This is a genomic window from Aeromicrobium sp. SORGH_AS_0981 (assembly GCF_031453195.1).
In the GTDB taxonomy this organism is placed as follows: domain Bacteria; phylum Actinomycetota; class Actinomycetes; order Propionibacteriales; family Nocardioidaceae; genus Aeromicrobium.
Genome location: NZ_JAVIZD010000001.1, coordinates 1,568,960 through 1,622,550 on the forward strand (window position 1 = coordinate 1,568,960; position 53,591 = coordinate 1,622,550).

At 72.0% G+C, this 53,591-nt stretch carries 61 protein-coding genes, 3 tRNA genes and 1 pseudogene (2 of these 65 running past the window's edge); 44 read left to right on the plus strand and 21 right to left on the minus strand.

All coding sequences use genetic code 11. From position 1 onward, the window contains the following. Positions 1-361: the 3' portion of a sterol desaturase family protein gene (locus tag QE370_RS08015; protein WP_309634041.1), read on the plus strand. It extends 530 nt beyond the left edge of the window; only the last 361 of its 891 coding nucleotides appear in the window; the start codon falls outside the window, past its left edge; it ends in the stop codon at positions 359-361. Positions 362-373: 12 nt separating this feature from the next. On the opposite strand, the gene QE370_RS08020 is transcribed toward QE370_RS08015, so the two are convergent. Next, positions 374-1,147: an SDR family oxidoreductase gene (locus QE370_RS08020; RefSeq protein WP_309634042.1), complete on the minus strand. Its 774-nt coding sequence runs from the start codon at positions 1,145-1,147 to the stop codon at positions 374-376. Between the two features lie 60 nt (positions 1,148-1,207). On the opposite strand from QE370_RS08020, the gene QE370_RS08025 reads away from it, so the two are divergent. From QE370_RS08025 to QE370_RS08040, 4 genes are all read left to right on the plus strand, one after another. After that, on the plus strand, positions 1,208-1,996 hold the full coding sequence (locus QE370_RS08025) for an SGNH/GDSL hydrolase family protein (protein WP_309634043.1): 789 nt from the start codon (positions 1,208-1,210) through the stop codon (positions 1,994-1,996). A gap of 56 nt (positions 1,997-2,052) precedes the next feature. Then, positions 2,053-2,739 (plus strand): 4'-phosphopantetheinyl transferase superfamily protein, encoded by a 687-nt coding sequence (locus QE370_RS08030; protein ID WP_309634044.1) that lies wholly within the window; start codon positions 2,053-2,055, stop codon positions 2,737-2,739. Positions 2,740-2,885: 146 nt separating this feature from the next. Further along, a complete protein-coding gene (locus QE370_RS08035) occupies positions 2,886-4,382 on the plus strand; it encodes an MFS transporter (protein WP_309634045.1) in 1,497 nt (498 codons plus the stop codon). A 23-nt stretch (positions 4,383-4,405) separates the two neighbouring features. Next, a complete protein-coding gene (locus QE370_RS08040; RefSeq protein ID WP_253022452.1) occupies positions 4,406-5,389 on the plus strand; it encodes a methyltransferase in 984 nt (327 codons plus the stop codon). Between the two features lie 30 nt (positions 5,390-5,419). Here QE370_RS08040 and QE370_RS08045 read toward each other — a convergent pair whose 3' ends face one another. After that, the gene (locus QE370_RS08045; protein WP_309634046.1) at positions 5,420-6,052 is read right to left on the minus strand and encodes an NAD(P)H-binding protein; all 633 of its coding nucleotides are present in this window, start codon (positions 6,050-6,052) and stop codon (positions 5,420-5,422) included. A 213-nt stretch (positions 6,053-6,265) separates the two neighbouring features. Between QE370_RS08045 and QE370_RS08050 the strand changes: the two genes are divergently transcribed. The 15 genes from QE370_RS08050 to QE370_RS08120 are packed head-to-tail and all read left to right on the plus strand — an operon-like array spanning position 6,266 to position 20,023. Beyond that, complete coding sequence (locus QE370_RS08050; protein ID WP_309634047.1) at positions 6,266-7,768, plus strand: FAD-dependent monooxygenase; 1,503 nt, start codon at positions 6,266-6,268, stop codon at positions 7,766-7,768. Position 7,769: 1 nt separating this feature from the next. Beyond that, the gene (locus QE370_RS08055; protein ID WP_309634048.1) at positions 7,770-8,096 is read left to right on the plus strand and encodes a TcmI family type II polyketide cyclase; all 327 of its coding nucleotides are present in this window, start codon (positions 7,770-7,772) and stop codon (positions 8,094-8,096) included. After that, positions 8,093-9,361, plus strand: coding sequence for a beta-ketoacyl synthase (locus tag QE370_RS08060; RefSeq protein WP_253022448.1), 1,269 nt, complete (start codon positions 8,093-8,095; stop codon positions 9,359-9,361). Before QE370_RS08055 ends, QE370_RS08060 begins: the two co-directional genes overlap by 4 nt. Further along, entirely contained in the window at positions 9,358-10,575 is a 1,218-nt protein-coding gene (locus tag QE370_RS08065) for a beta-ketoacyl synthase N-terminal-like domain-containing protein (protein WP_309634049.1), read from the plus strand. The genes QE370_RS08060 and QE370_RS08065 overlap by 4 nt, the downstream gene beginning before the upstream one ends. A 2-nt stretch (positions 10,576-10,577) precedes the next feature. Beyond that, complete coding sequence (locus QE370_RS08070; protein ID WP_309634050.1) at positions 10,578-10,841, plus strand: acyl carrier protein; 264 nt, start codon at positions 10,578-10,580, stop codon at positions 10,839-10,841. Next, the gene (locus tag QE370_RS08075) at positions 10,841-11,620 is read left to right on the plus strand and encodes an SDR family NAD(P)-dependent oxidoreductase (RefSeq protein WP_309634051.1); all 780 of its coding nucleotides are present in this window, start codon (positions 10,841-10,843) and stop codon (positions 11,618-11,620) included. The genes QE370_RS08070 and QE370_RS08075 overlap by 1 nt, the downstream gene beginning before the upstream one ends. A gap of 9 nt (positions 11,621-11,629) precedes the next feature. Beyond that, positions 11,630-12,577, plus strand: coding sequence for an SRPBCC family protein (locus QE370_RS08080; RefSeq protein WP_253022444.1), 948 nt, complete (start codon positions 11,630-11,632; stop codon positions 12,575-12,577). Continuing rightward, positions 12,577-13,767: a cytochrome P450 gene (locus tag QE370_RS08085; RefSeq protein ID WP_309634052.1), complete on the plus strand. Its 1,191-nt coding sequence runs from the start codon at positions 12,577-12,579 to the stop codon at positions 13,765-13,767. Before QE370_RS08080 ends, QE370_RS08085 begins: the two co-directional genes overlap by 1 nt. Continuing rightward, a complete protein-coding gene (locus QE370_RS08090) occupies positions 13,764-13,976 on the plus strand; it encodes a ferredoxin (RefSeq protein WP_309634053.1) in 213 nt (70 codons plus the stop codon). The genes QE370_RS08085 and QE370_RS08090 overlap by 4 nt, the downstream gene beginning before the upstream one ends. After that, positions 13,973-15,181, plus strand: a complete 1,209-nt coding sequence (locus QE370_RS08095; protein ID WP_309634054.1) for an FAD-dependent oxidoreductase — start codon at positions 13,973-13,975, stop codon at positions 15,179-15,181. Before QE370_RS08090 ends, QE370_RS08095 begins: the two co-directional genes overlap by 4 nt. After that, complete coding sequence (locus QE370_RS08100; protein WP_309634055.1) at positions 15,178-16,542, plus strand: FAD-dependent monooxygenase; 1,365 nt, start codon at positions 15,178-15,180, stop codon at positions 16,540-16,542. Before QE370_RS08095 ends, QE370_RS08100 begins: the two co-directional genes overlap by 4 nt. After that, complete coding sequence (gene fabD / locus QE370_RS08105; protein WP_309634056.1) at positions 16,539-17,492, plus strand: ACP S-malonyltransferase; 954 nt, start codon at positions 16,539-16,541, stop codon at positions 17,490-17,492. The genes QE370_RS08100 and fabD overlap by 4 nt, the downstream gene beginning before the upstream one ends. Further along, positions 17,485-17,613: a hypothetical protein gene (locus QE370_RS08110; RefSeq protein ID WP_309634057.1), complete on the plus strand. Its 129-nt coding sequence runs from the start codon at positions 17,485-17,487 to the stop codon at positions 17,611-17,613. The genes fabD and QE370_RS08110 overlap by 8 nt, the downstream gene beginning before the upstream one ends. A 20-nt stretch (positions 17,614-17,633) precedes the next feature. Next, positions 17,634-19,061, plus strand: coding sequence for an acyl-CoA carboxylase subunit beta (locus QE370_RS08115; RefSeq protein WP_309635247.1), 1,428 nt, complete (start codon positions 17,634-17,636; stop codon positions 19,059-19,061). Next, positions 19,058-20,023 carry an acyltransferase domain-containing protein gene (locus QE370_RS08120; RefSeq protein WP_309634058.1) on the plus strand — a complete coding sequence of 322 codons (966 nt, stop codon included), beginning with the start codon at positions 19,058-19,060 and terminating at the stop codon, positions 20,021-20,023. Before QE370_RS08115 ends, QE370_RS08120 begins: the two co-directional genes overlap by 4 nt. On the opposite strand, the gene QE370_RS08125 is transcribed toward QE370_RS08120, so the two are convergent. Beyond that, positions 20,020-20,592: a TetR family transcriptional regulator gene (locus QE370_RS08125; RefSeq protein WP_253023232.1), complete on the minus strand. Its 573-nt coding sequence runs from the start codon at positions 20,590-20,592 to the stop codon at positions 20,020-20,022. The genes QE370_RS08120 and QE370_RS08125 overlap by 4 nt on opposite strands. Before the next feature lie 178 nt (positions 20,593-20,770). Between QE370_RS08125 and QE370_RS08130 the strand changes: the two genes are divergently transcribed. Genes QE370_RS08130 through QE370_RS08145 form a run of 4 tightly spaced genes read left to right on the plus strand, consistent with a single transcriptional unit; the run spans position 20,771 to position 25,103 of the window. Continuing rightward, positions 20,771-22,519 carry an FAD-binding oxidoreductase gene (locus tag QE370_RS08130; protein WP_309634059.1) on the plus strand — a complete coding sequence of 583 codons (1,749 nt, stop codon included), beginning with the start codon at positions 20,771-20,773 and terminating at the stop codon, positions 22,517-22,519. A 49-nt stretch (positions 22,520-22,568) separates the two neighbouring features. After that, complete coding sequence (locus QE370_RS08135) at positions 22,569-23,645, plus strand: acyl-CoA dehydrogenase family protein (RefSeq protein WP_309634060.1); 1,077 nt, start codon at positions 22,569-22,571, stop codon at positions 23,643-23,645. Next, positions 23,642-24,469 (plus strand): NAD(P)H-binding protein, encoded by an 828-nt coding sequence (locus QE370_RS08140; protein WP_309634061.1) that lies wholly within the window; start codon positions 23,642-23,644, stop codon positions 24,467-24,469. Before QE370_RS08135 ends, QE370_RS08140 begins: the two co-directional genes overlap by 4 nt. Next, positions 24,456-25,103: an NADPH-dependent FMN reductase gene (locus tag QE370_RS08145; RefSeq protein WP_253023241.1), complete on the plus strand. Its 648-nt coding sequence runs from the start codon at positions 24,456-24,458 to the stop codon at positions 25,101-25,103. The genes QE370_RS08140 and QE370_RS08145 overlap by 14 nt, the downstream gene beginning before the upstream one ends. Here QE370_RS08145 and QE370_RS08150 read toward each other — a convergent pair. Continuing rightward, positions 25,095-26,888 (minus strand): hypothetical protein, encoded by a 1,794-nt coding sequence (locus QE370_RS08150; protein ID WP_253023244.1) that lies wholly within the window; start codon positions 26,886-26,888, stop codon positions 25,095-25,097. The two genes, QE370_RS08145 and QE370_RS08150, sit on opposite strands and share 9 nt — an antisense overlap. Before the next feature lie 51 nt (positions 26,889-26,939). Between QE370_RS08150 and QE370_RS08155 the strand changes: the two genes are divergently transcribed. Next, entirely contained in the window at positions 26,940-27,836 is an 897-nt protein-coding gene (locus QE370_RS08155) for an ACP S-malonyltransferase (protein ID WP_256475006.1), read from the plus strand. Between the two features lie 226 nt (positions 27,837-28,062). Here QE370_RS08155 and QE370_RS08160 read toward each other — a convergent pair whose 3' ends face one another. Next, complete coding sequence (locus QE370_RS08160) at positions 28,063-28,422, minus strand: metalloregulator ArsR/SmtB family transcription factor (protein ID WP_253023257.1); 360 nt, start codon at positions 28,420-28,422, stop codon at positions 28,063-28,065. Positions 28,423-28,530: 108 nt separating this feature from the next. Between QE370_RS08160 and arsB the strand changes: the two genes are divergently transcribed. The 5 genes from arsB to QE370_RS08185 all read left to right on the plus strand — a co-directional run bounded on the left by arsB (position 28,531) and on the right by QE370_RS08185 (position 33,181). Beyond that, positions 28,531-29,628, plus strand: coding sequence for an ACR3 family arsenite efflux transporter (arsB, locus tag QE370_RS08165; protein ID WP_308207033.1), 1,098 nt, complete (start codon positions 28,531-28,533; stop codon positions 29,626-29,628). Next, the gene (locus tag QE370_RS08170; RefSeq protein ID WP_253023259.1) at positions 29,625-30,248 is read left to right on the plus strand and encodes an arsenate reductase ArsC; all 624 of its coding nucleotides are present in this window, start codon (positions 29,625-29,627) and stop codon (positions 30,246-30,248) included. Before arsB ends, QE370_RS08170 begins: the two co-directional genes overlap by 4 nt. A 13-nt stretch (positions 30,249-30,261) precedes the next feature. Beyond that, on the plus strand, positions 30,262-30,678 hold the full coding sequence (locus QE370_RS08175) for an arsenate reductase ArsC (RefSeq protein WP_253023261.1): 417 nt from the start codon (positions 30,262-30,264) through the stop codon (positions 30,676-30,678). Positions 30,679-30,686: 8 nt separating this feature from the next. Then, positions 30,687-32,015, plus strand: a complete 1,329-nt coding sequence (locus QE370_RS08180) for an NAD(P)-binding domain-containing protein (protein WP_309634062.1) — start codon at positions 30,687-30,689, stop codon at positions 32,013-32,015. 545 nt (positions 32,016-32,560) lie between these two features. After that, a complete protein-coding gene (locus QE370_RS08185) occupies positions 32,561-33,181 on the plus strand; it encodes a hypothetical protein (RefSeq protein WP_253023265.1) in 621 nt (206 codons plus the stop codon). A gap of 179 nt (positions 33,182-33,360) precedes the next feature. On the opposite strand, the pseudogene QE370_RS18185 reads toward QE370_RS08185, so the two are convergent. The 4 genes and pseudogenes from QE370_RS18185 to QE370_RS08200 form a co-directional block, all read right to left on the minus strand. Continuing rightward, positions 33,361-33,585, minus strand: a pseudogene (locus tag QE370_RS18185) (helix-turn-helix domain-containing protein); the annotation flags it as partial. 145 nt (positions 33,586-33,730) lie between these two features. Continuing rightward, positions 33,731-33,803: transfer RNA gene (locus QE370_RS08190), tRNA-Phe, on the minus strand. A 90-nt stretch (positions 33,804-33,893) separates the two neighbouring features. After that, the gene (locus tag QE370_RS08195; protein ID WP_253023267.1) at positions 33,894-34,505 is read right to left on the minus strand and encodes a malonic semialdehyde reductase; all 612 of its coding nucleotides are present in this window, start codon (positions 34,503-34,505) and stop codon (positions 33,894-33,896) included. A gap of 243 nt (positions 34,506-34,748) precedes the next feature. Further along, positions 34,749-34,822 (minus strand) — tRNA-Asp (locus QE370_RS08200). A gap of 189 nt (positions 34,823-35,011) precedes the next feature. Here QE370_RS08200 and QE370_RS08205 point away from each other — a divergent pair. From QE370_RS08205 to QE370_RS08235, 7 genes are all read left to right on the plus strand, one after another. After that, positions 35,012-35,557: a cysteine dioxygenase family protein gene (locus tag QE370_RS08205; protein WP_067854326.1), complete on the plus strand. Its 546-nt coding sequence runs from the start codon at positions 35,012-35,014 to the stop codon at positions 35,555-35,557. Further along, entirely contained in the window at positions 35,554-36,012 is a 459-nt protein-coding gene (locus QE370_RS08210; protein WP_067854328.1) for a rhodanese-like domain-containing protein, read from the plus strand. Before QE370_RS08205 ends, QE370_RS08210 begins: the two co-directional genes overlap by 4 nt. Continuing rightward, positions 36,009-36,821 (plus strand): ATP-binding cassette domain-containing protein, encoded by an 813-nt coding sequence (locus tag QE370_RS08215; protein WP_309634063.1) that lies wholly within the window; start codon positions 36,009-36,011, stop codon positions 36,819-36,821. Before QE370_RS08210 ends, QE370_RS08215 begins: the two co-directional genes overlap by 4 nt. A 3-nt stretch (positions 36,822-36,824) precedes the next feature. Continuing rightward, on the plus strand, positions 36,825-37,541 hold the full coding sequence (locus QE370_RS08220; RefSeq protein WP_067854334.1) for an ABC transporter permease: 717 nt from the start codon (positions 36,825-36,827) through the stop codon (positions 37,539-37,541). Beyond that, on the plus strand, positions 37,538-38,266 hold the full coding sequence (locus QE370_RS08225; protein WP_309634064.1) for an ABC transporter permease subunit: 729 nt from the start codon (positions 37,538-37,540) through the stop codon (positions 38,264-38,266). Before QE370_RS08220 ends, QE370_RS08225 begins: the two co-directional genes overlap by 4 nt. A gap of 7 nt (positions 38,267-38,273) precedes the next feature. Further along, positions 38,274-39,185, plus strand: a complete 912-nt coding sequence (locus QE370_RS08230) for an ABC transporter substrate-binding protein (protein ID WP_067854336.1) — start codon at positions 38,274-38,276, stop codon at positions 39,183-39,185. Positions 39,186-39,294: 109 nt separating this feature from the next. Next, positions 39,295-40,107, plus strand: a complete 813-nt coding sequence (locus QE370_RS08235) for an alpha/beta fold hydrolase (protein WP_309634065.1) — start codon at positions 39,295-39,297, stop codon at positions 40,105-40,107. 29 nt (positions 40,108-40,136) lie between these two features. On the opposite strand, the gene gluQRS is transcribed toward QE370_RS08235, so the two are convergent. Next, positions 40,137-40,997: a tRNA glutamyl-Q(34) synthetase GluQRS gene (gene gluQRS, locus QE370_RS08240; protein ID WP_067854342.1), complete on the minus strand. Its 861-nt coding sequence runs from the start codon at positions 40,995-40,997 to the stop codon at positions 40,137-40,139. After that, positions 40,945-41,130, minus strand: a complete 186-nt coding sequence (locus QE370_RS08245; RefSeq protein WP_067854345.1) for a hypothetical protein — start codon at positions 41,128-41,130, stop codon at positions 40,945-40,947. Before QE370_RS08245 ends, gluQRS begins: the two co-directional genes overlap by 53 nt. Positions 41,131-41,412: 282 nt before the next feature. On the opposite strand from QE370_RS08245, the gene QE370_RS08250 reads away from it, so the two are divergent. Beyond that, positions 41,413-42,162 carry an IclR family transcriptional regulator gene (locus QE370_RS08250; RefSeq protein WP_253023285.1) on the plus strand — a complete coding sequence of 250 codons (750 nt, stop codon included), beginning with the start codon at positions 41,413-41,415 and terminating at the stop codon, positions 42,160-42,162. Positions 42,163-42,187: 25 nt separating this feature from the next. On the opposite strand, the gene QE370_RS08255 is transcribed toward QE370_RS08250, so the two are convergent. From QE370_RS08255 to QE370_RS08265, 3 genes are read right to left on the minus strand one after another with little or no spacing between them, the layout of a single operon-like run. After that, positions 42,188-43,174: a cyclase family protein gene (locus QE370_RS08255; RefSeq protein ID WP_309634066.1), complete on the minus strand. Its 987-nt coding sequence runs from the start codon at positions 43,172-43,174 to the stop codon at positions 42,188-42,190. After that, on the minus strand, positions 43,167-43,472 hold the full coding sequence (locus QE370_RS08260) for a hypothetical protein (RefSeq protein WP_067854353.1): 306 nt from the start codon (positions 43,470-43,472) through the stop codon (positions 43,167-43,169). The genes QE370_RS08255 and QE370_RS08260 overlap by 8 nt, the downstream gene beginning before the upstream one ends. Continuing rightward, a complete protein-coding gene (locus QE370_RS08265) occupies positions 43,469-44,560 on the minus strand; it encodes a TRAP transporter large permease subunit (protein WP_309634067.1) in 1,092 nt (363 codons plus the stop codon). Before QE370_RS08265 ends, QE370_RS08260 begins: the two co-directional genes overlap by 4 nt. 38 nt (positions 44,561-44,598) lie before the next feature. Here QE370_RS08265 and QE370_RS08270 point away from each other — a divergent pair, with 38 nt between their 5' ends. After that, entirely contained in the window at positions 44,599-44,781 is a 183-nt protein-coding gene (locus tag QE370_RS08270; protein ID WP_309634068.1) for a hypothetical protein, read from the plus strand. A 22-nt stretch (positions 44,782-44,803) separates the two neighbouring features. On the opposite strand, the gene QE370_RS08275 is transcribed toward QE370_RS08270, so the two are convergent. Both QE370_RS08275 and QE370_RS08280 read right to left on the minus strand, forming a co-directional pair. Next, positions 44,804-46,183: a DUF1932 domain-containing protein gene (locus QE370_RS08275; protein ID WP_309634069.1), complete on the minus strand. Its 1,380-nt coding sequence runs from the start codon at positions 46,181-46,183 to the stop codon at positions 44,804-44,806. Between the two features lie 229 nt (positions 46,184-46,412). Beyond that, positions 46,413-46,488, minus strand: a tRNA-Glu gene (locus QE370_RS08280). Between the two features lie 90 nt (positions 46,489-46,578). On the opposite strand from QE370_RS08280, the gene QE370_RS08285 reads away from it, so the two are divergent. The 4 genes from QE370_RS08285 (at position 46,579) to QE370_RS08300 (ending at position 50,330) form a co-directional block, all read left to right on the plus strand. Beyond that, complete coding sequence (locus QE370_RS08285; RefSeq protein ID WP_256475015.1) at positions 46,579-46,920, plus strand: metallopeptidase family protein; 342 nt, start codon at positions 46,579-46,581, stop codon at positions 46,918-46,920. After that, positions 46,913-47,575, plus strand: coding sequence for a pirin family protein (locus QE370_RS08290; protein WP_309634070.1), 663 nt, complete (start codon positions 46,913-46,915; stop codon positions 47,573-47,575). The genes QE370_RS08285 and QE370_RS08290 overlap by 8 nt, the downstream gene beginning before the upstream one ends. A gap of 101 nt (positions 47,576-47,676) precedes the next feature. Beyond that, on the plus strand, positions 47,677-49,038 hold the full coding sequence (locus tag QE370_RS08295) for an FAD-binding oxidoreductase (RefSeq protein ID WP_309634071.1): 1,362 nt from the start codon (positions 47,677-47,679) through the stop codon (positions 49,036-49,038). Further along, a complete protein-coding gene (locus tag QE370_RS08300) occupies positions 49,035-50,330 on the plus strand; it encodes a class I SAM-dependent methyltransferase (protein WP_067854366.1) in 1,296 nt (431 codons plus the stop codon). Before QE370_RS08295 ends, QE370_RS08300 begins: the two co-directional genes overlap by 4 nt. Before the next feature lie 3 nt (positions 50,331-50,333). Here the strand turns inward: QE370_RS08300 and QE370_RS08305 are convergent, their stop codons facing one another. Then, complete coding sequence (locus tag QE370_RS08305) at positions 50,334-51,122, minus strand: exodeoxyribonuclease III (protein WP_309634072.1); 789 nt, start codon at positions 51,120-51,122, stop codon at positions 50,334-50,336. A gap of 168 nt (positions 51,123-51,290) precedes the next feature. On the opposite strand from QE370_RS08305, the gene QE370_RS08310 reads away from it, so the two are divergent. Further along, complete coding sequence (locus tag QE370_RS08310) at positions 51,291-52,205, plus strand: DUF559 domain-containing protein (RefSeq protein ID WP_253023304.1); 915 nt, start codon at positions 51,291-51,293, stop codon at positions 52,203-52,205. A 75-nt stretch (positions 52,206-52,280) separates the two neighbouring features. On the opposite strand, the gene mnhG is transcribed toward QE370_RS08310, so the two are convergent. The 4 genes in view from mnhG to QE370_RS08330 are tightly spaced (each overlapping or abutting the next) and all read right to left on the minus strand, a layout consistent with a single transcriptional unit that may run on beyond the window. Then, positions 52,281-52,625 (minus strand): monovalent cation/H(+) antiporter subunit G, encoded by a 345-nt coding sequence (mnhG, locus tag QE370_RS08315; RefSeq protein ID WP_309634073.1) that lies wholly within the window; start codon positions 52,623-52,625, stop codon positions 52,281-52,283. After that, complete coding sequence (locus QE370_RS08320; RefSeq protein WP_067854374.1) at positions 52,622-52,900, minus strand: monovalent cation/H+ antiporter complex subunit F; 279 nt, start codon at positions 52,898-52,900, stop codon at positions 52,622-52,624. The genes mnhG and QE370_RS08320 overlap by 4 nt, the downstream gene beginning before the upstream one ends. After that, entirely contained in the window at positions 52,897-53,430 is a 534-nt protein-coding gene (locus QE370_RS08325) for a Na+/H+ antiporter subunit E (protein WP_083516206.1), read from the minus strand. Before QE370_RS08325 ends, QE370_RS08320 begins: the two co-directional genes overlap by 4 nt. Beyond that, positions 53,427-53,591: the 3' portion of a Na+/H+ antiporter subunit D gene (locus QE370_RS08330; protein ID WP_286689977.1), read on the minus strand. Its footprint extends 1,443 nt past the window's final position; only the last 165 of its 1,608 coding nucleotides appear in the window; its start codon lies beyond the right edge, outside the window — the gene reads right to left on this strand; the stop codon is at positions 53,427-53,429. The genes QE370_RS08325 and QE370_RS08330 overlap by 4 nt, the downstream gene beginning before the upstream one ends.

Genomic DNA, 53,591 nt, shown 5'->3' on the forward strand with positions numbered 1-53,591 from the left:
CGAGCTGGTCGGGAGGCTGCCCCGACCGGTCGAGTACGTCATGAACACGCCGTCGCACCACCGCGTGCACCACGGCAGCGACCCCGAGTACCTCGACAAGAACTACGGCGGCATCCTCATCGTCTGGGACCGCCTGTTCGGGTCGTTCGCGCCGGAGCTGCAGCGTCCCCGGTACGGGCTGACGAAGCAGGTCGACACCTACAACCTGCTCCGCCTGCAGTACGGCGACTACGTCGAGATCGTCCGCGACGTCCGCTCGAGCCCGCGGCTGCGCGACAAGCTCGGCTACCTGTTCGGCCCGCCGGGGTGGACGCCCGCCGACCGGACCGCGCCGGCCGACACGGTGCTGCCGCGCCGGTGACGCCGGTGCTGGTCAGAGAGTGCGCGAGATCCCGCCGTCGACGGGGAGCATGACGCCGGTGAGGTAGCCGGCGGCGGGGGAGAGCAGGAACGCGGCCGCGCGTCCGAACTCCTCGGGTCGGCCGTAGCGCCGCAGCGGGATGCCGGCGGCGGCGCGCTCGCGTGAGCCGTCGGGGTCGCCCGACAGGGCGTCGAGCTCGCGCACGCGCTCGGTGTCGACCCGTCCCGGGAGCAGCGCGTTGACCCGCACGTCGCGGGGTCCGAGCTCGTCGGCGAGGTCCTTGGCGGCCATGGCGAGACCGGGTCGCAGGCCGTTGGAGATCCCGAGCCCCGTGACGGGTGCCTTGGCCGACGTCGACAGCACGAGCGCGATCGATCCGCCCTGGCCGGGCTCGATCGCCTCGGCCACCGTCGTGGCGACCCGCAGGCCGCCGAGGAAGACGCTCTCGAACGCACCGCGCCACTCCTCGTCGCTGCGGCCGAGGACGGTGCCCGGGGGCGGGCCGCCGACGCTGACGAGGGCTCCGTGCACGGCACCGAACCGCTCGTGGGCGAGCGCGACGAGCGCGGCGGGGGTGGCGGTGTCGGCGTTGTCGGCCGCGAGGCCCGCGACCCCACCGGGTCCGAGGTCGCCGAGCTCCGCGACGGCAGCGTCGACGGACTTCTGCGAGCGCGACGACAGCACGACGTTCGCGCCCTCCGCGACCAGCACCTCCGCGCTCGCGCGGCCGAGGCCGCGGGAGCCTCCGGTGACGACGTACGTCCTGCCTGCCAGTCCGAGGTCCATGTCGCCAGCCTACGGGGACCAGGCCGCGGTCCGCCGGGAGCGGGCTCCTAGCCTGGAGCGATGACCTACCGCACCTACGTCGCACTCGGGGACTCGTTCACGGAGGGCGTCGGCGACCACGACCCGACGCTGCCGAACGGGGTGCGGGGCTGGGCCGACCGGGTCGCCGAGGTGCTCGCCGCGCGGGCCGAGGAGGTCGGCTCGTCGTTCGCCTACGCGAACCTGGCGATCCGCGGTCGCAAGCTCGGTGCGGTGCTCGACGAGCAGCTCGAGCCGGCGCTCGCGGCGCGGCCGGACCTCGTCACGCTCTACGCCGGCGGCAACGACATCATGCGGCCGAGGGTCGACGTCGACGCGCTCGTGGCGCGCTACGACGACGCGGTCGGCCGGCTCGTCGGCACCGGTGCGACGGTCGTGCTGTTCACCGCGTTCGACCCGGCCGGGTTCCCCATCTTCGCGGCCGGGCGTGGCCGGTTCGCGATCTACAACGAGCTCGTCCGCGAGGTGGCCGAACGGCACGGCACGCGTCTGGTCGACTTCTGGCGCATGCGTGAGTACCGCGAGCCGCGGATGTGGGACGTCGACCGCCTGCACATGTCGTCGGCGGGTCACCAGCGCATGGCGATCGCGGTGCTCGACGTGCTCGGCGTCGCGCACGACCTCGAGCCGCTCGCGCTCGGCGAGGCCGTCGTCCGCACCCCGCGTGAGCTGCGTGCCGAGAACCTGGCCTGGGCCCGCACCCACGCAGCGCCCTGGATCAAGCGCCGGCTCACCGGCACCTCGTCGGGCGACACGCTCTCCCCGCGCTACCCGCGGCCCGCGCGTTTCGGGACGTCGTCGCCGGAGTGACGCCGAGCCTCGGGCGGTGACGTTCCCCAGCGGGGCGACGGCCCTAGCCTGGGGCGATGGTGACGCGAGCTGGCGGCGGTGACGGAGGGCTGCTCGCCGGGCTGGTGCCCGCCGGGGTGGTGGCGCGCGAGCTCGTGGCGGACCTGCGCCTGCAGGGCGATGACTCGGGCCTGAGCCCCGACGAGGCCGCAGTCGTCGCTGCCGCCGTGCCGCGTCGGCGACGCCAGTTCGCCGCCGGCCGGCGACTCGCCCGCGAGGCCCTCGTCGACCTCGGGCGAGCGCCTGTGCCGATCCTCCCCGGCGAGCGAGGGGCGCCCACGTGGCCCGTCGGCGTCGTGGGGTCGGTGACGCACTGCGACGGCTACGTCGCCGCCGCGCTGGGGGAGGCGTCGCAGTGGCGCGCCCTGGGGATCGACGCGGAGCCGGCCGCCCCGCTCCCACCCACCGTGCTGGCGCGGATCGCCAGCGCCCGGGAGCGCTTCTGGCTGGCCGAGCGGTCGGCTGCGCGCCCCGAGGTCGCCTGGGACCGGCTGCTGTTCTGCATCAAGGAGGCGGTCTTCAAGACCTGGTTCCCCGTGCACGGCACCTCGCCCGGCTTCCGCGGCGCCGAGGTGCGCCTGGACGACGGCGACGGCTTCGTCGCGACGGTCACGGACGGATCGAGCGCGTCCGTCGTCCGAGCGGAGGTCGCCGGCCGCTGGGTGCAGGCGCGCGGTCTGCTGGTCTGCGCCGCCTGGTCCTGACCCCCGGTCGGGCCATGGGTCGGGCGGCCCCGGGACGCCGAGCGCGGCAGGGGGTGTACACCTGGCTACTTTTCGCTATCCTGAGAAAGCACCGCTTGTACACTTCTGCGGGATCGCGACGCCACCGCCGACGACAGGGGACTTTCATGACCACCGAGAAGACCGTCACCACCGCCACCGACAGTCCGGGGGTCAAGAGGCCCGGGCTGGCCCTGGCCGTGATCGCCGGCGCCCAGTTCATGGTCGTGCTCGACGGAACGATCATGAACATCGCGCTCTCGAGCATCCAGCAGGCGTTCGACATGAGCGGCGTGCTGCTCGCGTGGGTCGTGAACGCGTACGCGCTCGCCTTCGGCGGCTTCCTGCTGCTGGGTGGCCGGCTCGGTGACGTGCTCGGACGTGTCGCCATCTTCCGGGTCGGCCTGGTGCTCTTCGCCGGAGCCTCGCTGCTCGGTGGTCTGGCCTGGTCGCAGGAGGTCCTCATCGGTGCCCGTGTCCTGCAGGGGATGGGTGCAGCCATCGTGGCCCCCGCCGCTCTCGCGCTCATCGCCACGTCGTTCGAGGGGCAGGCGCGAGGTCGGGCGATGGGTCTGTACGGCGCGATGGCCGGGCTCGGGTCCACCGCGGGTCTGCTGTTCGGTGGCGTGCTCACGTCCTACGCGAGCTGGCGCTGGGTGCTCCTCGTGAACATCCCGATCGCCGTCGCTCTGTTCCTCGGCGCCCGCTACCTGCGGTCGGGGGAGCGCCACCGCTCCGAGCTCAACATCCCGAGCGCGGTCCTCGGCACACTCGGTGTCACCTCGCTCGTCTACGCGATCACCCGCAGCGGCGAGCACGGCTGGGGCGACCCGGCGTCGATCGCGCTCTACGCAGCGGCTGCGGTCTTCATCGGCATCTTCGTGGTCGCGCAGGACCGCGTCGCCCACCCGCTGCTCCCGCTCGCGATCCTGCGCGACCGGACCCGCGCAGGCGCCAACGTCGCGATGCTGCTGCTCGGTACCGGGATGTTCGCGACCTACTACTTCTTCACGCTCTACATGCAGCAGGTGCTGGGGTACTCCGCGATCGAGTCGGCGCTGGCCTACCTGCCCTGGGCGACGGCCATCTTCATCGGCTCCGGGGTGCTGGCGCCGCGGCTCCTGCCAAGGCTCGCGCCAGCCGCCATCGCCGGCGGCGGCCTGGTCCTCACCGCGCTCGGCATGCTCTGGCTGAGCTTCCTCGACGTCGACTCCGGCTACGCGACGGCGATCGTGGCGCCCATGGTCGTGACGGCACTCGGCCTGGGATCGACCTTCGTCCCGCTCACGATCTCGGCCATGTCCCGCGTCGACGGCCCCGACTCGGGTGCTGCGGCCGCGGTCATGAACACCGCGCAGCAGGTGGGTGGGGCCATCGGTCTCGCGACGCTCGTGGTCCTGGCCACCCAGGTCAGCACCGGGCAGCTGCCGTCCGCGGCCCAGGAGCTGCTGCGGGCCGAGTCCACGGGCGACGCGTCGTTGCTCGCCTCCGCCCGCGCAGCCCTCTCGGAGGGATTCACCACGGCGTTCCTCGCCGTCGCGGCGATCTACGTGCTCGCGGCGGTCGTGGTCGCGCTGACCGTGCGCCGCGACGCCGCGGTCGAGGCCCAGGGCCCGACGGCGTGAGTGCGGGGGCGAGGAGCGCTGACGTGCGCTCGATCATCGCCGGCGCCTGGAAGTTCGAGGTGCTCGCGGCAGCGGTCGACGTCGGCCTCTTCAAGGCCGTGGCTCGGCGGGAGGGCGGTGTCGCCTCGGTCGAGCAGCTCGCGGCGACCCTGGACCTGGACCAGCCCACGCTGGAGGACGTGGTGAGCGTGCTCGTCGACCTCGGTCTCCTGGTGGCCACGGAGGCCGGGTTGACGTGTGGTGACCAGGCGCGGAGGCTCCTCGTGGACTCGTCCTCGCCGGAGTACCTCGGCGACTACGTCGCCTTCTGCCATCGAAGCTTCAACCCGAGCTGGCGCGACCTCGCAGCCGTGCTGCGGCACGGGACGCCGCGCACGGCGGAGGTCGAGAGCCCCTACGACAGCCTCTACCGGAGCGAGGACCTCGCGGCCGCGTTCCTCGGCGGCATGGAGTCGGCGACCGGGCAGCTCGTCGAGCACCTGGTGCGGGAGGTCGACTGGAACCGCTACGAGCGCGTGGTCGACGTGGGCGGTGCCACCGGGGACGTGCTGTGGGGCATCACGAGGCGCCACCCGCACGTCGACGCCGTCGTCTTCGACCTCCCCGCGGTCGAGCCCCACTTCCAACGCCGTGCCGACGGTGCGACGGACGTGGGGTTCGTGTCGGGGGACGTGTTCGTGGACCCCCTGCCCCCCGCCGACGCGATGGTCGTCGGGCACGTGCTGCACAACTGGGACGCGGAGGCGTCGCGGCAGATCCTCGACGCGGTCCGGGTGGCACTCACCCCGGGCGGGACCGTGTACGTGTACGACCAGATGACCACCGGCAGCGGTACGCGCAGAAGACCACTCTCGAGTCTCGGCATGCGGGTCTGGACCGCCGGCGGAGCGGAGTACTCGGTCGAGCAGTGCCTCGGCTGGCTCGAGGAGGCAGGATTCGTCGACCTCGCCTGGCAGGAGGTCGACCCGACCGGTGACGTCCTCGTGAGCGCGACCAAGCCGCGCTGACCCAGACGCCACAGCAGGGGCGCTGCGCGCTCACGCCCGGGCGAGGCCGACGGTGCGCCCCGTCCAGTCCGGCTGCTCGACGGCGTCGAGCAGGGCGACGGCCAGGGCGACCCGGTCGAGCGACCGGCCGCCGAGCACCGCGCCCGTCGGGTCGGCACGGTAGGCGCGACCACCGCCGTCGAGCAGCCGCGGTGGGCGCAGCACCACGTGCTCGACACCGGAGTCCGAGACGGCCTGCTCCATCCGCAGGAGCTCCGCGTACGCACGGGCGAACACTCGTTGCACCAGGGGGTGCCCCACCCGTCGGTAGGCCTGGTTCTCACCGAGGTGGGGAGCGCCGACGGGCGCGGCGCTCGTCAGGACGACACGAGCGCCGACCCCGGCCGCAGCGTCGGCGAGCACGCCGACCGGTCGGGCCAGCTCGTGCGGGCGGGTCGTGCGGCGAGGCCCCAGGGCCGACAGCACCACGGTGGAGGCGCGCACGGCCTCCACCACCTCGGGCGCGGCCAGGTGCGGCGCCACGACGGACGTCACGCCCGGGGTGCGCCCACGCTGGGCGGCGTCCCCACGGACGACCACGAGGAGGGACAGACCCCTCTCCTGCGCCTCCTGGACGACGAGGCGGCCCGTCCTCCCACTGCCACCGAGCAGGCAGATCGTCATCACGTTCTCCGTCCGTCGTCGCGGGTCTGCGAGCGAGACCCTAGGGCCCGCCGAGCGCGCCGAGGGACCTGTACCGCGCATCTACCGCGACCCTTGCGGCCGCCCCGTGACGTACTGCGGACGTACCGCGCGACGGCGTCGTCACGGCGGCGCCGGCGCGACCAGGCTGAGGGAGTACCCCCACCACCGCCCAGCCATCGGAAGGTGCCCTTCATGTCCTCGACTCACACGACCGACGTCCTGATCGTCGGCGCCGGGCCCTGTGGACTCATGCTCGCCTGCGAGCTGGCCCTGGCGGGCGTGGAACCGATCGTCGTGGACCGGTTGACCGCACCCACCGGGCAGTCCCGCGCCCTGGGGTTCACCGTCGGCACGATCGAGATCCTGGCGATGCGCGGGATCCTCGACCGCTTCGACGGCCTGGTCCAGCAGGACGCCGTCCACTTCGCCGGCCTCCCGATCTCCGCCGAGCACCTGGGCAGCCTGCACCGCCCCGCCAACCAGTACCCGCAGTCCAGGACCGAGGCCGTGCTCGCCGCCCGCGCCACCGAGCTCGGGGTCTCGGTCCGTCGCGGGTGGGAGCTCGTCGGGCTCGAGCAGTCCGACGAGCTCGTGACCACCCGGCTGGTGTCGGACAGCGGCGAGGAGATCGAGCTGGCCGCCCGGTACGTCGTGGCCAGCGACGGCGGCTCGAGCCGGATCCGGGGCCTCGTCGGGGCGGCGCAGACGATCACCGAGCCGAGCGTCCAGATGCTCCTCGCCGACGTGCGCGGGTGCGGCCTGCCGAACGAGCCGTTCGGGGTCAAGAAGCCTCGCGGCATGGTCATGTCCGCGCCCCTGGGCGACGGGACCGAGCGCCTCATCGTGTGCGAGTACGGTGCTGGGCTCCTCCCGCAAGGAGTACCGGTCACGATGCAGCACGTCAGCGACGCCTACGAGCGGGTCACCGGTCGCAGTCTCGCCGGGGGACGCTCGGTCTGGGCGAGCTCGTTCACCGACGCGGGAGCTCTCGCCGACCGATACCTGCACGGCCGGGTCGTCCTGCTGGGCGACAGCGCCCACACCCACCTGCCAGCGGGCGGGCAGGGGATGAACGTCGGCATCCAGGACGCCGTGAACCTCGGCTTCAAGCTCGCTGCCGTCGTCCAGGGTCGAGCCGGTCCCGAGCTGCTGCAGAGCTACGAGGACGAGCGGCGACCGGTCGGCGTCGCCCTGCTGGAGAACACGGCGGCCCAGGGCCAGCTGTTCCTGCGCGGCCCGGAGGTCGACCCGCTGCGCAGCGTCCTGCGCGACCTGATCCGGCTGCCCGACGCCGCGAGGAGGCTCGGCCGGTCGGTCAGCGGACTCGACATCCGGTACGCGTGCGGTCCGTCGGACGCGCCCGACCTGGTCGGGACCCGCCTGGACCTCGGTGCGATCGCCGACGAGGACCGTGCCCGCGCGACAGAGCCCCTGACGCGGGCCCGCGCGGCGCTGCTCGTCGTCGGCGACGGGACCGCGCCCGTCGACCTCGACGACGTCGTGGCCGCCGTGGAGCCCCTCGACGTGGTGGCGGTGCACGCCGCACCGAGTCGCCATCTGCCTCGAGCAGTCCTGGTCCGTCCCGACGGTCACGTCGTCTGGGCGGAACCCCAGGATCTCGCGGAGCTCCGCCGGGCCGCCAACGCCTGGTGCGGGCTCGTCCGCACCGCCCATCCCCAAGCCGTGGAGGTCTGACATGCACAGCAATCTCATCGTGGCCCGCATGGAGCCGGGGCACCAGCAGGAGGTGGCCGAGCTGTTCGCCCGGTTCGACCGCACCGACATGCCCGAGCGCATGGGCACCCGACGACGTCAGCTCTTCGAGTTCGAGGGGCTCTACTTCCACCTGCAGGACTTCGAGGCCGAGGAGACGGACACCGCGATCGAGGCGGCGAAGAACGACCCGCGCTTCGTGCAGGTGAGCGCCGACCTCCGCCCGTTCATCGAGCCCTACAAGCCGGACTGGGCGTCGCCGAAGGACGCGATGGCCCGTCGCTTCTACACGTGGGAGCAGGGCCGATGAGCGCGCGCCAGCAGCGCCGCGTGGTCGTCACCGGGGTCGGGGTCGTGGCCCCGGGCGGTGTCGGTCGGGAGCCGTTCTGGACCCAGCTCCAGGAGGGTCGGACCGCGACACGTCGGCTCAGCAACTGCCCGCCCGAGGGCTTTCGCAGCCAGGTGGCGGCCGAGGTCGACCTGCCGGCCGACGTCGTCGCCACCCGACCTGACGGCGCCGTGCTCGACCGGGCGACCGTGTTCGCCATGGTCGCGGCCCGCGAGGCCTGGGACGACGCGGCTCCGGCGTCGCACTACGCCGCGGAGCGGCTGGGCGTGTGCCTGGGCTCCGCGGTCGGGGCCACGACGTCGCTCGAGCGGGTGTACCGCGACATGAGTCACGAGGGAGAGCTGTGGAACGTGGTGGCCGACGCCCCACCGGAGCTCTACGACTACTTCGTGCCGAGCTCGATCGCCGCGGAGGTGGCCGAGCTCGTCGGCGCCGACGGCCCCGTGAGCGTGATCTCCACCGGCTGCACCTCAGGGATCGACGCGGTCGGCCAGGCCGCCGACCTCATCCGTTCAGGCGTCCTCGACGCCGTGGTGAGCGGCGCCACCGAGGCCCCGATCTCGGAGATCACGGTGGCCTGCTTCGACAGCATCCGCGCGACGTCGACCGACAACGAGACGCCGGAGCGGGCCTCGCGCCCGTTCGACGCGACGCGGGGCGGCTTCGTGCTGGGGGAGGGGGCCGCAGTCTTCGTGCTGGAGGAGCTGACGCACGCGCTGGACCGCGGCGCCACGGTCTACGCCGAGGTGGTCGGGTACGGCAGCCGCTGCAACGCCCACCACATGACGGGCCTGCGCGCCGACGGCGCGGAGCTGGCGGAGGCGGTGACGGCGGCCCTGGACCAGGCACAGGTGACCGCACCGGAGATCGACTACGTCAACGCCCACGGCTCGGGGACCAAGCAGAACGACCTGCACGAGACGGCCGCCCTGCTGCGCAGTCTCGGCGAACGGGCGCGCGAGGTTCCCATCAGCTCGATCAAGTCGATGGTGGGGCACTCCCTGGGAGCGATCGGCTCGATCGAGATCGCCGCCTGTCTGCTCGTGCTGCGTGACGGCGTGGTGCCGCCGACCGCGAACCTCACGACCCCGGACCCGGACCTCCCGCTCGACTACGTCCCGAACACCAGCCGGGCCGTGGCCGCGCGCACCGTGCTCACCACGGGCAGCGGCTTCGGCGGGTTCCAGAGCGCCATGGTGCTGCGGACCCTGGAGGTGGCCCGATGATCCGCGAACCTGCCGCGATCACCGGGATCGGCATCGTCTCCCCGATCGGCAACGACCGCGAGGCGCACTGGATCGCCCAGCAGAAGGGTGTGCACGGCATCGCCGCGGTGGAGCGCTTCGACGCATCGAGCTACGCCTCGACCCTCGCGGGCGAGGTCCGCGACCTCGATCCCGCGCCGGCCCTCGGTGGACGGCTGATGAGCTCGACCGACTGGATGACGCAGATGTCGCTCGTGGCCGCGGCGGAGGCCGTGGCCGACTCCGGCATCGCCGAGCGGCACGATCCAGGGCGCTGCGGGGTCTTCACGGCATCCACCGCCGGGGGGTACGAGTTCGGTCAGCGTGAGCTGCAGAACCTCTGGAGCCGGGGACCGAAGTACGTGAGTGCCTACCAGTCGTACGCGTGGTTCTACGCCGTCAACACCGGCCAGATCTCGATCAGGCACGGCTTCAAGGGGCACTCGGGTGTCGTCGTCGCCGACGCCGCGGGCGCTCTCGACGCGCTGGCGAGCTCGGCGGCCCACCTCCACCACGGCAACGCCGCCATGGTCAGCGGCGCCGTCGACGGGACGCTGTGCCCGTGGGGCTGGGTGGCGCACGTCGCCGGGGGCGGGACGACGTCGGCATCGGACCCGGAGACCGCCTACCTGCCCTTCGACCCCCGTGCGTCGGGTGCGGTCGTGGGAGAGGGCGGGGCGCACCTGGTGCTCGAACGCGCCGCCGACGCGACCGGACGCGCCTACGCCCTGCTCGTGGGCCACGCGTCGGGATTCGTGCGCAGCTCCCAGGACCCGACGACCGTGCTGCGTCGCGTCGTCGAGGCAGCGCTGGCCGACGCCGACGTGCGGCCCGACCGGATCGACCTCGTGCTGGCCGACGGAGCGGGGACGGTGGCAGCCGACGCCGACGAGGCCGCCGTCCTGCGCAGCGTCTTCGGACCCCGACGCGTGCCGGTCACGGTGCCCAAGGCAGCCGTCGGTCGCCTCCAGGCCGGCGGCGCCGCGCTCGACGTGGCGGTGGCCGCCCTGGCGCTGCGCGACGGCCTGACGCCCCCCACCGTCCACAGCCAGGTCGACCCGGCACACGGCATCGACCTGGTCGCCGAGCCGAGGGCCGGGTCGCTCGACTCGGTCCTCGTCGTCGCCCGAGGTCGCGGGGGCTTCGTGTCCGCGGTCGTCCTCACCTCACCTCATCACCATCCCGAAGGAGCCTGACCATGCCCGTCATCACCCTGGACGACGTCAAGCGCGCCCTGGTCGAAGGAGCCGGCGTCGATGCCGGAGTCGACCTCGAGCGCGGGATCGCCACCCTGACCTTCGAGGAGCTCGGCTACGACTCCCTCGCAGTGCTCGAGACCGGGCTGCGGCTCGGTCGCGAGAACGGTGTCGAGATCGACGACGAGCAGCTCGCCGACATCGAGACGCCGCAGGACCTCGCCGACGCGGTGAACCTGGCGCTCGCCGAAGCGGCGGTCGCCTGATGTCCGCCGCCAAGGAGCCGGCCATCGTCACCGGGGGCACGAGCGGCATCGGGCTGGCCACGGCGCGGACCCTCGCCGAGCTCGGGCACGACGTGCTCCTGTGCGGCCGCGACCCCGATGCGGTGTCCAGGACCGTCGTCGACCTCAAGGGTCTGCCCGGAGCAGTCGAGGGCGTCGTCGCCGACGTCACCGACCCCGACCAGGTGGAGTCCTTCGTCCATACCGCCGTGAGCGCCTTCGGGCACGTCGGGGTCGTCGTCAACAACGCCGGGTTGAACGGCGGTGGCGTCACCGCGGAGCTGAGCGACGAGCTCTGGCACGCGGTCATGGCCGGCAACCTGCACAGCGTCTTCTACGTGACTCGGGCCGCGCTGCGTCTGGGTGCCGTGCCGGACGGCAGCGGTCGGATCATCAGCATCGCCTCGACCGCCGGGAAGCAGGGAGTCCTGCTCGCCGCGCCCTACTCGGCCTCGAAGCATGGCGTCGTCGGCTTCACCAAGGCGCTCGGCAAGGAGCTGGCCCCCCGTGGCATCACCGTCAACGCCGTGTGTCCCGGCTACGTGGAGACGCCGATGGCCGAACGGGTCCGGCAGGGCTACGCCGCCGCATGGCACACCAGCACCGACGAGGTCATGACGCAGTTCGAGGCCAAGATCCCGCTGGGTCGCTACTCCACCCCCGAGGAGGTGGCCGGGATGGTCGCCTACCTCGCCTCGCCCACCGCGGGCTCGGTCACGGCGCAGGCGCTCAACGTCTGCGGCGGGCTCGGAAACTTCTAGGAGATCACGATGAACCTGCGCGAAGTCACCCACACGACCGAGATCGACGCCCCCGCGGCAGAGGTGTTCGGCTGGTTGCGCGACGTCGGCCGGTGGCCGACCGTCTTCCCGCCCACGATCCACGCCGAGGTGCTGGAGCCCGGCGAGCGGGAGGAGACGATCCGGCTCTGGGCGACGGCGAACGGGACGCCGAAGACCTGGACGTCGCGGCGTGCGATCGACCCCGAGGGGCTCACGATCGAGTTCCGGCAGGAGCGCACGGCGCACCCGGTCGGCGAGATGGTGGGTCGGTGGAGCGTCGAGGCGATCTCCCCGCACCGGGCCCGCGTGCTGCTGTACCACGGCTTCCGCCCGCGGGAGGACGTCGCGGAGCAGTGGTCGGTGATCGAGTCGGCCGTCGAGCGCAACAGCACGGCCGAGCTCGAGGCCCTGCGGCTCGCGGCCGAGACCGCAGCCTCCACGCCCGCCCGGTTGTTCACGTTCGTCGACGTGATCGAGGTGGACGGCTCGGCGCGACTCGCCTTCGAGTTCCTCGACCGTGGCGACCTGTGGGGGGAGCGGCTCGACCACGTGCCGGCCGTCGAGCTCGAGACCTACGACGGTGGTCTCCAGCGCCTCGCGATGACGACGCGCACCCCCGACGGCGCCGAGCACGTGACCGAGTCCTTCCGGGTCTCGTTTCCGGAACGGCGCGTCCTGTACTACAAGCAGACGACGCTCCCGCCGCTGCTGGCCCTGCACACGGGCGTGTGGAGGGTGCAAGAGGTCGACGGCCGGCTGAGGGTCTCCTCGGAGCACACCGTCGCGATCGAGGAGGAGCTGCTCGCCGAGGTGCTCGGCGCGTCCGCGAGCGTCGCCGACGCCCAGGGGCTGGCCCGAGCGAACCTGGGGGCGAACAGCCGGCTCACCCTCGGTCGTCTGGCCGACTTCGCCACGCGCGGAAGCACGGTGGCGTGATGACGACCGCGATCGAGCCCCTCGACCTCTTCAGCGACGAGGTTTTGCGAGACCCCTACCCCGCCTACGCGCAGCTGCGCGAGGCCGGCGACGCGGTGTGGCTCCCCGAGCACGAGGTCTGGGCGCTGCCGCACTACCGCAACGTCTTCGCCGCCCTGCACGCCCCGGACGTGTTCTCGTCGGCCTCGGGGGTCGGGATCACCGAGCGGCTCAACCGGGCGCAGTCCGGCAGCACGCTCACGAGCGACCCGCCCTACCACGACCAGGTCCGGTCGCTCGTCTCGCGGCACCTCACCCCGCGGGCGCTGCGCGAGATCAACGCGGAGGTGGAGGCGTGGGCCGACCGACTGGTCCTGGAGCTCCTCGAGAGGGACTCGTTCGAGGTCGTGCGCGACTTCGCCCAGGCCTTCCCCCTCTCGCTCGTCCCCGACCTCCTGGGCTGGCCGATCGACGAGGGCCGCGAGATCCTGCTCGACTGGGCGTCGGCCGGTTTCAACGCCTTCGGACCCGCGAACGAGCGGACCCTCGCCGGTCTGCACCACTTCGGCGACATGCACGAGTTCCTGCACCGGATGTCCCAGCCCGGAAACCTGCGAGCCGGGAGCTGGGGCGCCGAGCTCGTCGAGGAGGCGCAGCGTGGTGAGATCGGGGCCGAGCTGGTCCCGGCGCTGCTCGGCGACTTCCTGTTCCCGTCGATGGACACGTCGGTGAGTGCCCTGTCGAGCCTCGTCGACCTGCTGGGGCGTCACCCGGAGCAGTACGCGCTCCTGCGCGCCGAGCCCGACCTCGTCCCGGCCGCCTTCAACGAGATCGTCAGGTTCGAGGCGCCGCTACGAGGGTTCACCCGGCTCGCCCTGGCGGGCCACCGGCTCGGAGACCACGTGGTCTCCGAGGGGGACCGGGTCTACCTGTTGTTCGCCTCGGCGAACCGTGACGCCTCGTTCTGGTCCTCGGACCCGGACCGCTTCGACATCACCCGACCTGACGTGAGCAAGCACCTCGGCTTCGGCCACGGCATCCACGGTTGCGTCGGCCAGGCTCTCTCGCGCCTCGAGGGGCACTCGCTCCTCAAGGCGATGATCCGCCACGTCGAGCACATCGAGGTCGGGCCCGCCACGTGGCGGTTGCACAACACGATCCGCGGGATCGAGTCGATGACGGCGACCTTCGAGGGATCGAGGCGAGCATGAGCGCCTTCGAGCTCGACTCCGCGCGCTGCGAGGGCCACGGCGTGTGCGTCGACGCCGCTCCGCACCTGCTCGCGCTCGACGACGAGGGCGAGCTGGTGCTGCTCGCCGAGACGTTCGGCGACGCAGACGCCGACGCAGCGGCGGACGCGGCCCTCGTGTGTCCCGTCGCCGCGCTGCGTGTCGTGGGTCCGGGCGAGGCGTCGTCGTGAGCACGTCCGCGCGGTCCAGCCTGGTGATCGTCGGCGCGGGGCTGGCCGGCGTCCGGGCGGCCGAGAGCGCGCGGAACGCGGGACACGACGGGTCGATCGTCCTCGTCGGAGCCGAGACGGCGCTGCCGTACGAGCGTCCCCAGGTCACGAAGGAGGCGCTGCTGGCCGGGGCGAGCCCCCGGCACTACGTCGACCACGACCAGCTCGTCGGACGTCTCGGGGTGCAGCTGCGTCTCGGGACGCGCGCCACAGGACTCGACCGACGTCGCCGGTTGCTACGCACGTCCGACGGCAAGATCGGGTACGACGCGCTGGTCGTGGCCACGGGTGCGCAGCCGACGCCGTGCCCCTGGGGGAACCTCGACGGACAGGTCTCGACCGTGCGCACCGCCCGGGACGCCGTCCTCCTGCACCGGGTGCTGACCGGGCGTCGGCGCGTGGTGGTGGTCGGTGCGGGCCTGATCGGCTCGGAGATCGCATCCGCGGCGCAGGCCCTGGGTGCCGAGGTGACCCTGGTCGAGCGGGGGTGTGGCCCGCTGGAGGCGAGCCACGGGAGGAGTCTCGCCGAGCACCTGGCCCGCCTCCACCGCACGGCAGGAACCCGGCTCGTCACCGGCGCTGCAGTGACCTCGTTGGTCCGCGCCGGCGCCAGCGTGGCCGTCGACCTGGGTTCGGGCGAGAGGATCGTCGCCGAGCACGTCGTGTGGGCCGTCGGCGTGCGCAGCGACCTCGGCTGGCTGGTCGGCTCCGGGATCAGGGTCGCGGAGGGGGTGCTCTGCACGACGGCGATGGTCACGAACGACCCAGCGGTCTTCGTCGCGGGCGACGCCGCCCAGGTCGTCGCCACGGACGGCCCCCAGGCGGCACCGCGCAGCATGTCCCAGAGCATGGCGGCGGCACAGGGACTGGTGGCTGGCCACAACGCCGTCACACCGCCGGGATCGTGGTCGCGCACCACTGCGACGCCCTACTTCTGGAGCACCTGGTACGACCGGCGGATCCAGGGCGTCGGGGTGCCCGCAGCGCGCTCGACGGTGCTGCAGGAGGGCGGTGGCACCCTCCACCTGTACGAGCACCGTGGTCGCCTGACCGGAGCGGTGGGCATCGACGCGAAGGCCTCCGTCCGGCGGGTGCGCGAGCTGCTGCGCGAGGGATCGTCGTCGGGCGCCCACGCCGCCCGCGAGATGACGGGGAGGCCTGCATGAGGGACGTCGTGGTCGTCGGCGCCGGGCCGGTGGGACTGCTCGCCGCCGGGCTGCTCGCCCGGTTCGGCGCCTCGGTCGAGCTGCTCGAGGCCGCTGCGAGTCCGCTGCTGCGGACGCGCGCATCGACGGTGACCACCCGCTCGATGGAGATCCTGGCGCTGCACGGCGTCCCGCGTGAGGACTTCGAGCGCGTCGAGGCCGGTCACTGGGCCGGGGCGCGGGTCGACCTCCAGCACCTGGACTCCGAGCACGCCGGACTGTGGCGGCTCTCGCAGCCACGGCTGTGCGCGACGCTGCGCCGGTGGACGGAGGAGGCGGGGGTGGTCCACACGGCCCCGTGGCGCGTCGTCGACGTCGCCCAGGACGACGACGGCGTGAGCGTGCGTTCCTCGACGGGCGAGTCCCGGCGTGCGCGGTTCCTGCTCGGCTGCGACGGCGCGGACGGCACGGTGCGGGCCGCCGCCGGGATCGCGGTGCGGACGCGACCCGCTCGGCACCGGTTCCTGCGGGCTGACGTGCAGGGACGTCCCGTCGCAGCACGCCGCTTCGAGCGCGTCGGCGACCTGACCGTCACGTCGGGGCCGCTCGAGCCCGGCACGGCGAGGATCATGATCCACGACCGCGGACGTCGTACCGCCTTCGAGGCCGACGCCAGGCTGGTCTGTGCGCTCTGGCACCAGGCGACCGGGCAGCGGCTGGACCCGGACTGGCTCGAGTGGGTCGAGGCCTTCGACGACGAGGAGGTGGTCGTCACGACCCTGCGCTCGGGGCGGGTGCTGCTGGCCGGCGACGCAGTGCGCCAGTGCCTGCCCGTCGGGGGCGAGTGCCTCAACGCCGGGCTTCTCGACGCCCATGCGCTGGCCTGGAGGCTGTCGGCGGTGCTGGCCGGAGCGCCCTCGGACCTGGTCGACGCCGGGGTCGCCGAACGCCTCGCCGCGACGTGGCGCGGGGTGGACGACGTCCGCGAGCAGGTCGACGTCCTCTACGGCGGCCTGCCTCCGACGGGAGCGCCGTCCGCCGATCGCGCCGACCGCGTCGCTGGGCTCGACCTCGCCGATCCCTCGGCCGACCCGCCCGTCGGCCGGCGGCTCGCGGACCGCGACCTGGTCGCGCTCGTCGGGCCCGCGCGTGCGGAGGTGGCGCGAGCGTCGCTGCGCGAGGGCGTCGCCGTCCTCGTCGGCGAGGTGGAGGCGGAGACGGTGGGCGGGCGGCGGGTCCGTCTGCTGCCGCGACTCGACGGCGGGAGCACGGTCGTCCTCCTGCGCCCGGACGGTCATCCGCTGGTGGTGCACGACCCGGAGACGGCGCTGGCGCGAGCCCTCGACGCCGCCTGCCCCCGGGTGGGGGTGCCGGTGCCGTGACGACGTTCACCTCCGCCTTCCTCTTCCCCGGTCAGGGCGCGCAGTCGGCCGGCATGGGGATGCGGCTCAAGGAGCGCTTCCCCGACCTGCTCGACGACCTCTACGCCGAGGCCGACGACATCGTCGGCTACCCCCTGACCGCGCTGTGCGACGAGGGGACCCGGGCCGTGCTGCGGGACATGACCGTCACCCAGCCCGCCGTCTTCCTCACGAGTCACGCCGCCAGCATCGTCGCCGACGACCTCGGGCTGCGTCCCGACGTGGTGGTGGGGCACTCCCTCGGCGAGTACGCGGCGCTCGCGGCCGCCGGTGTGCTCGACTGGCGCGACGCCCTGCGGCTGGTCCACGTGCGCGGCAAGCTCATGCGCAGCGTGCACCGTCGGACCGACGGCAAGATGGCGGCGGTCATCGGCGTCCCCGTCTCGGTCGTCGACGACTTCTGCGCCGACGTCCGTGCGGAGCTCGGCCAGGTGGTGGAGATCGCCAACGAGAACGAGCCGACGCAGGTGGTCGTCTCCGGCGAGAGCGGCGCCGTGGACGCGCTGCTGGAACGGATCGACGCCGCCGGCGCCGAGCGGACGCTCGTGCTGCGCATCGGAGGACCGGCGCACAGCAGCCTGATGGCCGACGTCAGCCGGACCTTCGAGCACGCGATCACCGCCACCTCGTTCGCTGACCCGACGCTTCCCCTCCTGTCGAGCAGCACGGCGGGCGTCGTCCCCGACGGCGCTGCGGTCCAGGCGGCGATGCGGCTGCAGCTCGTCCGCCGCGTCCGCTGGGTCGAGACCATGACGCTGCTCGTGCACTCGGGACTCCGCCGGACGCTCGAGCTGGGGCCCGGGAAGGTCCTGACCGGGATCGTCCGGCGACAGCACCCGCAGATCACCACCTACCGCACCGAGGACGAGAAGAGTCTCGGTACCGCCGTTGAGGAGTGGTTCCATGCATGACGTCCCGATGGGCGCCGACATGCGCGTCCAGGTGAAGGCGCTCGACAAGCTGCGGCAGGAGGCGCGCGGCGACCACACGACGAGATCGGGACCCGACGCCAGCACGAGAAGGGCAAGCTGACCGTCCGGGAGCGGATCGACCTGCTCTTCGACCCGGGCAGCTTCGTCGAGATCGACACCTTCCGCCGGCACCGGTCGACCAGCCTCGGACTCGCGGACAAGAAGCCGCTCACCGACGGCGTCGTGACGGGATGGGGCGACATCCACGGTCGCCGGGTCTTCGTCTACGCCCACGACTTCCGGATCTTCGGCGGCTCCCTCGGCGAGGAGCACGCGAAGAAGATCCAGAAGGTCCTCGACCTGGCCCTCAAGGCCAGGTGCCCGGTGATCTCGCTCAACGACGGGGCCGGGGCGCGCATCCAGGAGGGCGTCGCGGCGCTCGCCGGCTACGGGGGGATCTTCACCCGCATCGTCAAGGCGTCCGGCGTCGTCCCCCAGATCAGCGTGATGCTCGGGCCGTGCGCGGGTGGTGCGGCCTACGCGCCGGCGCTGACCGACTTCGTCTTCATGGTCGACGGCTCCTCGCAGATGTTCGTGACCGGTCCCGACGTCATCAAGGCGGTCACCGGCGAGCTGATCTCCCAGGACCAGCTCGGCGGTGCGCGGGTCCACTGCGAGACGTCGGGCGTCGCGCACGGCTTCTACGACGACGAGCGCACCTGCCTGGAGGAGGTGCGGTACCTGGTGTCGATGCTGCCGCAGAACAGTTCCAGCGCGCCGACCCCGTACGTGCTGGAGGACCCGGTGGACCGGGAGTCCCCCGAGCTGCTGGACCTCGTCCCCACCAGTCCGACGGCGAGCTACGACATGCGCGACGTCATCGAGTGCCTCGTCGACGACGGCGAGCTCTTCGAGGTGCACGCGCACTGGGCGCGCAACATCGTCTGCTGCCTCGCCCGGATGGGTGGTCGGGTCGTGGGCATCGTCGCGAACCAGCCGCAGGTGCTGGCCGGCGCGCTCGACATCGACGCCTCGGACAAGGGGGCCCGGTTCGTGCAGATGTGCGACTCCTTCCGGATCCCGCTGCTCACCCTCGTCGACGTCCCCGGCTTCCTGCCGGGCGTGCACCAGGAGCACCACGGCCTGATCCGGCACGGCGCGAAGCTGCTCTACGCCTACTGCAACGCCACCGTCCCTCGGGTCTCGGTGGTCGTGCGCAAGGCGTACGGCGGAGCGTTCATCGTGATGGACTCCCAGTCCGTCGGGGCGGACGTCGCGCTGGCCTGGCCGACGAACGAGGTCGCGGTCATGGGCCCCGACGCCGCGGCCAACGTCATCTTCCGGCGCGAGATCGCGGCGGCCGACGACGGCGTGGGCGAGCACCGGCGCCGGGTGGAGCAGTACCGGGAGGAGTTCATGCACCCCTTCTACGCCGCCGAGCGCGGCCTCGTGGAGGACGTGATCGACCCGGCGCACACGCGGCGGATCGTCATCGACTGCTTCCGCTCGCTCGCCGGCGAGACGGACCTCGGTGTGCCGGCCTCCGCGCACGGGAACCCGCCGACATGAGCGAGGTCGTGTTCATGTTCCCCGGCCAAGGGAGCCAGTTCGCGGGCATGGCGACCTCCCTGCGCGAGAACCGGCGCTTCGACCGGGCGATGGACGACTGCCTCGAGGCGCTCGGTGAGGTGGGGCACCGATGCGCAACGGCGTGGACGTCGGGTGATCCCGACCTGGTGGACGTGGGGAGCATCTCCCAACCCCTGCTCATGGCCGTCGGGACGGCGATGGCCGCGTGCGCCGAGGACGCCCTCGGTCGTCCGGCGGACATCGTCGTCGGCCACAGCATCGGGGAGATCGCCGCGGCCCACCACGCCGGCGTCCTCGACCTGCGCGCGACCGGCACGGTCTGCGCCGAACGGGCGAGACTCCTGGACGAGGGCCCGCGGGGACGACTGATCGGGGTGGCGGGCACGTGCGAGGCGGTGGGCGACGCGCTGACCGGCCTGCCCGAACCGGTGTGCATCGCAGCGGTGAACGGACCACGGCAGGTGGTCGTCGCCGCGCCCGAGCACCTGGTCTCGGCGGCCCGCGCCGCGCTGCGCACGGCAGGTCTCGCCACGATGCTCGCGGGGGCGACGGAGCCGTTCCACAGCCCGGTGATGGGGGAGGTCGCACGGCGCTTCACCGCGGCCCTGGCGGGCGTGCCGCTGGCGCTGGCCGCTCGCTCACGCATGGTCTCCTCGCTCACCGCGGCCGACCTGCAGGACGTCGAGGCCGTCGACCCCGCCTTCTGGGGAATGCAGCTCGCGCGGCGCATCCGCTTCTGGGACGCCATGCGCCACCTCGACGCGCCGGGGCGGGTGTTCGTCGAGACCGGCCCCGGGCGCGTGCTGTCCGGTGCCGCCCGCCAGCTGACGTCGGTGCGCGAGGGCACCTCGCGCGTCGTGACCATGTTCCCGTCGAGCCGCACCGACCGCAGTGGCGCGGCGTGGCGCGAGAGCCTGACGACGCTCGCCGGGCTGGGCTAGGGGTGCAGGAGCGTGGCGACCATGGGAGACGCGACCTCGACGATGCGGTCGATGTCGGCGTCGGTGAGGTCCGGCAGTCCGATGATGTGCCGACCGCTCGCCAGGCCCATCATGATGGCGGAGAAGATCGCCGCGCGCAGGCGGGCCTCGTCGGCGTCGATGTGCCGCTCGATGACGTCGATCGACGCGCGGGTCATGTGCTCGCGGAGCATGCTCGCGGCCATCTCGCTCGTCATGCTGGTGCGGAGCAGGACGGCCATCGGCGAGTGCGGGTCGGTCTCCCACATGCGCAGCATCGTGGAGACGTACCGGTGCGCCGACTCCTCGCGACCCTCCGTCGTCAGTGCGTCGATCGGGATGTCCCACGTCACGCACTCGCGGAACAGGTTCTCCTTGGTGCCGAAGTACTTCATCACGGAGGACTTGTCGATCTCCGCCTCGTCGGCCACGCGACGGATCGTCGTCCGCTCGTACCCGTGCGTGGCGAAGCACCGACGCGCGCTGTCGAGGATTCGCTGCCGTGTCAGTCCTCCCTTGGAGGTCGGACTGAGTGGTGCGATCTTCTCCATGGCGTCCCATCGACTCGACTCAACGGCTCCCGCAGCACGGAAATGTTATCGCGGCCCATTGTGGCCCGCGCGGACCAGTGAAAGTATACAAGCGTTGCCCTCGCCGTTCGTCGCTCCCTCGCGCAGCACCGGGAGCGGCTCGTATCGGCCTGCACCGGCCGGACAAGGAGACCCACCGATGGACCCGATCGAGAAGACCCCCGTCGGCACCTGGAAGGGTGTCGCGCCGCACGACGGTCGTGAGGACGCGTTCCTCCTGTCGTTCGCCGACGACGGCACCGTGGCCCTGCGGACCCCGGCGAGCGAGGGGCACGGCGCCTGGACGTCGCGAGCCGGAGGGTTCTCGTACACGCTCGTCGAGACCCTCTTCGACCGCGAGCACCCGGTCCAGGTGCACATCGCCGTCGACGCCGTGATCGACGGCGAGACGTACCGGGGCAGCGGCACGGCCGAGGTCCAGGTCGCCGGCCGGACGGTCGCGTCGACGACGACGGACTTCGTCGCGTCGAGGACGGGGTCGGGGGTGGCGCCGTGGCACGTCGTCGCCCCGGGCCCGGGGTACCTGCGCGCGGACCTCGACACGACGGTCGCGGCGTTCGCAGCGCTGTCGGAGCCGATCGAGACCCTCGTGCCGCGGACCGACGAGGACTGGCGCGGGTGGAACCTGACCCTCGACGTCCCGCCGGCCCTCGTCGTGCGTCCGAGGGACGGGCGCCAGGTCGCCGCGGCACTGCGCGTGGCCGACGACCACGGCTGGCCCGTCGCCGTGCAGGCGACCGGGCACGGCGCCTCGGTCGAGCTCGGACGCTCGATCCTGCTGGACCTGTCCGGGCTCGACGACGTCGAGCTGCGACCCGACACGGTCGTCGTCGGCGCGGGAGTCCGCTGGCGCGACGTCCTGCCGACCGTCGTCGCAGCCGGGCGGATCGCGCTCTGCGGCTCCTCGCCCGACGTCGGCGTCGCGGGCTACCTCTCCGGTGGAGGCCTCCCCGTCCTCGCCCGCAGCCACGGAATGGCGGCCGACACGGTGCGGTCGCTGGAGGTGGCGACGGTCGACGGCGAGCTCCGCGTCTGCTCGCCGTCGCAGCAGCCCGACCTGTTCGCCGCATCGCTCGGAGGCCGTGGCAACGCCGGGGTGATCGTGTCGGCCGAGATCGCCACCCCGGTGCTCGCGTCCTTCGTCGGCGGCAACCTCACGTTCGGGGAGGAGGACGTCGACGAAGCCATCCGCACGTGGGCCGCCTGGAGCCGAGACCTGCCGCAGGAGATGAGCTCCTCGCTCGTCGTGCTCCGCTTCCCCGACCTGCCGCAGACGCCGCCGGAGAAGCGCAACCGCTACTTCGTCCAGGTCCGGGTGGCCTACGTCGGGTCCCTCGACGCGGCCGACGCGCTCCTGAAGCCGCTGCGCGCCCTGACGGTGGAGGCCGACACGGTCGGGCCGATGCCCTACGACCAGATCGGCCAGGTCTACCTCGACCCGCCGCGGGCCACCCCGGCGTGGATCGAGACCCGGGTGCTCGACGAGCTTCCCGACGAGGCGGTCGAGGCCCTCGTGTCCGTCGCCGGGCAGCACGCGACGCTTCCCTTCGGCGGGGTCGAGCTGCGGCAGCTGGGTGGCGTGCTCGCCTCGACCGCGTCGGTGTCGACGGCCAGCCACGCCCGCGAGGGCTACCAGCTGTTCGTGACCAACCCGGCGTTCGAGGACCGTCGCGAGGAGGTCTTCGCGGCGCAGCGCTCGGTGCTCGACGCGCTGGCGCCGTGGCTGCCCGAGAAGGCGCTGCCCGGCTTCCTGTTCAGCAAGGACCAGACACGTCGTCGGGTCCGACGTGCCTACGACGACGCCGACTGGGAGGCGCTGTGCGCGGCCAAGGAGACCTACGACCCCATGAACGTGCTCCGGGTGAACCACAACATCAGCCGGGGCTGAGCCGGACCGGAACCGCCGGGCCGAGGACGAAGGAGTGAGCGAGATGACGATGAGTGTGACGAGGCAGGACGCGGCGGCCGAGGCCGACCGCGAAGGTCGACTCCCCGACGCGACGTACACGCGGCTCGTCGAGGACGGATTCGCCCGGTGGTTCGTCCCGACGGACCGAGGCGGCGACGAGCGCAGCTTCGAGGACCTGCTCGAGGCCGTGAGCAGCCTGGGGGAGGACTGCACCTCGACCGCGTGGATCGCCTCCCTGACGGCCTTCGGTGGACGCTACGTCCGATGCCTGTCTCCCCAGGCCCAGCAGGACGTCTGGGCCGGCGGTCCGGACGCCAGGGTCGTGGCCTCCATCAAGCCCCAGGGTCGGCTCCAGCAGGTCGACGGCGACGTCGTCCTCGACGGGGTGTGGTCGTACGTCAGCGGTGTCGAGCAGAGCGACTGGGCCCTGTTGTCCACCCCGGGCGGACCGCCCGGCGCCGGACCCGCACCGATCATGGCGCTGGTGCCGAGGTCGGACTACTCGATCGTGGAGGACTGGTCGTCGTTCGGCATGCGGGCGACGGGCAGCCACTCCCTGCGGCTCGACGCCGTCCGGGTGCCGTCCCACCGCACTGCGCCTCGTGGGCCCGTGATGGCCGGGGTCACCTGGGGGCGACCTGACCTGCCGGCGGTACCGAGCACGGCCGTCAACGGGATCACCTTCGTCGCTCCCGCGCTCGGGGCGGCGCGGGCGGCCCTGCGCGACGTGCTCCCCGCCCTGGCGGGCCCGGTCACCGGCCCGCGTGCGCTGAGCGTCCCGTCCTACCAGGTGGAGCACGCCCGGGCGTCGGCCGAGGTCGACGCCGCGGCGCTGCTGCTGCACCGCCTCGCCGTGGGAGCGGACGCAGGCCGGGCCGACCCTGCCACGGTGGCTCGCAGTCGCCGCGACGCGACGTACGCCCTGGAGGTGCTGGTGACGGCTCTCGACCGCTGCCTGCGGGTCAGTGGCACGCGCGGCACCAGCCGGGGGACGTCCATCGAGCGACGCTGGCGTGACGTGCACTCCATCGCGTCGCACGCGGTCATGCAGTTCGAGCCGGCTGCGGTCGAGCACACCGTGCTCCTCACCCAGGAGCCGGCGTGATCGTCGTGACCGGTGCCACCGGGACGGTCGGACGCCACGTCGCGCGCGGGCTGCACGAGCGCGGACACGACGTCGTGGCCGTGTCCCGCGACCCTGACCGGGCTGCGAGCCTGCTGCCGTCGGGCGTCCGCTGCGCCACGGTCGATGACGTCGACTGGTCGGCGGCCGGAGGTCTGTTCGTCAACCAGGCCGCGTTCCCCGACGGCGTCGGGGACCTGCTCGACGCGGCCGTGGCCAGGGGTCACGTCGAGCGGGTCGTGGCGCTCTCGACCTACACCGTCCTCGACGACGACCCACGCAACGCCATCGCGACGAGGCACCGCGCGATGGAGTCGTGCGTCCGGGCTGCGGGGGTGGACTGGGTGTTGCCCCGCCCGGCCGGCGGCTTTGCGAGCACGGCGCTCGAGTGGTCGAAGGAGATCCGCGAGACCCGTACGGTGCAGGCGCCGTACGGCGACGCCGAGGGAGCGCCGATCCACGAGCAGGACATCGCCGACGTCTGCGTCGCCGGGTTCGAGGACGACACGCTCGTGGGGACCGCGCCGATGTTCAGCGGACCGGCCTCGCTGTCCTACCGCGAGCGGGCTCGCACCATCGGGGAGGTGCTCGGCGAGCCCGTCGAGTTCATCGAGCTCGACGACGCCGCGGCCCGCGAGCGGATGACGGCCGTCGGGGTGCCACCCCATGCCGTCGAGGCCCGGCTGAGGATGTTCGCCGCGCTGGTCGGCGTCCAGCACGAGGTGCACGACTCGGCCCCGTTCACCGGTCATGCGCCCCGGACCTTCCGCGACTGGGTCGAGGACCACCGCGATGCCTTCGCCTGAGGTGCTGGTGCCGCGGCCGCCGGACGTCGTCGCGGGGACGCCGCGGGTGCTGCTGGTGGTCGGCAGCGGACGGTCGGGTCGCACCGGATCGCGCGTGGGCCGGTGGACGGCCGACCGGCTGGCGCGGGTCCTGTCCTACGAGGTCCCGTGCGTCTACACCTCCGACCTCGGCCTCGCGGACCTGCCCGTCGAGCTGCTCTCCGAGCGCGAGCGTCGCCTCGTCGACCGGACGTCGCGGCTGCTGGCCTGGGCGACGTCGGTCGTGGTGGTGACACCGGAGTACAACCGCAGCTTCCCGGCCTCGCTCAAGGCCTTCATCGACGCCCATCGCGACGAGTGGGTGGCGACGCCCACGGCGTTCGTGAGCTACGGCGGAATCTCGCGTGGACTCCGGGCGGTCGAGCAGCTCGGCTCCGTGCTCGGCGAGCTCCACGCCGTCCCCGTGCGCGACGGCGTCCCCCTGGACCCCGGCCAAGCGGCGGTACTCGACGTCGAGGCGGACCAGGGCGGCGCCGAGGCCGGCTTCTCCCGGATGGTCGACCACCTGCTCTGGTGGGACGCCGCGCTCACGGCCGCGGTGCGGAGCTCTCCCCATCCCTCGTCCGCGACGGTGGGACGACGTCGATCAGGCTGAGCCGGCAGACGCAGGCTGCTCGGACGGGCTGGTCGGGCCCAGGCTGGGCGCGAGGCGCCGGGCGGTGGCTCGCACGAGGGGGTGCATCCGGAAGACCTGGTCGTCGACGGGCAGCAGCAGATGGCACTCGTCGAAGGCCATGCACGCGCGTCGCGCGTCCTGGTGGCCGCGTCCGAGTACCCGACGGATCGACTCGACCGTGATGATCTCGACCGGGCTGGCGGCGAGCTGCAGGAACTCCCTGCGGCGCTCGTCCTGCAGCTTCAGGACCGACTCCGCCAACGTGTCGAACAAGTCGATCCCCGGTGCCTCGACGTCCAGGACGTCGGGCACCTCGTCGTTGAGCCAGGCCTTGCAGTCCCGCATGGACGCGGACAGCACCTGCGCGCACGCGAGCCGGAGCCCGAGGGGCAGGTGCCCCGCCCACTCGACGAGCCCGGCGAGCGTCTTCGGGGTCAGGTAGGGCGCCCTGCCGTCGAGGTAGGTCGTCAGGATCTCCAAGCAGGTCTCGGACGACGGTGGCGCGAGGCGTACGTGCTTGGCGCCCGCCAGGGCGCCGAGGAGCCGGCGGGAGGTGACGAGCATGGCGGCGTGCGGTGACGTCGGCACGAGCTCCGAGACCGCTCGCGTGCTGGAGGCGTTGTCGGCGACCACGAGAAGGGCCCGGTCGCGGGTGCGTGCTCGCCACATCGCCAGTCGCGCCGACGGCGAGCTCGGGATGTCGGACTCCTCGCAGCCGAGCTGGACCAGCAGCGACGCGACGGCTGCGTGCGTCGGCATCGCGTCACGTCCCGGCGTGTAGCCCAGCAGGTCGATGAACAGCACGCCGTCCGGATAGCGGTGCTGGACCTCGTAGGCCGTGCGGACGGCAAGGGCGGACTTGCCGACCCCGGCCATGCCGGAGAGGGCCACGATGTCGGTCGTGGACCCCGTGCTCGGATCGAGTCCGGCGATCGCCTCGCGCAGCTCGTCGGTGCGACCACGGAAGTCGCGCACGTCGCGGGGCAGGGAGGAGTGGCGCACGGACGGGGGCTCGAGCGCGATGCCCGCGGGCTCGCGCGAGGTCGTCGTCCTGGTGTTCAGGACCTGCCGACACTCCGCCAGCAGGTCCTGGGCGTCGAGGGAGTCGGCGTAGAAGGACTGCGCCTGGAGGACGTAGTGGCGTGCCTGGAGCCCGATCCCCGACTCGGCGAAGGTCCGTGACATGGCGAGGAGGAAGAGGACGTGCTCATGCCTGAGAGCCTCGATGTCGGCCTCGGCGCCGTGCGGCACGCTGCCGGTGACCGGGGAGCCTCGCCAGAGACGGGCGGCACGGTGGAAGTCCTCGATCTGACGGTCCTCGAGGGTGCCCCTGCTGGGAAGGGCGCCCGACAGCGCCCGGAAGCGCAGGACGTCGGACTCCGTGGCGCCCACGCTCAGCCGGTAGCCGCCCGCCGTCGTCTTGACGACCTCCCAGGAGTCCGTCGCCAGCAGGCGCAGCGAGGAGACGAGCTTGCGCACCTGCTGCTCCGCGGTCGCGGGTGGCCGCTCTCCCCAGGCTCCGGCGACCAGGTCCTCCATCGCGACGGACTCGTCAGGACGGAGCGCCAGACGTGACAGGATCCGGCGCGCCACCGGTCCGCCGAAGCTGACTGCTCGGCCGCTGGCCCTCAGCTCGAGTGGACCGAGCGCGTTGACCGCGAGATCCATGCTTCCCCCCGGGACGGTGAACTCGTCGTCGGCCTCGACGCCGGCGGGCGGGACGGACGGACGGACCGTCGCCTCGCCCGCCGATACGAGGCACACGCGTGAGACTAAGGTGTACAGTTGTTGCTGTCCATGGAAGCGGGAACCTTCATGACCAAATCCGGTGAAATTTCCAGTTCGGCCGGTGAACGCCCGGTGGCGCACCTGTTCGCGGGTCAGGGAGCGCAGCGCGTGGGCATGGGGGCGTCCGACCTGGAACGGTGGCCAGAACGCGTGGAGGCTGCCTCCGACCTGCTCGGGTACTCCGTGCGGAGTCGATGTCTGGAGGGTCCCGCCGACCTGCTGGCCTCCACCGACGTCACGCAACCGCTGCTCTACGTCGTGGAGTGCCTCTCCTTCGACACCTGGCGCGCCGAGGGGGCCGAGAGGGAGACCGTGCTCGCGGGCCACAGCCTCGGGGAGTTCGCCGCCCTCTACGCGGCAGGTGCCTACGACTTCGTCGAGGGGCTGCGCGTGGTGAGGGAGCGGGGCCGGCTCATGAAGGCTGCCGCCAACGGCGCGATGGCGGCGGTGGCACGCGTCCCCGTCGAGGACGTGCAGGCCCTCGTCGCCGAGGGCGTCGTGCCTGGGCTCGAGGTCGCCAACATCAACGCGCCCACCCAGTGCGTCGTGTCGGGACCCCCGCACGCGGTCGCCGACGAGGGCCTGGCCGCGCGGATCGCCGCGCTCGGCGGACGTCTCGTCAGGCTCAAGGTCGGCGGGGCGTTCCACTCCTCCCTGATGCTCGACGCCCAGCAGCAGTTCGCGACGTTCCTCGCCGGAGTGGAGCTCGCTCCTCTAGGCGCCACGGTGCTGTCGAATGTGACGGGCGAGCCGATGCCCAGCACGGGATACCGCGAGCTGCTCGTCCGTCAGCTGGCCTCACCCGTGCAGTGGCGGGCCTGCTGCACGTGGCTGCGCCGGGCCGGGATCGAGGACGGCGACGTCGTCGAGCACGGTCCCGGCAGCACGCTGACCAAGCTCTACCAGCAGAACGGGGCCGCCTGAGGCGCGTACGCCCCAGTGCTGCGGGCTCGTCGGGCCGCGGAGAGGACTGGCCCGGGAGCTCGGCGTGGAGGTGAGCGGTCCCGGTCACGCGGTCTGGACTTTCCCGACTGACGTCTCGGGCGGGGCGCATGTGCTCCCGAGAGCGGTGTCGATCCCGGCGGCCTCGCGCCGGCGGACGTCGGCCCAGTCGCTCGGGCGGAATTCACGGACGTCGACCGTCGTCATGTCAGGCCGTCGTGGGAGTCCGCAGGATGTCGGCCAGCCCGTCGAGCGCACCCGGGACGAGGGCGTAGAAGGACCAGGTCCCGCGCTTGGAGCGGGTGAGCAGGCCAGCATCGACGAGGACCTTGAGGTGGTGCGAGACGGTCGGCTGGGAGAGGTTGACCGGCTCGGTGAGGTCGCAGACGCACGCCTCGGCGCCTTCGTGCGCAGCCACCAGCGAGAGCAGGCGAAGGCGCGTCGGGTCCGCGATGGCCTTGAACTTCACCGACAGTGCGGCGGCGTTCTCAGGGCTCAGTGCGTCGCGGACGATCGGGGCGCAGCAGATCTCTGCGGTCGTATCGAGGACGGGGAGCGAAGTGGCCATGACACCAGTATGGCCCATGCATTGACATTCGTCGATGGACTGCTACGGTCGATGCATAGACGTTCATCAATCAAGACGAACGTCGAGTGAACGGGATCGAGGAGTTCAGTGAGCGACGCAGCGCACGAGAAGCCGGTCGGCAGCAGCGAGGACGCCGTGGTGGCTCGGCTCTCCCGCTTGGACCGCTTCCTACCGGTCTGGATCGTGCTGGCCATGGCTGCCGGACTTCTGCTCGGCCGGTTCTGGCCGGATCTGACCGAGGCCCTCGACGCCTTCAAGGTCGGGTCGGTGTCCGTGCCGATCGCCATCGGGCTCCTCGTCATGATGTATCCGGTACTGGCCAAGGTTCGCTACAGCGAGACCGCCCGCGTCACCGGAGATCGTCGCCTCCTCGCCGCCTCGCTGGTGCTGAACTGGCTGATCGGCCCGGCACTGATGTTCGCGCTGGCCTGGATGCTGCTGCCCGACCTGCCCGAGTACCGCACGGGCCTGATCATCGTCGGCCTCGCCCGCTGCATCGCCATGGTCCTCATCTGGAACGACCTGGCTTGTGGTGACCGCGAGGCCGCGGCAGTGCTGGTGGCGATCAACTCCGTCTTCCAGGTCATCGCCTTCGCCGCCCTCGGCTGGTTCTACCTCCAGACCCTCCCCGGCTGGCTCGGACTCTCCACGACCAGCGCCGACTTCTCCGTCTGGGCCATCACCGTCAGCGTCCTGGTCTTCCTCGGCATCCCCCTGCTCGCAGGCTTCGCCACCCGACAGATCGGCGAGCGAGCCAAGGGCCGCGACTGGTACGAGAACACCTTCCTGCCCCGACTCGGACCCTGGGCCCTCTACGGGCTGCTCTTCACCATCGTCCTGCTCTTCGCACTCCAGGGCGAAGCGATCACGAACGCCCCCTGGGACGTCGTGCGGATTGCCATCCCACTGCTTGCCTACTTCGCCATCACCTTCACGCTCGGCATGCTCATCGGGCGTGGCCTCGGGCTCGGGTACGCCAAGACCGCCACCCTCGCCTTCACCGCCGCGGGCAACAACTTCGAGCTCGCCATCGCCGTCGCCATCGGCACCTTCGGCATCACCTCCGGCCAGGCCCTCGCCGGGGTCGTCGGACCCCTCATTGAGGTGCCCGTCCTCGTCGGCCTCGTCTACGTGTCCCTCTGGGCGCGCAAGTACTTCACCACCCCCGAAGGAGTCCGGTCATGACCACCACCGACACGCAGCCACTCGACACGCAGGGCATCGTCGAAGAACTGACCTACGCCTTCGACGGCGTCTTCACCTCCGACGAGGTGACCACCGCCGTGCACGATGCCCGCTCGGCGCTGGAGCCGACCGCCACGGTCCGCACCTACCTGCCCGTGCTCGTCAAGCGCTACGCGAGGGAGTTGCTGACCGCAGGTGCACAGGCCGACGGTCGCCTCGCCAAGACCGTGCCCGAGGTCCTGTTCGTGTGCGTGCAGAACGCCGGCCGCTCCCAGATCGCCGCCGCGCTCACCGAGCACCTCGCTCCCGGCAAGATCCACGTCCGCTCTGCCGGATCGGCGCCCACCGGCGAGCTCAACCCCCTGGCCGTCGACGTCCTCGCCGAACGCGGGATCACGCTCACCGAGGCCTACCCCAAGCCGCTGACGGACACGGTCCTCCACGCCGCCGACATCATCATCACGATGGGCTGCGGCGACACCTGCCCCATCTTCCCCGGCAAGCGCTACGAGGACTGGGACGTCGCCGACCCGGACGGGAAGACCCTCGACGAGGTCCGCGACATCCGCGACGACATCCAAGGCCGCGTCACCACCCTGCTGCGCGACCTCGACCTCTGAGACCAGGAGAATCATGACCAAGCCCACCGTCCTCTTCGTCTGCGTCCACAACGCCGGCCGCTCCCAGATGGCCGCCGGTTTCCTCAGGGAGCTCTCCGCGGGCAGCATCGAGGTCCTCTCCGCAGGCTCCATGCCCGGCGACCAGATCAACCCCGTCGCCGTCGAGGCCATGGCCGAGGTCGGCATCGACATCGCAGGGGAGCAGCCGAAGAAGCTCTCCACCGAGGCCGTCCAGGCGTCCGACGTCGTCATCACCATGGGCTGCGGCGACGAGTGCCCGTACTTCCCGGGCAAGCGCTACGAGGACTGGGAGTTGACCGATCCCGCTGGCAAGGGCATCGAGACCGTCCGCGAGGTGCGTGACGAGATCAAGACCCGGATCGAGTCGCTCATCGAGTCCCTGCGTCCCGTCCCCGCCGAAGAGAACTGATCACGGACATGGCTACCTCCGACCTACCCGTCATCGTCATCGGCGCCGGACCCATCGGGCTCGCCGCCGCCGCCAACCTCCACCAGCGCGACATTCCCGCCCTCGTCCTCGAAGCAGGGGAGAACGCGGGTGCCGCAGTTCGCGCCTGGGCGCACATCAGGCTCTTCTCGCCCTGGTCCGAACTCGTCGACCCCGTCAGCGCCACGGTGCTCGACCGGGCCGGATGGGACGCGCCGAACGCGAAGCGGTACCCCACGGGCGCCGACTGGGCCGCCGGCTACCTCCAGCCGCTCGCCGACGCGCTCGGAACCGTCCGGTACGAGCACGTCGTCACCGGCGTGGCCAAGGAAGGCCGAGACGTCCTCGTCGACTCCGGGCGCGACCGGCAGCCCTTCACCGTCCACGTCACCACCCCCGACGGCGAGCAGCGCCTCCGAGCCCGAGCCGTCATCGACGCCACCGGCACCTGGGGCATCCCCAACCCACTCGGCAGCGACGGCCTCCCCGCCGTCGGCGAGCAGACCCATGCCGACAACATCACCTACCGCGTCCCCGACCTCGAGGACCCTGCCGTCCGAGCCCGGTACAGCGGCAAGCACGTCGTCGTCGCAGGCACAGGAGCGTCCGCCAAGACAGCGCTCATCGCACTCGGCGACCTCGCGCAGCAGGACCCCGGCACCCGCGTCACCTGGATCGTGCGCCGACCGAGCACCGTCAACGCCTTCGGCGGCGGACAGGACGACGAGCTCAGCGAACGCGGCGCGCTCGGCGACCGCGCCCGACACGCCGTCTCCCAGCCAAGGACCACCACCGTCACCGGCTTCCGGACCGCCGCAGTGGAGACCCGCGACGACAGGATGGTGTTGACCTCCACCGACGGCGACACCCTCACCGACGTCGACGAGCTCATCGTGCTCACCGGGTTCCGACCCGACCTCTCCTTCCTGTCCGAGGTCCGCCTCGACCTCGAGAGCGTCCTCCAGGCCCCGCGCCAGCTCGCGCCCCTCATCGACCCCAACGTCCACTCCTGCGGGACCGTCTACCCCCACGGAGCGGCCGAGCTCGCCCAACCCGAGACCGGGTTCTTCATGGTCGGCATGAAGAGCTACGGGCGCGCCACGTCGTTCCTCGCCCTCACCGGCTTCGAACAGGCACGCTCCGTCGTCGCCAAGCTCGCGGGCGACGACGAGGCAGCCGCCCACGTCGACCTCGTCCTCCCCGAGACCGGGGTCTGCGGCGGCGCAGGGGACTTCGACGAGTCTGCGAGCGACTCGGGAGGCTGTTGCGGTGCGCCAGGCGACGCGGGCACGTTGCAGGTTGGTCTTGGGACTCGCTGAACGAGTCCCTTGGAGTTCAGTGCATCGCGGTCTTGGGTCGAAGATGAGCCGGGCGAGGCCCTGACGGCGCAGTACGCGATGCTCCACTCGTTCGCCGTGACCCCGCGATTGGCCGTCCTCCGCGGTGAGCATCCGCCGCGGAGACCGCTACTTCTTCTTCGTGCCGTACGGTGACTGATTCGTGGGCTTCAACGAAGTCCCCTGCTTTGCGGCCTGTCCTCGGATCGAGTCCTCGCTCCGCCCCATCTTGACGCCGATGACACGCGTGGGCGTGTTCCCGGCGGCAAGGTCCTTCAACTGCTTGCGGTCCGCAGCCGTCCAGGGATTGCCATGATTCTTCGGAGTCTTCGCCATCGTTCTGCCTTCTTTCGCATGCGCGGCGCCGACGCAGCCGCGTCGCTTTCGAGACTAGCCCCGGAACCGGACGAAAAGAGCGGATGGCGCCCTGTGTGATCGCTCTGGGATGACCGGCGCCGCTTGGGAGGCCGCTGGCCGTCGACATGCGAAGTGTCTCGCGAGACTCCGAGCCGATGAGAAGATCGAGTATGAGCGCCGATGCTGCCGCCGTCGTGTCGGCTATCGCGGCTGCGGCTAGCGCCGTGCTCACACTGATTGCCGTCGTCATCGCGGCCGCAACGCTCATCGGTGCGCGCAAGGACGCACAGCGCGCTACGGCTCAGGCAGAGACTGACCGCAGGGAAGATCTGCGGCCCTACCTCACGCCCGAACTGGAACGAGAACTCCTTAGCCACGGGACCTTGAACCTCGTCATCAAGAACTGGGGCCGCACGGCCGCACGCGACGTCCAGGTCGCCTTTACGCCTCCGCCCCCGACCGACTTGGTGTCGCTACCCGACAGCGACATGATGAAGTGGCTCTACGAGGCTTACGCAAAACCGATCACGCTTTGGCCGCCGCGGTGGCGCATGACGAACGTCTACCGCGCGGGACAGGACGAGACGGCGCCGGTCAGTCTCAAGATCACGTACGAGGGGCCCGATGGACACCAGTACGAAGACGACTTCACGCTCGACCCCGCGCCGCTGCTCAAGACCACTGCGAGCAGCCCGAGCGACCCTTCCACCTCTGACCCAGGCGCACGACAAGAAGCGTGGCTGAAGCGCATCGCTCGTGGTTTGGAAGCGCTCACCCGGACGATGCGGTGAACCCAAGGTGCAGTCAGCGGGTTCGAAGTACGCGCGCCCGCTCCGGTCTCGAGGTGCATCGCACACGACCGCACGAAGGCATCAACTGACAGGGGCCTCGTAGGACGCGATCGCTTGCGCGAGGAGCCGTTCGCCAGCGCGCACTGAACGTGCGTCACCCTCGAGGGGAAGAGATCCGACACGCTGATATCGAGGGCCTGGGCAAGCATCGGGAGATGACTCGCGCCAAGGTCCTGTTGGCCACGTTCGAGTCTCGACAGCGTGGAGTGGTGAACCCCAACGGCATCGGCGACAGACGCCAGGCTCAGGCCAAGTTCAGTTCGACGCGCAGCAACGCGGCGGCCCAGTTCGGTGAGGGTCGCTCGACGGCCTTCGGACCTGCCCGGGGTGTCAGTAACGGGCATCCACTCACTCCTTGATCGCGCAGGTTCAAGAGTTCAAACCCTCCCGCGACTTCCGCGGGCCTTCTTTGATCTGAGTCTGGGATTGGAGGGGTGGAGGGGAAACAATTACCCTGGAAAGCAGTCCCAATTACCGGGACCGCTCAGGTGGTCAGGAGCGGGGTCGAACCGCTGACCTTCCGCTTTTCAGGCGGACGCTCTACCAACTGAGCTACCTGACCGTCGCCCGTCGTCGTGCCGGGCGACGATCACCTTATCGCACGTCCTCGGGAGGATGCGCAGGCGGTGACCGTCGCCCGCGACGAGCGGGCTCAGACGACGGTGACGGCGTCGTCGAAGGAGATGCGCGGCAGTCGGTCGCCCCACGCGTCGGGGCCGGGGTGACCGATGTTGATGACGTACTCGGAGCGCCACGACGTGCCCGCGAGGAACTCGGCGTCGACGCCGGCGCGGTCGAAGCCGGCCATCGGACCTGCGGCCAGACCGGCCGCGCGGATGGCGAGGATCAGGTAGCCCGTCTGGAGCGCGGTGTTGAGACGTGCGTTGTCGACGCGCAGCTCGGCGTCGTCGTCGAACATCTTGCGCACACCGGGCGCGTGGGGGAAGTGCTCCGCGAGGCGCTCCTGGAAGGCCTCGTCGGCCGCGACGATGACGACGGCCGGCGCCGACGCCGTCTTCGCCTTGTTGCTGCCGCCCATGTGCTGCACGAGGCGCTCACGGGCCTCGGGGCTCTGCACCACGACGAGGCGCAGCGGCTGGTTGTTCATCGCCGTCGGGCCGAAGCGGAACAGGTCGTGGATCGCGCGGATGTCCTCGACCGTGACCGGCTCGTCGGTGAACGTGTTCGCGGTACGCGCCTCACGGAACAGCGCGTCGAGGGCCGCGTCGTCGAGGACGTACGGCGTCGTGCTCGTGGAAGTCATGGAACGTTCAACGAAGGGCGGGGAGGGCCGATTCCCGGTGTGACGCAGACCATGTGCGGTCGGCGGTTTACCACGGTCCCGTGGTAAACGTCGTCGTCCCGAGGCAAGGATCCCGCGGGACGACGACCTTTCCCGCGGGAAGTTTGGACCGCGGGAGGGCGACGGCTGCCGGCTCCCGGGCAGGACCGCAGGACGACGAAGGGCCCACGCCTCGCGGCATGGGCCCTTCCTCGTGCTTCTCTGCGACCCCGACGGGACTCGAACCCGCGACCTCCGCCGTGACAGGGCGGCGCGCTAACCAACTGCGCCACGGGGCCTTGCAGTGCGGCTCAACCGCGGACGCAACTGTATCCCATCCCCGCGACCACCCACACCAGGCCCCCCTCCTGGGCGGCGCGGCCAGGGGCGCGACGGCGCGGATCTATCACGACCATCCCCTCGTCAGCGACCCTTCCGCATCGTGGGACGTCGTCCGCTGGGGCGCGGGGAACGGTTCGATCAGACCCATGAGCCCACGACGTCGCCGCCACGCCCTGCCCCTCGCGCAGCTCGTGGAGCAGGCGACCTGTGTGGCCGAGCAGGTGCGTGCCGAGCTCCACTCCGTGCACGCCGACCCCGACGAGCGGTGGCACGTGCGCCTGCACCACGACGCCGACGTCGACGTCTGGCTGATCTCCTGGACCGAGGAGCAGGGCACGCAGCTCCACGGTCACGGCGGGTCCAGCGGCGCGTTCACGGTCGTCGCCGGCGAGCTCGACGAGCTCGTGTGGGACCCGGCCGCGCGCGAGCTCGAGGAGAGCACCCGCACGCGCGGCGACGTGGTGGCGTTCGGCCCCGGCTACGTGCACGACGTGCGCAACACGCGGGAGGCCACCGCGGTGAGCGTCCACGTGTACTCGCCCCCGCTCGAGCGGATGGACTTCTTCGACGTCGAGCGCGGCTCCGACGGCGCCGACCAGCTCGTGCGCCTCGCGCACGTCTGGAGCGACGACCCCGAGATCGCCGCCCCCGAGAGCGTCCGCGGCCCCGCGGCAGGACGGGTCGCATCGTGAGCGCGCTGCCCGCCGAACCGCCCCGACGTCGCGCGCGCTTCGCCTCCGTCGACGCGCTGCTCGCCGACGCCCGACGTCAGCTCGTGCGCGTCACGCCCCACCAGGCCGCCCACCGGGTCCGCGCCGGCGCCGTCCTCGTCGACATCCGACCGCAGTGGCAGCGCGAGGCCGACGGGGTCGTGCCGGGTGCGCTGCACGTCGACCGCAACCACCTCGAGTGGCGTCTGCACCCCGAGTCGGGGGCGAGCCTCCCGCAGGCGACCTGGGACGCCGAGTGGATCGTCCTGTGCACCGAGGGCTACACGTCGTCGCTCGCGGCGGCAGCGCTGCGCTCGCTCGGCCTCGACGCCACCGACGTCGTCGGGGGGATCCATGCCTGGCGTGCGGCCGGACTCCCGGTCTCGACCCTTCCGATTGCCGATGTCAGTGGGGCCGGGGAGACTGTCGTCCCATGATCGAGTACCGGTCCGTCGGGAAGACGTTCCCGGACGGGACCCAGGCCGTCGCCTCCTTCGACCTCACCATCCCCTCACGCACCACCACCGTGTTCGTCGGCTCCTCCGGCTGTGGCAAGACGACGCTGCTGCGGATGGTCAACCGCATGGTCGACCCGACCGCCGGCCAGGTGCTGATCGACGACGTCGACGTCGCCACGCAGAACCCTGTCGCCCTGCGACGCAGCATCGGCTACGTCATGCAGCACGCCGGCCTGCTGCCGCACCGCAAGGTCGTCGACAACGTCGCCACGGTGCTCCGGCTCAACGGCACCGACAAGAAGGCCGCGCGGGAGCGGGCGCTGGAGGTGCTGCGCACGGTCGGGCTCGACGAGTCGCAGGCGCGCAAGTACCCCGGGCAGCTCTCGGGCGGGCAGCAGCAGCGCGTGGGCGTGGCCCGCGGTCTCGCGGCCGACCCCAACATCCTCCTCATGGACGAGCCGTTCGGCGCCGTCGACCCCATCGTCCGGCTCGAGCTGCAGGTCGAGCTGCGTCGGCTGCAGACCCAGCTCGACAAGACGATCGTGTTCGTCACCCACGACATCGACGAGGCGTTCGCGCTCGGCGACCAGGTCGTCATCCTCAAGAAGGGCGGCGAGGTGGCCCAGGTCGGTGCCCCCGCCGACATCCTCGCCCGTCCCGCCGACGACTTCGTCGCCAGCTTCGTCGGCCTCGACAAGGGCGGCCGCTCGTTGCACGTGGAGGATCGTGACGGCCGCAAGGTCGTCGTCGACGCGTCGGGACGTCCCGCCGGCGTCCTGGAGGGCTGACCCGTGGAGTGGGCGTGGCGCAACCGTGACCAGGTGCTCGAGCTGTTCTGGCAGCACACCTGGCTGAGCGTCGTCCCTCTCGTCATCGGGTTCCTCCTCGCCGTGCCGATCGGCTGGTACGCGAGCCGGCACCCGCGGCTGCGCGGCACCCTGCTGGGGGTAGGCAGCGTGCTCTACACGATCCCGTCGCTCGCCCTGTTCGTCACGCTGCCCGGGATCATCGGCACGGGCTTCCTCGACCCGCTCAACGTGGTCGTGGCGCTCAGCGTCTACGCGGTCGCGATCATGGTGCGCACGGCCGCCGACGCGTTCACGTCGGTCTCGCCGGCCGTCCTCGACTCCGCGACCGCCACCGGCTACTCCTCGCGGCAGCGGGGCTTCGGCGTCGAGCTGCCCCTCGCCGGCCCGGTGCTGCTCGCCGGCGTCCGCGTGGTCAGCGTCTCGACCGTCAGCCTGGTCAGCGTCGGCGCCCTCATCGGCGTCTCCAGCCTCGGCTCGCTGTTCACCAACGGCTACCGGCGCGACTTCCTCACCGAGATCGTCGTCGGCCTCGTCGGCATCGTGGTGCTGGCCCTCGTGCTCGACGCGCTCCTGGTGCTCGCGGGACGGCTGCTCATGCCGTGGGACCGCCAGAGCCGGCGGGCCCAGGGCCCGTTCTGGCGTCGGTTCGCGGGCGGTCGGGTCGCCGAGAGCGCCGTGACTCTCGGGGGCGAGGCATGAGCGTCGTCTCCGATGCCGTCGACTGGCTGTCCGACGGCTCCCACTGGACCGGTGAGACCGGGATCCCGAACCGGGTGCTCGAGCACCTGGGCTACACGAGCCTCACGTTGGTCGTGGCCGCGGCGGTCGCCGTGCCGCTCGGCCTCTACATCGGGCACACCGGCCGCTTCCGGGGCCTGGCCATCGGGGTCACCGGCGCGCTGCGCGCCCTCCCCACGCTCGGGGTGCTGACGCTGCTCACGCTCCTGCTCGGCATCGGCCTCGGCGCACCGATCCTGGCGCTCACGGTGCTCGCGGTGCCGCCGCTGCTCGCTGGCGTCTACGCGGGCGTGGAGTCCGTCGACCCCCAGACCGTCGACGCCGCCCGCGCGCAGGGCATGACCGAGTGGCAGGTGCTCACGCGGGTCGAGGTGCCGCTGGGCCTGCCGCTCGTCGTCGGCGGGTTCCGCGCCGCGACGCTGCAGGTGGTCGCGACCGCGACCGTCGCGGCCTACGTGTCCCTCGGCGGCCTCGGGCGCTACATCTTCGACGGCCAGGCCGTGCGCGACTACCCGCAGATGGTCGGCGGGTCGGTCGTGGTGGTCGTCCTCGCGCTGCTGCTCGACGGCCTGTTCGCCGTCGCGCAGGCGGCGGCCGAGCGGCGCGCCCGCCCTTCCCGACGCGCCACGACCGCCTCCTCCAGCACCGATCCGACCCCCACCAGCCAGAGCACGACCACCCCCTAGGAGAGACATGTCCGTGCACAAGATCGGGCTCGGCGCCGCGCTCGCGGCCGCTGCCCTGACGCTGACCGCCTGCGGCGGCGACCCCACCGAGTCGGGCGCCTCCAGCTCCGACTCCGACACGATCGTCATCGGGTCGGCCGACTTCGGCGAGTCCGAGATCATCGCCGAGATCTACGCCCAGGCGCTCGAGGCCAAGGACGTCAAGGTCGAGAAGAAGCTGCGCATCGGCGCGCGCGAGGCCTACATCCCGGCCCTCGAGAACGGCGAGATCGACCTCATCCCCGAGTACACCGGCAACCTGCTGCTCTACTTCGACAAGAACGCGACGGCCACCGAGTCCGGCGCCGTCGACGACGCACTCGAGGACGCGCTGCCCGAGAAGCTGGAGACCTTCGAGCCGGCCGCCGCCGAGGACAAGGACTCCTACAACGTGACGTCGGAGCTGTCGGAGAAGGAGGGCATCACCTCCATCGGCGACCTCAAGAAGCTCGGCACCGTCAAGGTCGGCGGCAACCCCGAGTTCGAGACCCGCTCCTACGGCGTGCCCGGCCTGAAGAAGGTCTACGGCGTCGAGGACGTCGACTTCACGGCGATCAGCGACTCCGGCGGACCGGCCACGGTCAAGGCGCTGAAGGACGGCGACGTCGACGTCGCGAACATCTACTCCACGACCCCCTCGATCGCCGCCAACGACCTGGTGACGCTCGAGGACCCGGAGAACCTCATCGCGGCGCAGAACATCGTGCCGCTGATCAACGAGGCGAAGGCCAGCGACACGGTCGAGGACACGCTCGACGCCGTGTCGGAGCAGCTCACCACCGAGGACCTCATCGAGCTGAACGGTCGCGTCGACGGTGACGAGAAGGCCGACCCGGCCACGGTCGCCAAGGAGTGGCTGCAGGAGAAGAACCTCATCTGAGGTCCTTCGCGCCCACCCGACGCCCCCTCCCCACGGCCTCACTCGAGGCAGGGGAGGGGGCGTCGTCGCACGCGGGCACGTCACGCCGACCTGTGGCACCCTGTGACCCGTGCCACACGCCGACCTGCGCGGGATCTCCTTCCACCACACCGACACCGGCGAGCCCTGGCCGGGTGCACCGACCCTCGTGATGGGTCATGGTCTGCTGTTCAGCGGGTGGATGTTCCACCCGCAGGTGGCGGCCTTGCGCGACCGGTACCGCTGCATCACCGTCGACTGGCGCGGCCAGGGCGACACGCCGGCGGCCGAGGACGGGACCGCCGACATGGACTCCCTGACCGACGACCTGGTGGCCCTGCTGGACCACCTGGGTCTCGGGGCCGTGCACTACGCCGGTCTGTCGATGGGCGGCTTCGTCGGGATGCGCCTCGCCGCCCGGCACCCGGAGCGGGTCCGCTCGCTCGTGCTGCTGGACACCAGTGCCGGCCCCGAGGACCCGGACAAGGTGGCGCAGTACCGGCTGCTCGCCCGGGTGTACCGCTGGCTCGGCATCGGGCCGGTGCGCGGCAAGGTCGAGCCGCTCATGTTCGGTCCGCACCTGCTCGCGTCGCCGCGACGCGCGGAGGTCGTCGACCCGTGGGTGGCGAAGCTGCGCACCGTCGACCGCCGCGGCATGCGCGCCGCCATCCTCGGGGTCACCGACCGGCAGCCGGTGGTCGACGAGCTGCCCCTGATCACCGCCCCCACGCTCGTCGTGGTCGGCGCCGATGACGTCGCGACGCCTGTGGCGAAGGCGGAGGCGATCGCGGCCGCCATCCCTGGCGCGCGGCTCGAGGTCGTGCCGGATGCCGGTCACTCCAGCACCGTCGAGCAGCCGGAGGCGGTCACCCGGCTGATGGAGTCGTTCCTTGCCGATCACTGACCGCCCGGACCACCGGCCTCGTCGGCGGCTCAGCCGAGCACGGTCCAGGGTCGGCGTGGCACCGCCGCGGCGTCGAAGGACTCCAACAGCTCGGCCGGGGTGTCGCCGACGAGACCCAGCGACTCGACGACCATCGACCACGCGCGGTCGCGACCGAGGTCGGCCAGGGTCACCGCACCGTCGCGCTTCGCGAGCCGACGGCCGTCGACGTTGACCGCCAGGGGCACGTGGGCGTAGGTGGGCTGGGGCAGGTCGAGCAGCGACGCGAGGTAGGCCTGGCGGGCCGCCGACGTGAGCAGGTCGTCGGCCCGGACCACCTGGTCGACGTCCTGGGCCGCGTCGTCGACGACCACGGCGAGGTTGTAGGCGGGGGTGCCGTCGTTGCGGAGCAGCACGACGTCGTCCACGACGCCCTCGACGTCACCGTGGAGGACGTCGTGCACCGTCCAGGAGGTCACGGCTGCGCGCAGCCGCAGGGCGGCCGGCCGCGCCGTGGCCCGGGCGTCGCGCTGCGCGTCGGTCAGGTCGCGGCAGGTGCCCGGGTAGGCGCCCGGGGGCAGGTGCGGTGCGGTGGGCGCCTCCTGGACCTCGCGACGGGTGCAGAAGCAGGGGTAGACCAGGTCGGCGTCGGCGAGCGCCTGGACGGCCGCGTCGTACGCCGCGAGGCGCTCGCTCTGGCGGACCACCGGCCCGTCCCAATCGAGCCCGAGTGCGAGGAGGTCGTCGAGCTGGCGCTGCTCCGCGCCTGGACGGACGCGGTCGAGGTCCTCCACGCGCAGCACGAAGGATCGCCGGGTCGAGCGAGCGAACAGCCAGGCGAGCAGCGCCGTGCGGAGGTTACCGACGTGCAGGTCGCCGGACGGCGAGGGAGCGAAGCGTCCGGCGGGCATCTTCGGAGTATGTCGGATGGGTCTCGACGTAGCGGACGACCATCGTCACGAGGCGGTGGGCCCCGAGCAGGAAGATGGCGCCGACGAAGAGCGTCAGGACGAGGCTGAGGAAGGTGAGGAAGACGACGACCATGTCGCCACTGTAGGTCGCGAACTACACCGTTCCAACTTGGATCTGCGCAGGTCAGACGGGATCTCCGGAGAATGGCCCATGGTGTGACCAAGATCACGACGGGCAGCTCGCGGACGAGGTCCGCGGCTCGCCCGGACGAGGTGCTCGGCACGCGCGGACCGGCCCCGGTCGTGGTCCCCGCGGCGGCACGACCGGCTGCCGCGGGTCCGTGGGGCGACGTCGACGCTCCCGTAGGATCGGCTCTCGTCGGGCAGCGCGCCCGAGACCTGAGGAGGCATGGTGGTGGCGGAGTCGAACGCGTCGACGATGCGCTCGCTCGACCGCGCCATCGACGTGCTCGAGGTCCTCGAGGCCGCGCCCCACGGCCTGCGGCTGAGCGAGATCGCCCGCCGCTCGGGGCTGCACGTGGCCACCGCCCAGCGGATCCTGGGTGCGCTCGAGACCCGCGGCCGGGTCGAGCGGGAGGACAACCGCTACCGCGCCGGGGTCGGCCTGCTCTTCGGGGCGCACGCCTTCCTCACCGGCAGCCCGCTGGTGCTGAACGCCCGTCCCGTGCTGCAGGACCTCGCCGCCGAGACCGGGCTCGCCTCGTCGGTCTTCGTGCGCACCGGCACCAGCCGCGCCGTCATCGCCCGCGTCGAGGGGTCCAACCCGCTGCGCTACGAGCTGCCCGTCGGGGAGCGGCTGCCGCTGCACCTGGGAGCGGGCAAGGTGCTCGCCGCCTACCTGCCGGAGTCGTTGCAGCAGCGGGTGGTCGACGAGGCGGTGCCGTTCGTCACCGCCAGCGGCGTCGAGATCGACGTCGAGGCGTGGCGCGAGGCGCTCGTGACGATCCGAGCGCGCGGCTACGTGGTCTCCGAGGGGGAGCGCGTCATCGGTGCCCGCTCCGTCGCGGCCGCCGTGCGCCTGGGCGACGACGTCGTGGCCGCCCTCCAGGTGGCGGGCACGACCGAGACGTTCCCGGAGTCGCGGATCGAGGCGTGGTCGGCAGCCGTGCGCAACGCCGCCTCGGCCCTCGGCCGCCGGCTCTGACCCTGTCGACCAGGACGCCTCTCGCTCAGCGCAGCGCCGTCGCGTTGGCCGGCGAGCCGACCCCGCCCTCGAGGTGCAGCGGCTTGACGACGACGAGGCAGTGCCAGCGCTGGTCCTGCGCGCACGCCGTCGCGAGGGCGTCGAGACGCCACAGCTCGCCGAGAGGCATCCCGAGGGAGGCGATGAGCTCCTGGTGCATCATCCCGGCGTCGTCGACGGCCGACCCGGCGAACTCGGTGTCGGGCACCACGGGCAGCCGCTCGACCGCGAACGTGTCCGTGGCGAACAGGGCGACCCGGTGGTCCCAGAGCCACCGGGGGAGCGCGCGACGCTGCGCGAACCCGGTGGCGCAGCGACGGTCGCGGACCTCGGTGCGCGCCTCCCGGTCCAGCGCCAGGTACCACGAGGCCCAGCCGGTGTGCACGAGCACGAGGTCGCCCGGCTCGACGGCGACGTCCTGACGCCGGGCGGCGGCCTCCAGGTCGTCGACCTCGAGGACCTCGCCTCGTGCGTGGTCCAGCGGCGCCCCGAGGTCGGCCCGGGCGGCCGCGACGTCGAGCAGCACGCCGCGACCCACGACGGGCCGTTCCGCCCAGCGCTGCACCCCGAGGGTGGGACTGCCGACGGCGATCTGCGCGTCGGCGTGCCCGTCGTAGAACCCCCAGTCCTGGGCGCGCCGGTGCCGCAGGCCGTCGACCTGGGAGCTCGCCTGCAGGAAGAAGTCGAGGCTGTCGTCGCGGGATTGCGGGTGCCCGGCCACGATCGTGTGCCGGGGCGCCTGGCGGGCGCGCGCCATGGGCGGGTCGAAGGCGGCGAGGCCGTGGTCGAGGTTCACGACCTCGCCCGTCCGCACCAGCGACGCCGCCGCGAGCACCTGCTCCGGTCCGGCGAGGTCGGCCATGCCGCGCTCGCTGGTCGGGTCGAACAGTCCCCAGGTGGAGCCGGGAGGGGCGTCACCGCGTCGCAGCAGGTCGTCGTACGACGCGGTGACGTCGAGGGGTCCGTCAGGCATCCTCGTCCCTCGCGCTGGCGGGCCGCAGGTACTCGAGCGCGAACGCGAACAGCCCGCACACGGTGGCGACCGTGAAGGTCGGCGGCCCGAGCCGCTCGCCGATCGCGGCCACCGCGGGACCGTCGCCGGCGACGAGCTGCACGGCCTGTGCCGCGACGAGCACGAACCCGCCGGCCAGGAACACCAGGAGCGTGACGACGAAGCCGAGGCGGAGGAAGGACCGCAGCCGAGCCGTCGCCGGCCTCTCGGACGGTGTGGCGGACGGATCGATGGTCGTCGGGTGGTCGAGGGGGTTCATACGGGCAGCACTCCAGACGCGATGAGGACGCCGATGCCCAGGATGGGCAGGCAGAAGTAGGTGACGAGGGGGCGGAACATCTTGGCGGGGTCGACCTGGGCGAGTCCCGCGGCGACGTAGATCGGCGCACCGGACGGGGGCGAGGCGCCCTCGGTCGAGGCGAAGATGAGGACGGCCGTCGCCGCCACGGCCGGCTCGACGCCGACGCCGATGAGCGCGGCCACGGCCACCGGGCCGATCGCCGCCATCGTGGCCGACGCGGTGAGGGGGATGGCGATCGCGACGACGACGGCACCGACGATGAGCGCCATGACCGGGCGGGGGGCGTCGACGGCCTCCAGCGCGGTGGTCAGCTGCGCCGGCAGTCCGAGCTCGCCGAGCACGTTCGCCGCCGCGAACGCGGCCACGATCGTCACGCCGATGACCCCGAACCGCGGGGCGGCTCCCGCGAGGAGATCGAACCAGTCGCGTCCTCCGCGGGGCAGGTGTCGCCGACCGAGGAACCCGACGATCGCGATCATCAGGACGGGGATCCAGACGATGAGGCTGAGCGCCTCACCGGTGTCGACGCCGACGTAGTCGCTGAGCCGTGCGGACGTCCAGCCCATCGTGAGCAGGACCGGCACGACCATCCCGATGAACAGCGTCAGCGAGGTCCACCCCCGGGAGAAGCTGCGCCCGAACGGCAGCCGGTCGGCGGGGTCCATCGCGCGCAGGTTGTACTTGCGGACCATGTAGGCGTTGACCACGAGGCGCACGCCGAGGCACCAGAGACCACCGATCGCCAGCGGGATGACCAGCTCGTCCACGGTGAGCGTCCCGGTGGTCGCCAGGGCGCCCGTGAGGATGAACATCGTCGAGCTGAACGGGAAGGTGACGCCCATGCCGGCGCACCCGGCGACGACGCTCCCCGCGATCTCCGGGCGGACCTGGGCGCGCTTCATCCAGGGGATGGTGATCGAGCCGACCGCTGCCGTGACCGACGCGCCCACGTGGGCGACGGAGCCGAACGCCCCGGCAGCGACGGTGCTCGTGTAGACCGGTCCGCCGCGGACGCGGCCGAGCAGCGAGTTCAGGATGTCGATCATCCGGGTCCAGCACCGGCGTCTGGCCCAGGATGTAGCTCATGAAGACGAACGCGAGGCCGGCGAACATGACCTGCTCCTGCGTGGCCTCCCAGAAGGCGTGGGTGAGGACGGTCCAGGCGTCGGCGCCGGCGAAGGCCGTGACGACGAGCAGGCCGACCAGCATGGCCTCGCCGATGTTGCGACCGAGGACGAAGTTCCAGACGATGATGGCCGCCATGTAGACGAGCAGGGCGATGATCGCGCTCACGACACCTCCTCCTGGGCCCGACGGTACGCGTCGACGGCCGCAGAGATGCCCTCACGACGCCGGGCCTCCTCCTCCTGCACGGCGCGAGCGGCGGGCAGGAGCGCGGGCGCCTCGTGCGGCCGGACGAAGGTGACGCCGTCGCCGTCGGCCACCACGAGGTCGCCCTCGAGGCACACGACCCCGCCCACCGAGACGGGCTCACCGTGGTGGAAGGGCCCGTTCTTGTAGGGGCCGGCGGCGTTGCGGGCGCGGTGCCAGATGGGGAAGCCCATGTCCTGCAGGTCCTCCGCGTCGCGGATGGCGCCGTCGATGACCATGCCGGCGACCCCCTTGGCGATGAGGCGACCGGCGATGAGCTCGCCGACCAGGGCGCGGCTGGTGTCGGCCTGCCCGTCGACGACGATCACGTCGTGCGGGCGGGCCTGCTCGATGATGCGCTGGATCCCGACGTTGTCGCCGCCGGCGACGGTCACGGTGCGGGCGCGGCCGACCATGGTCGCGCCGCGCCACGGCGCGTGCAGGTCGCGGGTGATGCCGAGACGACCGCGGGCGTCGCCGATGTTGGCCACCGGCAGGTCCGCCCACGCACGGAGCACGTCGGCGTCGACGATCGTGTGGTTCTCGGCGAGCTGCTGGTGCAGGGCCGCGGTCGCGCGGGCCATGACGGGCACGAGGCCCGCGTCGGCGATCTGCCGGGTGGCGTCGCGCATCTCGTGAGCGCGGCGTGCGGCGTGCTTGTAGGTGCTGTCGTAGAGCCGGTCCATCGCGACGGCGCCGTCGGCGAGCTGCTCGGCGACCTGCTCGCGGGTCCAGTCCTCGAGCCCGGCCGCCCGGCCGGCCTCGAGCGTCTCGACGATGAGCGCCGCGACCCCCTTCATCCAGCTCGAGCGGACCAGCTTGCGGGTGGCGGCGTCGCCGGGCGCACCGCCGATGTCGTCGACGTCAGCACCGAGCGCGGTGAACAACGAGGCGGCGACGGCGCTGCCGGAGCCGCTGACGATCAGCGGGGTACGGGCGCCGAAGGTCGGGACCGAGCCGATCACGGCGACGTCGGCGAGGAGGACGTCGTGCCCCTCCAGCGCGGCGCGGACGTCGTCCTTCAGGGCCGACGAGCCCGAGTTCATGTCGGCGAGGCACGCGCCGGGACGCATGGCCGTGGCTGCCTCGGTGGCGACCGCGACGGCGGCGCGCGCTCCCGTGAGGCCGAGCACGACGTCGGCCTCGAGGACGGCGTCGGCGATGGAGGCCGCCCGGACGACGTGGTCGGGCGTCGGGACGTCGCCGGGGTCGTAGCCCGTGACGTCCCAGCCCTGCATCGTGCAGGCCGAGGCGTAGAGCGCGCCTGCTTCACCGAGTCCAAGTACCGCTACGTGCATCACATTCTCATTCCGTGAGAGGTTGTATCGAAACGAGTGTGAGGGGCGGCACATCATTCGTCAAGCGCGTCACGTGACGGGGGACACGTGCCGGGCCTGGAGATGCCCCGGGGCGGTGCCGTCGAGGCACGTGGTCGGGCGCGACGCAGCACGACGGCATCACGGCGCGACGTAGGAGGACGCGGCGGTGACAGGTGCGGGACAGGCGGGTCGCCGAGCGACCTGCCGGTGGTACCCCCTACGGGATTCGAACCCGCGCTACCGCCTTGAAAGGGCGGCGTCCTGGGCCGCTAGACGAAGGGGGCGCGGCGGACCCAGCATACGGGTGGCGGGCCCCGGCGGCCTGCACGCCCGGGTCCCCACCGGCCCTCGGGCAGGATGGGGGCGTGGTGGAGATGAGCGAGGACCGGTTCGCCGAGCTGGTCGAGGCCGCGTTCGCGCAGGTGCCGCAGGAGCTGACCGCGCTGCTCGACAACGTCGTGCTGTTCGTCGAGGACGACGCGCCGGCCGACGACCCCGACCTGCTCGGTCTCTACGACGGGGTGGCCCTCACCGAGCGCGACACCGCGTACGGCGGCGTCCTGCCCGACCGCATCATGATCTTCCGCCGGCCGACCCTGGCGATCTGCGAGACGGAGGCCGAGGTCGTCGAGGAGGTCGGCATCACGGTGGTCCACGAGATCGCCCACCACTTCGGCATCGACGACGAGCGCCTGCACGAGCTCGGCTATGCGTAGCGAGGTCCGCCGCGCGGGCGAGCGGTACGTGAGCGAGGGCGACGGCGTCCGGACCCTGCACTCGTTCTCCTACGGCGTCCACTACGACCCCGCCAACACGGGTTTCGGCGCGGTCGTGGCGGTCAACGAGGAGGTCGTCGACCCGGGTCGCGGGTACGCCGAGCACCGCCACAGCGACGTCGAGATCGTCACCTGGGTGCTCGACGGCGAGCTCGCCCACCGCGACACGACCGGGACCCACGGCACCGTGCGACCCGGCACGGCACAACGCCTGAGCGCGGGCGACGGTGCGCGGCACGAGGAGCTGAACGCCTCCGACGTCGAGCCGCTGCGGTTCGTCCAGACGATGCTGCGCTCGCGGCACGCGTCGGCACCGGAGTACGCGTCGCTCGTCGTGCCGACGGGCCCCGGCCTGCACCCCGGCGTCACGCTGCACGCCGACGCGGAGCTGCTCGTCGCCCGCCCGAGCGTCGACGCGCCCGTGACCGTCCCCGCCTCGGCCGCCCTCCTCGTGCACGTGACACGGGGCTCCGTGCAGGTGGCGGGAGGGCTGCTCGGTCCCGGCGACGCGCTGCGGGCCGACGCGGTCGAGGACGACGTCGTGCTGGCGGGTGACGGCGAGGCGCTCGTGTGGCGGCTCGGCGCCGCGACCTGACACCTGTGCCGGAGGGCTGGGCCGTGAGAGCCGCGCCACAGTAGTTGACGTTTGCAACCTCCGGGTGGCGTTTGGAAAAAGGTCGCACTTAGGCTGAGGTCATGGCTGACGTCCTGAAGGGGTGGACCGAGCACCAGCGCGCCGTCGACCGGCTGCTCGCCTCCTACGCGGCGATCCCGGCCGGATCGCCGGTGCGGCTGGCGAAGCGGACGAGCAACCTGTTCCGACCGCGTGCCGCGACCGACGCGCCGGGGCTCGACGTCGCCGGGCTCGACGGCGTCGTCGCGCTCGACGTCGACGCGCGCACGGCGGACGTGCAGGGCATGTGCACCTACGAGGACCTCGTCGACGCGACCCTGCCGCACGGGCTCATCCCCTACGTCGTGCCGCAGCTGCGCACCATCACGCTCGGCGGCGCGGTCACCGGCCTCGGCATCGAGTCGACGTCGTTCCGCAACGGCCTCCCGCACGAGTCGGTGCTGGAGATGGACGTGCTCACCGGGTCGGGCGAGGTCGTCACCTGCCGACCCGGCGACGACCTCTTCGACGCCTTCCCGAACTCCTACGGCAGCCTCGGCTACGCCACCCGCCTGCGCATCCGGCTCGAGGCCGTCCCGCCGTACGTCGCGCTGCGCCACGTCCGCTTCGACGACGCCAAGCAGGCGGCGCAGGCCCTCGCCGACGTCACCGAGACCCAGCAGTGGCACGGCGAGCCGGTGCACGGCCTCGACGCCACCGCGTTCACGCCCACCGAGGTCTACGTGACGCTCGCGCGGTTCACCGACGAGCCGGGCCCGACGTCGGACTACGCGGGCCAGGACGTCTACTACCGCTCGCTGCAGCGTCGCGAGACCGACCGGCTGACCATGTACGACTACCTGTGGCGCTGGGACACCGACTGGTTCTGGTGCTCGGCCGCGTTCGGGGCCCAGCAGCCCCTCGTGCGTCGGCTCTGGCCGCGACGCTGGCGTCGCTCCGACGTCTACCACCGCCTGGTCTCCCTCGACGCGCGCGTCGGGCTCAGCAGGCTGCTCGACCGGGTCAAGAGGGTCTCCGGTCGCGAACGCGTCATCCAGGACGTCGAGGTCCCCGTCGACGCCGTGCCGGCCTTCCTCGAGTGGTTCGACGCCGAGGTGGGCATGCGGCCGGTGTGGCTGTGCCCGCTGCGCACCACCCGGGCCTGGGCCGGCTACCCGCTCGCGCCCGGCGAGACCTACGTCAACCTCGGCTTCTGGGGCACGGTCGTCGTGCCGGCCGGGACGCCCGAGGGTGCCGTGAACCGACGCATCGAGGAGCACGTGCACACCCTCGGCGGCCACAAGTCCCTCTACTCCGAGGCCTTCTACGACGAGGACACCTTCGCCCGGCTCTACGGCACCGCCGCGCTCGACGCGGTGCGTGCCGTCCACGACCCCGAGGGGCGCCTCAGCTCCCTGTACGAGAAAGCGGTGAGGAACTCATGAGCAGCATCCGCGAGAGCGAGACGTTGACGATCGCGGAGGCCGTGTCGCGCCTGATGCGCGACGGCATGCCGTTCCGGCTCGAGGCGTACGACGGCAGCAGCGCCGGGCCGGTCGACGCGCCCTTCACGGCGCGACTGGTCAACGAGCGCGGCCTGGCCTACCTCATGACCGCCCCCGGCGACCTCGGCTTCGCCCGGGCGTTCGTCTCCGGCGACCTCGAGCTCGACGGCGTCTCGCTCGCCGACCCCTACGAGATGATGGCGCTCGTGCAGAGCCGGCTGCGGCTGCGCATGCCCGGCCCGGCCGAGCTCCTCCAGGTCGTGCGCAGCCTCGGGCTGTCGAACCTCAAGCCGCCGCCCCCGCCGCCGGAGGAGCACCAGCCGCGCTGGCGTCGCATGGTCGAGGGACTGCGCCACAGCAAGGCGCGTGACGCCGAGGCGATCCACCACCACTACGACGTCTCGAACCGCTTCTACGAGATCGTCCTCGGCCCGTCGATGGCCTACACCTGCGCCGTCTTCCCCGACGAGGACGCCACCCTCGAGCAGGCGCAGTTCGAGAAGTTCGACCTCGTGTGCCGCAAGCTGGGGCTCAAGCCCGGCGACCGGCTGCTCGACGTCGGCTGCGGCTGGGGTGGCATGGTCCGTCACGCCGCCGAGCACTACGGCGTGCAGGCGCTCGGTGTGACCCTGAGCCGTCAGCAGGCGGAGTGGGCGCAGCAGGCGATCAAGGACGCGGGCCTGGACCACCTGGCCGAGGTCCGCTTCGGCGACTACCGCGACGTCGAGGAGGAGGGCTTCGACGCCGTCTCCTCGATCGGCCTGCTCGAGCACATCGGGGTCCGCAACTACCCCGACTACTTCACGTTCCTGCAGGGCAAGCTGCGCGTCGGTGGTCGGATGCTCAACCACTGCATCACGCGCCGTGACGGATCCCTGTCGACCAAGGCCGGGGCCTTCATCGACCGCTACGTCTTCCCCGACGGCGAGCTGGCGCCCGTCGGCACCATCGTGACCGCCATGCACGACCACGGTCTCGAGGTCCGCCACGTGGAGGACCTGCGCGAGCACTACGCGCTCACGCTGCGCGACTGGTGCCGCAACCTCGAGCAGGGCTGGGACGACGCGCTCGGCGAGGTCAGCCTCGGCGTCGCCAAGGTCTGGGGCCTGTACATGGCCGGCTCGCGGCTCGCCTTCGAGCGCAACGAGATCGGCCTGCACCAGGTGCTCGGCGTCAAGGTCGGCGCCGACGGTGACGCCCAGATGCCGCTGCGCCCCACTTGGGGCAGCTGAGCCTCAGGTGAGGTCGACCACGACGGGGGCGTGGTCGCTCGCGCCCTTGCCCTTGCGCTCCTCGCGGTCGATGAACGCCCCGTCGACGCGGGCCGCGAGGGCCGGGGAGGCGAGCACGAAGTCGATGCGCAGGCCGCGCTTCTTCGGGAACGCCAGCTGCTGGTAGTCCCAGTAGGTGTACGTGCCGGGCCCGGGGGCGTAGGGGCGGACGACGTCGCTGAAGCCGGTGTCGACCATGGCGCGGAACGCGGCACGCTCGGGCTCGGACACGTGGGTCTTGCCCTCGAAGACCGCCATGTCCCAGACGTCGTCGTCCTGCGGAGCGATGTTCCAGTCGCCGGTGAGCGCGATCTGCGCGTCGGGGTCGGCCGCGAGCCAGCCCTCGGCGTCGGCGCGGAGTCGGGCCAGCCACTCGAGCTTGTAGGCGTAGTGCTCGTGCTCCAGGTCGCGACCGTTCGGCACGTACAGGCTCCACACCCGCACGCCGCCGCACGTGGCGCCGACCGCGCGGGGCTCCAGCACGGGCGGGTCGCCGAACGTCGGCTGGTCGGCGAACGACGTCGTGACGTCGTCGAGCCCGACCCGCGACAGCAGGGCCACCCCGTTCCACTGGTTCAGCCCGACGTGGACGTACTCGTAGCCCATCGACGAGAGCTCCAGTGCGGGGAACTGGTCCTCGCGACACTTCGTCTCCTGGATCGCCAGCACGTCGACGTCGTGCCGCTCCAGGAAGGCCGTCACCCGGTCGACGCGGCTACGGATCGAGTTCACGTTCCAGGTCGCGATACGCACCCCCCGAACCTACCAACAGCCTCGCGACTCCCCACGATTCGGAACGTCATCGCCCTTTTTGGGCGCAGAGATGGGCGATGAGGTTCCGAATCGTCGGGGGAGGGAGGAGTCTGTGGGCAGCGGGATGAGCGGACGGGGCGTCCAGGCCAGGCTCCAGGCATGGAGGACGTGCCTGATGAGTTGCGGGACCGACCGTTCACGTCCGCCGAGGCGGCACGGTCGGGCGTGACGTGGAAGGCGCTGCAGGGTCGGCGCTACCGGCGCCTCTTCCCCGACGTGTACGTCTGGTCCGGGCTCGACGTCGGGCTCCAGGTGCTGGCCCGCGGCGCGCTGCTGAAGCTGCCCGACGACACCGTGGTCAGCGGTGTCACGGCCGCGCGTGCGTGGGGGTTCGACCCGTCCGGGCACCGGGGCCTGCACTTCGCGACGCAGTCGGACGCGCGGACGCGGCTGCCCGTGCACCTGCACCGGCACCGTCACCCGATCGACCACGTCCGACGCGACGGCTTCCGGGTCACGACCGCGGCACGGACGGTGGTCGACTGCGCGCGCGAGCTCGGCCTCGTGCAGCTCGTGCAGCTGATGGATCACCTGGTGAACATCGGGGCGCTGACGCGGGACCAGCTCTTCGGCTACTGCTGGGGTCGTCACCTGCACGGGGTCCGCCGCGCACGCCGCGCCCTCGTCCTGGTCGCCGACGGTGCGGAGTCGCCGCGGGAGACGACGCTGAGGCTGATGGTGGTGCTGGCCCGACTCCCTCGCCCTCGACTGAACGTCGACGTGCGCGACGAGCGAGGTCGGTTCGTGGCCCGGGTCGACATGCTGCTCGAGGAGTACCGCGTGGTCGTGGAGTACGACGGCCGTCATCACGAGACGGACCCGCGCCAGTGGCACCGCGACCGGTTGCGTCGCGAAGCACTGGAGGCGCTGGGCTACCGCGTGGTGATCGTGTCAGCCGAGGACCTGCGCGACCCTGCGCAGGTCGTGCGCCGGATCCATCAGGCTCTCGTCTCGCGTGGCTACCGCGGTCCCGACCCGGTCATGAGCGCGATGTGGCACCGCTGGTTCCCGGCGTCGCGATGACTTTCCCCCAAGATTCGGAACGTCATCGCCCCTCTCTGGCGCGCAGAAGGGCGATGACGTTCCGAAACGGGGGGACTACGCGTCGTTGAGGTCGTTGAGGTCGTTGCGCTCGAGGCGGGAGGTGTTGGCGATGCCGGTGCGGAAGGCGGCGCGCGCGACCATGTGGGCCGACACCGGGGCCGTGACGAGCTGGAACAGGGCGACGAGGGCGATGATCGTCAGGGCGCCGGGGTCGCGGACGCGCAGCGCCAGGCCCGCGAGCACCAGCAGGAGTCCGAGGGTCTGCGGCTTCGTGGCCGCGTGCATGCGGGTCAGCACGTCCGGGAACCGCACCAGGCCGATCGCGGCCACCAGCGCCAGCGCGCTGCCCACCAGCAGCAGCGCCCCCGACGCGACGTCGACGAGCAGGTCGGTCGTCATGCGTCCTCCCGGGGAGCGTCGATGTCGCGGGCGGCGAACCGGGCGATGCTCACCGAGCCCAGGAACCCGACCAGGGCCAGCGCGAGCAGCACGGGCGCCGTGTCGACGTGGCCGGCGATCGCCGCCTCGACGCCGACGGCGGACAGGCAGGCGGCGACGAAGACGTCGGCCGCGACCGTGCGGTCGAGCATCGTCGGCCCGCGGACGATCCGGACCAGGCAGAGGACGCCCGTGACGGCGAGCATCGACGCGCACGCGACGGCGACGGGGATCATCGGGACACCTCCTGCGCGAGGCGGCGGTAGGCGTCGCGCTCGTCCTTCGGCGCCATCGCCTCGACGACGCGTCGCTCCTGCTCGTGGACGCTCGCGACCGCCCGGTCGAGGTGCTCGGGGGAGCGGGCGTCGAGCACGTGCAGGTACAGCGCGGGCTGCTCGGGGTCGAGCTCGACCAGCAGCGACCCGGGCACCAGCGACACCAGCTCGGCCGTGACCGTCACCAGCAGCTCGTTGCGCGTCTCCAGGGGCACCCGCACGACCGCGCTGGGCGGCGGCGCGGCCGGGCGCACGGCCAGCCACGACACCTGCACCGACGCGCGCACGAGGTCGACGACGAAGCGCAGCAGCATCGTCAGGGTCGGCCAGGGCCGCAGCGTCCAGCGCCACGGAGCCTGCGGGAACGGGAACAGCATCAGCACGAGCACCGACGTGAGCACGCCGCCCACGACCAGCGTCGGCGTGATCGCGCCCCACAGCAGCAGCCAGATCGCGGTCAGGCCGACGACGATCCGCCAGCGCGGCATCATCGGTCGCCGCCCAGGACGGCCTGCACGTACGGCGTGCGCTGCAGCAGCTCGTCGGCCGCGGCGTCGGTGACCCGGAACAGCGGACCGGCGAACACCGTGAGCGCGACGGAGGCGACCACGAGGCCCAGGGTCGGCAGGCCCATGCCGAGCGGCAGCCTCTG

What these genes read in the sequence shown, in the direction of transcription:
- QE370_RS08020 (WP_309634042.1), bottom strand. Translation starts at nt 1,147, where the DNA reads ATGGACCTCGGACTGGCAGGCAGGACGTACGTCGTCACCGGAGGCTCC.
- QE370_RS08025 (WP_309634043.1), top strand. Translation starts at nt 1,208, where the DNA reads ATGACCTACCGCACCTACGTCGCACTCGGGGACTCGTTCACGGAGGGC.
- QE370_RS08030 (WP_309634044.1), top strand. Translation starts at nt 2,053, where the DNA reads ATGGTGACGCGAGCTGGCGGCGGTGACGGAGGGCTGCTCGCCGGGCTG.
- QE370_RS08035 (WP_309634045.1), top strand. Translation starts at nt 2,886, where the DNA reads ATGACCACCGAGAAGACCGTCACCACCGCCACCGACAGTCCGGGGGTC.
- QE370_RS08045 (WP_309634046.1), bottom strand. Translation starts at nt 6,052, where the DNA reads ATGACGATCTGCCTGCTCGGTGGCAGTGGGAGGACGGGCCGCCTCGTC.
- QE370_RS08050 (WP_309634047.1), top strand. Translation starts at nt 6,266, where the DNA reads ATGTCCTCGACTCACACGACCGACGTCCTGATCGTCGGCGCCGGGCCC.
- QE370_RS08055 (WP_309634048.1), top strand. Translation starts at nt 7,770, where the DNA reads ATGCACAGCAATCTCATCGTGGCCCGCATGGAGCCGGGGCACCAGCAG.
- QE370_RS08060 (WP_253022448.1), top strand. Translation starts at nt 8,093, where the DNA reads ATGAGCGCGCGCCAGCAGCGCCGCGTGGTCGTCACCGGGGTCGGGGTC.
- QE370_RS08065 (WP_309634049.1), top strand. Translation starts at nt 9,358, where the DNA reads ATGATCCGCGAACCTGCCGCGATCACCGGGATCGGCATCGTCTCCCCG.
- QE370_RS08070 (WP_309634050.1), top strand. Translation starts at nt 10,578, where the DNA reads ATGCCCGTCATCACCCTGGACGACGTCAAGCGCGCCCTGGTCGAAGGA.
- QE370_RS08075 (WP_309634051.1), top strand. Translation starts at nt 10,841, where the DNA reads ATGTCCGCCGCCAAGGAGCCGGCCATCGTCACCGGGGGCACGAGCGGC.
- QE370_RS08080 (WP_253022444.1), top strand. Translation starts at nt 11,630, where the DNA reads ATGAACCTGCGCGAAGTCACCCACACGACCGAGATCGACGCCCCCGCG.
- QE370_RS08085 (WP_309634052.1), top strand. Translation starts at nt 12,577, where the DNA reads ATGACGACCGCGATCGAGCCCCTCGACCTCTTCAGCGACGAGGTTTTG.
- QE370_RS08090 (WP_309634053.1), top strand. Translation starts at nt 13,764, where the DNA reads ATGAGCGCCTTCGAGCTCGACTCCGCGCGCTGCGAGGGCCACGGCGTG.
- QE370_RS08100 (WP_309634055.1), top strand. Translation starts at nt 15,178, where the DNA reads ATGAGGGACGTCGTGGTCGTCGGCGCCGGGCCGGTGGGACTGCTCGCC.
- QE370_RS08110 (WP_309634057.1), top strand. Translation starts at nt 17,485, where the DNA reads ATGCATGACGTCCCGATGGGCGCCGACATGCGCGTCCAGGTGAAGGCG.
- QE370_RS08120 (WP_309634058.1), top strand. Translation starts at nt 19,058, where the DNA reads ATGAGCGAGGTCGTGTTCATGTTCCCCGGCCAAGGGAGCCAGTTCGCG.
- QE370_RS08125 (WP_253023232.1), bottom strand. Translation starts at nt 20,592, where the DNA reads ATGGAGAAGATCGCACCACTCAGTCCGACCTCCAAGGGAGGACTGACA.
- QE370_RS08130 (WP_309634059.1), top strand. Translation starts at nt 20,771, where the DNA reads ATGGACCCGATCGAGAAGACCCCCGTCGGCACCTGGAAGGGTGTCGCG.
- QE370_RS08135 (WP_309634060.1), top strand. Translation starts at nt 22,569, where the DNA reads ATGAGTGTGACGAGGCAGGACGCGGCGGCCGAGGCCGACCGCGAAGGT.
- QE370_RS08145 (WP_253023241.1), top strand. Translation starts at nt 24,456, where the DNA reads ATGCCTTCGCCTGAGGTGCTGGTGCCGCGGCCGCCGGACGTCGTCGCG.
- QE370_RS08155 (WP_256475006.1), top strand. Translation starts at nt 26,940, where the DNA reads ATGACCAAATCCGGTGAAATTTCCAGTTCGGCCGGTGAACGCCCGGTG.
- QE370_RS08160 (WP_253023257.1), bottom strand. Translation starts at nt 28,422, where the DNA reads ATGGCCACTTCGCTCCCCGTCCTCGATACGACCGCAGAGATCTGCTGC.
- QE370_RS08170 (WP_253023259.1), top strand. Translation starts at nt 29,625, where the DNA reads ATGACCACCACCGACACGCAGCCACTCGACACGCAGGGCATCGTCGAA.
- QE370_RS08175 (WP_253023261.1), top strand. Translation starts at nt 30,262, where the DNA reads ATGACCAAGCCCACCGTCCTCTTCGTCTGCGTCCACAACGCCGGCCGC.
- QE370_RS08180 (WP_309634062.1), top strand. Translation starts at nt 30,687, where the DNA reads ATGGCTACCTCCGACCTACCCGTCATCGTCATCGGCGCCGGACCCATC.
- QE370_RS08185 (WP_253023265.1), top strand. Translation starts at nt 32,561, where the DNA reads ATGAGCGCCGATGCTGCCGCCGTCGTGTCGGCTATCGCGGCTGCGGCT.
- QE370_RS08195 (WP_253023267.1), bottom strand. Translation starts at nt 34,505, where the DNA reads ATGACTTCCACGAGCACGACGCCGTACGTCCTCGACGACGCGGCCCTC.
- QE370_RS08205 (WP_067854326.1), top strand. Translation starts at nt 35,012, where the DNA reads ATGAGCCCACGACGTCGCCGCCACGCCCTGCCCCTCGCGCAGCTCGTG.
- QE370_RS08215 (WP_309634063.1), top strand. Translation starts at nt 36,009, where the DNA reads ATGATCGAGTACCGGTCCGTCGGGAAGACGTTCCCGGACGGGACCCAG.
- QE370_RS08225 (WP_309634064.1), top strand. Translation starts at nt 37,538, where the DNA reads ATGAGCGTCGTCTCCGATGCCGTCGACTGGCTGTCCGACGGCTCCCAC.
- QE370_RS08230 (WP_067854336.1), top strand. Translation starts at nt 38,274, where the DNA reads ATGTCCGTGCACAAGATCGGGCTCGGCGCCGCGCTCGCGGCCGCTGCC.
- gluQRS (WP_067854342.1), bottom strand. Translation starts at nt 40,997, where the DNA reads ATGCCCGCCGGACGCTTCGCTCCCTCGCCGTCCGGCGACCTGCACGTC.
- QE370_RS08245 (WP_067854345.1), bottom strand. Translation starts at nt 41,130, where the DNA reads ATGGTCGTCGTCTTCCTCACCTTCCTCAGCCTCGTCCTGACGCTCTTC.
- QE370_RS08255 (WP_309634066.1), bottom strand. Translation starts at nt 43,174, where the DNA reads ATGCCTGACGGACCCCTCGACGTCACCGCGTCGTACGACGACCTGCTG.
- QE370_RS08260 (WP_067854353.1), bottom strand. Translation starts at nt 43,472, where the DNA reads ATGAACCCCCTCGACCACCCGACGACCATCGATCCGTCCGCCACACCG.
- QE370_RS08265 (WP_309634067.1), bottom strand. Translation starts at nt 44,560, where the DNA reads ATGATCGACATCCTGAACTCGCTGCTCGGCCGCGTCCGCGGCGGACCG.
- QE370_RS08270 (WP_309634068.1), top strand. Translation starts at nt 44,599, where the DNA reads ATGAAGACGAACGCGAGGCCGGCGAACATGACCTGCTCCTGCGTGGCC.
- QE370_RS08275 (WP_309634069.1), bottom strand. Translation starts at nt 46,183, where the DNA reads ATGCACGTAGCGGTACTTGGACTCGGTGAAGCAGGCGCGCTCTACGCC.
- QE370_RS08285 (WP_256475015.1), top strand. Translation starts at nt 46,579, where the DNA reads ATGAGCGAGGACCGGTTCGCCGAGCTGGTCGAGGCCGCGTTCGCGCAG.
- QE370_RS08290 (WP_309634070.1), top strand. Translation starts at nt 46,913, where the DNA reads ATGCGTAGCGAGGTCCGCCGCGCGGGCGAGCGGTACGTGAGCGAGGGC.
- QE370_RS08295 (WP_309634071.1), top strand. Translation starts at nt 47,677, where the DNA reads ATGGCTGACGTCCTGAAGGGGTGGACCGAGCACCAGCGCGCCGTCGAC.
- QE370_RS08300 (WP_067854366.1), top strand. Translation starts at nt 49,035, where the DNA reads ATGAGCAGCATCCGCGAGAGCGAGACGTTGACGATCGCGGAGGCCGTG.
- mnhG (WP_309634073.1), bottom strand. Translation starts at nt 52,625, where the DNA reads ATGACGACCGACCTGCTCGTCGACGTCGCGTCGGGGGCGCTGCTGCTG.
- QE370_RS08320 (WP_067854374.1), bottom strand. Translation starts at nt 52,900, where the DNA reads ATGATCCCCGTCGCCGTCGCGTGCGCGTCGATGCTCGCCGTCACGGGC.
- QE370_RS08325 (WP_083516206.1), bottom strand. Translation starts at nt 53,430, where the DNA reads ATGATGCCGCGCTGGCGGATCGTCGTCGGCCTGACCGCGATCTGGCTG.